The organism is Bacillus litorisediminis (genome assembly GCF_022808645.1).
In the GTDB taxonomy this organism is placed as follows: Bacteria; Bacillota; Bacilli; order Bacillales; family JC228; genus Bacillus_BF; species Bacillus_BF litorisediminis.
This window is the reverse complement of the sequence record NZ_JAKZKT010000007.1, coordinates 1-57,671: the sequence shown is the minus strand read 5'-3', so window position 1 is coordinate 57,671 and position 57,671 is coordinate 1. Positions and strand designations below refer to the sequence as shown.

General features: G+C 40.9%; 46 protein-coding genes. 26 read left to right on the top strand and 20 right to left on the bottom strand.

What is annotated here, in order from left to right; genetic code table 11:
* Positions 1-55: 55 nt before the first annotated feature.
* From MLE14_RS05410 to MLE14_RS05400, 3 genes are all read right to left on the bottom strand, one after another.
* Positions 56-562: a DinB family protein gene (locus tag MLE14_RS05410; protein WP_243297329.1), complete on the bottom strand. Its 507-nt coding sequence runs from the start codon at positions 560-562 to the stop codon at positions 56-58.
* 28 nt (positions 563-590) lie between these two features.
* On the bottom strand, positions 591-1,040 hold the full coding sequence (locus tag MLE14_RS05405) for a DinB family protein (RefSeq protein WP_243297328.1): 450 nt from the start codon (positions 1,038-1,040) through the stop codon (positions 591-593).
* Between the two features lie 71 nt (positions 1,041-1,111).
* Positions 1,112-2,077: a helix-turn-helix transcriptional regulator gene (locus MLE14_RS05400; protein ID WP_243297327.1), complete on the bottom strand. Its 966-nt coding sequence runs from the start codon at positions 2,075-2,077 to the stop codon at positions 1,112-1,114.
* A gap of 247 nt (positions 2,078-2,324) precedes the next feature.
* Here MLE14_RS05400 and MLE14_RS22575 point away from each other — a divergent pair, with 247 nt between their 5' ends.
* The 5 genes from MLE14_RS22575 (at position 2,325) to MLE14_RS05375 (ending at position 9,409) form a co-directional block, all read left to right on the top strand.
* Positions 2,325-3,803, top strand: coding sequence for a helix-turn-helix domain-containing protein (locus tag MLE14_RS22575; protein WP_243297326.1), 1,479 nt, complete (start codon positions 2,325-2,327; stop codon positions 3,801-3,803).
* 163 nt (positions 3,804-3,966) lie between these two features.
* Positions 3,967-5,628, top strand: coding sequence for a urocanate hydratase (gene hutU, locus MLE14_RS05390; RefSeq protein ID WP_243297325.1), 1,662 nt, complete (start codon positions 3,967-3,969; stop codon positions 5,626-5,628).
* Between the two features lie 88 nt (positions 5,629-5,716).
* Positions 5,717-7,018 carry an imidazolonepropionase gene (gene hutI, locus MLE14_RS05385; protein WP_243297324.1) on the top strand — a complete coding sequence of 434 codons (1,302 nt, stop codon included), beginning with the start codon at positions 5,717-5,719 and terminating at the stop codon, positions 7,016-7,018.
* Positions 6,991-7,992 carry an agmatinase family protein gene (locus MLE14_RS05380; RefSeq protein ID WP_243297323.1) on the top strand — a complete coding sequence of 334 codons (1,002 nt, stop codon included), beginning with the start codon at positions 6,991-6,993 and terminating at the stop codon, positions 7,990-7,992. The genes hutI and MLE14_RS05380 overlap by 28 nt, the downstream gene beginning before the upstream one ends.
* A gap of 79 nt (positions 7,993-8,071) precedes the next feature.
* Positions 8,072-9,409: a YjiH family protein gene (locus MLE14_RS05375; RefSeq protein WP_390628265.1), complete on the top strand. Its 1,338-nt coding sequence runs from the start codon at positions 8,072-8,074 to the stop codon at positions 9,407-9,409.
* A gap of 312 nt (positions 9,410-9,721) precedes the next feature.
* Here MLE14_RS05375 and MLE14_RS05370 read toward each other — a convergent pair whose 3' ends face one another.
* From MLE14_RS05370 to dnaN, 4 genes are all read right to left on the bottom strand, one after another.
* A complete protein-coding gene (locus tag MLE14_RS05370; protein WP_243297322.1) occupies positions 9,722-10,177 on the bottom strand; it encodes a hypothetical protein in 456 nt (151 codons plus the stop codon).
* Between the two features lie 1,073 nt (positions 10,178-11,250).
* A complete protein-coding gene (locus tag MLE14_RS05365; RefSeq protein WP_243297321.1) occupies positions 11,251-11,763 on the bottom strand; it encodes an acyl-CoA thioesterase in 513 nt (170 codons plus the stop codon).
* A 108-nt stretch (positions 11,764-11,871) separates the two neighbouring features.
* The gene (locus MLE14_RS05360; RefSeq protein ID WP_243297320.1) at positions 11,872-12,297 is read right to left on the bottom strand and encodes an SRPBCC family protein; all 426 of its coding nucleotides are present in this window, start codon (positions 12,295-12,297) and stop codon (positions 11,872-11,874) included.
* Between the two features lie 84 nt (positions 12,298-12,381).
* Positions 12,382-13,494, bottom strand: a complete 1,113-nt coding sequence (gene dnaN, locus MLE14_RS05355; RefSeq protein WP_243297319.1) for a DNA polymerase III subunit beta — start codon at positions 13,492-13,494, stop codon at positions 12,382-12,384.
* Positions 13,495-13,708: 214 nt separating this feature from the next.
* Here dnaN and MLE14_RS05350 point away from each other — a divergent pair, with 214 nt between their 5' ends.
* Entirely contained in the window at positions 13,709-14,707 is a 999-nt protein-coding gene (locus MLE14_RS05350; protein ID WP_243297318.1) for an LCP family protein, read from the top strand.
* Positions 14,708-14,789: 82 nt separating this feature from the next.
* On the top strand, positions 14,790-15,554 hold the full coding sequence (locus MLE14_RS05345; protein WP_243297317.1) for an aminoglycoside adenylyltransferase domain-containing protein: 765 nt from the start codon (positions 14,790-14,792) through the stop codon (positions 15,552-15,554).
* A 308-nt stretch (positions 15,555-15,862) separates the two neighbouring features.
* On the opposite strand, the gene MLE14_RS05340 is transcribed toward MLE14_RS05345, so the two are convergent.
* Together MLE14_RS05340 and MLE14_RS05335 are read right to left on the bottom strand one after the other, a co-directional pair.
* The gene (locus MLE14_RS05340; protein WP_243297316.1) at positions 15,863-16,756 is read right to left on the bottom strand and encodes a hypothetical protein; all 894 of its coding nucleotides are present in this window, start codon (positions 16,754-16,756) and stop codon (positions 15,863-15,865) included.
* 209 nt (positions 16,757-16,965) lie between these two features.
* The gene (locus tag MLE14_RS05335; protein WP_243297315.1) at positions 16,966-17,868 is read right to left on the bottom strand and encodes a hypothetical protein; all 903 of its coding nucleotides are present in this window, start codon (positions 17,866-17,868) and stop codon (positions 16,966-16,968) included.
* Positions 17,869-18,079: 211 nt separating this feature from the next.
* Here MLE14_RS05335 and MLE14_RS05330 point away from each other — a divergent pair, with 211 nt between their 5' ends.
* Entirely contained in the window at positions 18,080-19,054 is a 975-nt protein-coding gene (locus MLE14_RS05330) for a ring-cleaving dioxygenase (protein WP_243297314.1), read from the top strand.
* Between the two features lie 206 nt (positions 19,055-19,260).
* Complete coding sequence (locus tag MLE14_RS05325; protein ID WP_243297313.1) at positions 19,261-20,085, top strand: transporter substrate-binding domain-containing protein; 825 nt, start codon at positions 19,261-19,263, stop codon at positions 20,083-20,085.
* A gap of 73 nt (positions 20,086-20,158) precedes the next feature.
* On the opposite strand, the gene MLE14_RS05320 is transcribed toward MLE14_RS05325, so the two are convergent.
* Together MLE14_RS05320 and mraY are read right to left on the bottom strand one after the other, a co-directional pair.
* Positions 20,159-20,731: a hypothetical protein gene (locus tag MLE14_RS05320; protein WP_243297312.1), complete on the bottom strand. Its 573-nt coding sequence runs from the start codon at positions 20,729-20,731 to the stop codon at positions 20,159-20,161.
* Between the two features lie 103 nt (positions 20,732-20,834).
* Entirely contained in the window at positions 20,835-21,788 is a 954-nt protein-coding gene (gene mraY, locus MLE14_RS05315; RefSeq protein ID WP_243297311.1) for a phospho-N-acetylmuramoyl-pentapeptide-transferase, read from the bottom strand.
* A 156-nt stretch (positions 21,789-21,944) separates the two neighbouring features.
* On the opposite strand from mraY, the gene MLE14_RS05310 reads away from it, so the two are divergent.
* The 3 genes from MLE14_RS05310 (at position 21,945) to MLE14_RS05300 (ending at position 24,717) form a co-directional block, all read left to right on the top strand.
* On the top strand, positions 21,945-22,601 hold the full coding sequence (locus MLE14_RS05310; RefSeq protein WP_243297310.1) for an alpha/beta hydrolase: 657 nt from the start codon (positions 21,945-21,947) through the stop codon (positions 22,599-22,601).
* A 12-nt stretch (positions 22,602-22,613) separates the two neighbouring features.
* On the top strand, positions 22,614-23,192 hold the full coding sequence (locus MLE14_RS05305) for a GNAT family N-acetyltransferase (RefSeq protein ID WP_243297309.1): 579 nt from the start codon (positions 22,614-22,616) through the stop codon (positions 23,190-23,192).
* A 274-nt stretch (positions 23,193-23,466) separates the two neighbouring features.
* The gene (locus tag MLE14_RS05300; protein ID WP_243297308.1) at positions 23,467-24,717 is read left to right on the top strand and encodes an MFS transporter; all 1,251 of its coding nucleotides are present in this window, start codon (positions 23,467-23,469) and stop codon (positions 24,715-24,717) included.
* Positions 24,718-24,841: 124 nt separating this feature from the next.
* On the opposite strand, the gene MLE14_RS05295 is transcribed toward MLE14_RS05300, so the two are convergent.
* Positions 24,842-26,308 (bottom strand): zinc ribbon domain-containing protein, encoded by a 1,467-nt coding sequence (locus tag MLE14_RS05295; RefSeq protein ID WP_243297307.1) that lies wholly within the window; start codon positions 26,306-26,308, stop codon positions 24,842-24,844.
* A 345-nt stretch (positions 26,309-26,653) separates the two neighbouring features.
* Between MLE14_RS05295 and MLE14_RS05290 the strand changes: the two genes are divergently transcribed.
* The 4 genes from MLE14_RS05290 to MLE14_RS05275 all read left to right on the top strand — a co-directional run bounded on the left by MLE14_RS05290 (position 26,654) and on the right by MLE14_RS05275 (position 31,635).
* A complete protein-coding gene (locus tag MLE14_RS05290) occupies positions 26,654-28,030 on the top strand; it encodes a YjiH family protein (protein WP_243297306.1) in 1,377 nt (458 codons plus the stop codon).
* Positions 28,031-28,275: 245 nt separating this feature from the next.
* Positions 28,276-29,424, top strand: a complete 1,149-nt coding sequence (locus MLE14_RS05285; RefSeq protein WP_243297305.1) for an AimR family lysis-lysogeny pheromone receptor — start codon at positions 28,276-28,278, stop codon at positions 29,422-29,424.
* 92 nt (positions 29,425-29,516) lie between these two features.
* Positions 29,517-30,803, top strand: a complete 1,287-nt coding sequence (locus MLE14_RS05280; protein ID WP_243297304.1) for a phytoene desaturase family protein — start codon at positions 29,517-29,519, stop codon at positions 30,801-30,803.
* A complete protein-coding gene (locus tag MLE14_RS05275; protein ID WP_243297303.1) occupies positions 30,781-31,635 on the top strand; it encodes an RNA polymerase sigma-70 factor in 855 nt (284 codons plus the stop codon). Before MLE14_RS05280 ends, MLE14_RS05275 begins: the two co-directional genes overlap by 23 nt.
* 902 nt (positions 31,636-32,537) lie before the next feature.
* Here the strand turns inward: MLE14_RS05275 and MLE14_RS05270 are convergent.
* From MLE14_RS05270 to MLE14_RS05245, 6 genes are all read right to left on the bottom strand, one after another.
* The gene (locus tag MLE14_RS05270) at positions 32,538-33,536 is read right to left on the bottom strand and encodes a nuclease-related domain-containing protein (protein WP_243297302.1); all 999 of its coding nucleotides are present in this window, start codon (positions 33,534-33,536) and stop codon (positions 32,538-32,540) included.
* A 94-nt stretch (positions 33,537-33,630) separates the two neighbouring features.
* The gene (locus MLE14_RS05265; protein ID WP_243297301.1) at positions 33,631-34,557 is read right to left on the bottom strand and encodes an ABC transporter ATP-binding protein; all 927 of its coding nucleotides are present in this window, start codon (positions 34,555-34,557) and stop codon (positions 33,631-33,633) included.
* Positions 34,550-35,626 carry an ABC transporter ATP-binding protein gene (locus MLE14_RS05260; RefSeq protein WP_243297300.1) on the bottom strand — a complete coding sequence of 359 codons (1,077 nt, stop codon included), beginning with the start codon at positions 35,624-35,626 and terminating at the stop codon, positions 34,550-34,552. Before MLE14_RS05260 ends, MLE14_RS05265 begins: the two co-directional genes overlap by 8 nt.
* Positions 35,627-35,640: 14 nt before the next feature.
* Positions 35,641-36,567: an ABC transporter permease gene (locus MLE14_RS05255; protein ID WP_279326166.1), complete on the bottom strand. Its 927-nt coding sequence runs from the start codon at positions 36,565-36,567 to the stop codon at positions 35,641-35,643.
* Entirely contained in the window at positions 36,567-37,505 is a 939-nt protein-coding gene (locus tag MLE14_RS05250) for an ABC transporter permease (RefSeq protein ID WP_243297299.1), read from the bottom strand. The genes MLE14_RS05255 and MLE14_RS05250 overlap by 1 nt, the downstream gene beginning before the upstream one ends.
* 142 nt (positions 37,506-37,647) lie before the next feature.
* On the bottom strand, positions 37,648-39,324 hold the full coding sequence (locus MLE14_RS05245; RefSeq protein ID WP_313897582.1) for a peptide ABC transporter substrate-binding protein: 1,677 nt from the start codon (positions 39,322-39,324) through the stop codon (positions 37,648-37,650).
* Between the two features lie 405 nt (positions 39,325-39,729).
* Between MLE14_RS05245 and MLE14_RS05240 the strand changes: the two genes are divergently transcribed.
* Complete coding sequence (locus MLE14_RS05240; protein ID WP_243297298.1) at positions 39,730-40,638, top strand: AEC family transporter; 909 nt, start codon at positions 39,730-39,732, stop codon at positions 40,636-40,638.
* Between the two features lie 15 nt (positions 40,639-40,653).
* Entirely contained in the window at positions 40,654-41,175 is a 522-nt protein-coding gene (locus tag MLE14_RS05235) for a GNAT family N-acetyltransferase (RefSeq protein WP_243297297.1), read from the top strand.
* 772 nt (positions 41,176-41,947) lie between these two features.
* On the opposite strand, the gene MLE14_RS05230 is transcribed toward MLE14_RS05235, so the two are convergent.
* Positions 41,948-42,910: a nuclease-related domain-containing protein gene (locus MLE14_RS05230; protein WP_243297296.1), complete on the bottom strand. Its 963-nt coding sequence runs from the start codon at positions 42,908-42,910 to the stop codon at positions 41,948-41,950.
* A gap of 1,174 nt (positions 42,911-44,084) precedes the next feature.
* Between MLE14_RS05230 and MLE14_RS05225 the strand changes: the two genes are divergently transcribed.
* From MLE14_RS05225 to MLE14_RS05210, 4 genes are all read left to right on the top strand, one after another.
* The gene (locus tag MLE14_RS05225; RefSeq protein WP_243297295.1) at positions 44,085-46,925 is read left to right on the top strand and encodes a DUF6359 domain-containing protein; all 2,841 of its coding nucleotides are present in this window, start codon (positions 44,085-44,087) and stop codon (positions 46,923-46,925) included.
* 339 nt (positions 46,926-47,264) lie between these two features.
* The gene (locus MLE14_RS05220) at positions 47,265-51,056 is read left to right on the top strand and encodes a S8 family serine peptidase (RefSeq protein WP_243297294.1); all 3,792 of its coding nucleotides are present in this window, start codon (positions 47,265-47,267) and stop codon (positions 51,054-51,056) included.
* Between the two features lie 232 nt (positions 51,057-51,288).
* Positions 51,289-51,663 (top strand): DUF4181 domain-containing protein, encoded by a 375-nt coding sequence (locus MLE14_RS05215; protein ID WP_243297293.1) that lies wholly within the window; start codon positions 51,289-51,291, stop codon positions 51,661-51,663.
* Positions 51,664-51,685: 22 nt separating this feature from the next.
* Positions 51,686-52,567 carry an ROK family protein gene (locus MLE14_RS05210; protein ID WP_243297292.1) on the top strand — a complete coding sequence of 294 codons (882 nt, stop codon included), beginning with the start codon at positions 51,686-51,688 and terminating at the stop codon, positions 52,565-52,567.
* 86 nt (positions 52,568-52,653) lie between these two features.
* On the opposite strand, the gene MLE14_RS05205 is transcribed toward MLE14_RS05210, so the two are convergent.
* On the bottom strand, positions 52,654-52,869 hold the full coding sequence (locus MLE14_RS05205; protein ID WP_243297291.1) for a hypothetical protein: 216 nt from the start codon (positions 52,867-52,869) through the stop codon (positions 52,654-52,656).
* Positions 52,870-53,073: 204 nt separating this feature from the next.
* Here MLE14_RS05205 and MLE14_RS05200 point away from each other — a divergent pair, with 204 nt between their 5' ends.
* From MLE14_RS05200 to MLE14_RS05185, 4 genes are all read left to right on the top strand, one after another.
* Positions 53,074-54,174: an AbrB family transcriptional regulator gene (locus tag MLE14_RS05200; protein ID WP_243297290.1), complete on the top strand. Its 1,101-nt coding sequence runs from the start codon at positions 53,074-53,076 to the stop codon at positions 54,172-54,174.
* 123 nt (positions 54,175-54,297) lie between these two features.
* Positions 54,298-55,578, top strand: coding sequence for an S-layer homology domain-containing protein (locus MLE14_RS05195; protein ID WP_243297289.1), 1,281 nt, complete (start codon positions 54,298-54,300; stop codon positions 55,576-55,578).
* A gap of 326 nt (positions 55,579-55,904) precedes the next feature.
* Positions 55,905-56,726 (top strand): helix-turn-helix domain-containing protein, encoded by an 822-nt coding sequence (locus tag MLE14_RS05190; RefSeq protein WP_243297288.1) that lies wholly within the window; start codon positions 55,905-55,907, stop codon positions 56,724-56,726.
* 131 nt (positions 56,727-56,857) lie between these two features.
* Positions 56,858-57,301: a VOC family protein gene (locus MLE14_RS05185; protein ID WP_243297287.1), complete on the top strand. Its 444-nt coding sequence runs from the start codon at positions 56,858-56,860 to the stop codon at positions 57,299-57,301.
* Positions 57,302-57,671 lie beyond the last annotated feature (370 nt).

The following is a 57,671-nucleotide window of genomic DNA, read 5'->3' as shown; positions in this document are numbered from 1 at the left end:
AATAAATGTAAAAAACCGAAGACCCCTAATAGATCTTCGGTGTTATCCTTACAGTTTACTTATTTACCTCATATAAATAAAAAATAAAATCGGTTGATGGGCCGGGATGTCCCATTTGGCGCAGCATGGCGGTCATATTGCCGCGATGGTACGTGCCGTGATTGACGATATGCTGATACAGCTCGGCATAGGATGTTTCTAATGAACCGAAGTACGGATGGCTTACCGTATGCGGAGCATGGGGATCATTTATTGGCTTCAGAAAATGTTCATAATCCTCCATTACCTCAGAATAAGCAGCTTCGAGTTCTTCAAGGCTCATATTCGTTAGTTTTTTGATCCGCTCATCCCTGGATTGGACAAAGGTCTCTAATTCCATACCTTTAATCCCAAACAGCCAGGCGGAATCAACGATAATCATGTGAACCAGAACTTCTCGAATAGAAGAAAAAACACTCTCGACTTTTTTGTCTAATACATTTTCAGGCAGTTCTTGTAAATGCTGAAAATACTTTTGATTGGCCCATTGGTGGTAGCGGAAAAGCTTCATTGTTGGATTCATTTTTGCAGCTCCTTTTATTAAGATTGGATTAAGCTCGGAAAAATGGGACTTTCTCAACGCCAGTCATCCGTGCGTAAATATATAGCTGTCCTTTATGATGGACTTCATGGTCGTAAATAATTTTGAGATATACTTTCCCCGGTAATTGAAAGTTTGAGATAGGGAACGTGCGTACTGCTTCTAAATCTTCAGGTGTCAGGGAGGAGTATGTGGTGACTGTTTTTTCGGTTAATTCATGAACGGCTTCACGGACTTCGGTCATGGTTGTATAATTCATATTCTCGGGTTTTGAAAACTCCCCTGTTTTTGTCAAAGTAATAAAAGTATCTGCCCATCCGGCAATATGTAAAGCAAGTTGACCTAGTGTCATAGCCCCGTCCCAAGGCTTAAAGTTAACGTCGGTATCCTTCACTGTTTTTAAAAGCTCCTCCAGGACTCGCCTGTGTGTTAGCCAGTCTTTAAGGGATCTCTCAATCATGTTCCATCACCTTTCCTTTAGTTTGCATGATTATCATAGAATATGTTCACTGACAGATATGGTCAGTGAAGCTACATTTTTTGATAATGCTGTAATAAATTCTCGAGCACCGTCAGCATTTGTTCTTTGATCTCAACAGGTTCGAGGATTTCAATAGCCCTGCCGTATGGGAGAAGAGAGTAGGGTAAATAATAAAAAGCTATTTCTTTCTTTAGCTTAAAATGAGCTTCCGTTTCAGTGCCATCTACCAAAGCGGGCCATAGGCTCCAATGAGAAGAGAGTTCTTTGATTACCTGGGGATGGGCATGAATTTTTACGGTGACAAAAGAATCTTTTGAGTCTGTATCTGGGAGCAGAGATTTTAGAAAAAAGGAACGAATTGAAAAATCCTCGGGCCGGTTGAACGTTATCTCTGTTTCAGTAACAGTAACAATTCGATCGACACGAAAACTGCGAACTTCTTGGCGCAGGTGACAATACCCAACGATATACCATCTGTTTTTCCAATGAACTAAACCATAAGGATCCAAGTGTCTGTTAGAAAATGTATTCGATTTTCCCTTTTGGTAAGAAATTAAAAGTGTCCTGCTTTCTGCAACCGCAGTTTCTAAAATTTGCAGAGTTGCTTCAATGGAGGGATCAGCAGGCGGCTGAATGATATCGAAGCCTTTGGTATGGCGGTTAATCAAACTTTGTTGAGTTTCATTCGTGTATAGGTTCAGCTTTGTTATGGCCCGATTCAATGCATCGCTAAAGGGATATCCGGATTCTTGCGCATAAATCGCAGCATGATTCAGCGCCTTTTGTTCTTCTATATCAAAAAACAGGGGTGCTTCAGCCAAATCATGAAGCAAGCTGTAACCGCCATTATGGCCAGAATCGGCGATAATCGGAACCCCGCTTGCACATAATGAGTCTATGTAACGGTAAACGGTACGGATATTAATTTCTAAAGCATCTGCTATCTCCTTAGCCGTAATACGCCGGCCACTCTTCAGCAGCCACAAAATTGATAGCATCATAGAAGACTTAGACATTCCATCCACATTCCTTTGGGGGATTTTTCCACCTCTTCATTATAAAGCCCTCAAAGTCTCCCTGTCACCACCAAGAAATTCGACACGGCCGCACCATTCGATACCACCTTCACATTCCTTAGTAGCTCATTTCGACAGGTTCCTCACCCGCGATAAATTGTCTTGAAATTTGTCGAATAGGAGGATTTCAAAAGAAAAGGAAGAATAATATAGAAAGTGCTAGTTTTAGAGAAGGAGGGGGTTGTGAGTGGTAAAATTATTGATTGCCGATCGGGATGAAAATGAGAGAGTAGGGATTAAGTGGCTCGTATCTTCTTATTCCATTCCTTATGAAAAAATATTTCTGGCGGGGACTGCTCTGGAAACTATTCGGTTTTTAGAAAAGGAAATGCCCGAAGTGGTATGTGTAGAGCTGGATATGTTTCAATCAGATGCCTGGCAGGAGCTCACATTTGCTTTGAACCGCTATGCCCGCTATTGTATTGTTATGACTGCCGAAGCGACCTTTGACCGGGCCCTGCAGGCGATTGAGCTTCATGCATACTCGTTTTGGCTAAAGCCCATCCTGCCAGATGAAATCAAACGGGTCCTGCAACATTGTTATAAACAAGCAGGGAAAAACCCCTCCCCGCATCTCGCATTTGGCACAACATCCGATACCATGTCCTATAGGGCCTTATTTGTTGAAGGAGAAGCCCCTGAACATAGCGCTTACAGTATTTTATTGCTGCAAACAGAACAAACAAAGGATCTCCCATTACTGCGTAAATTTATTGAAGAATATTCGTTTCAAATCCAGCCCGTCATCTTTCCGTTAAGTGATATGATTGCCTGTGTGCTGGAAAGTCGGATTGGGACTGATTCCTATGTAATCCAGCAAGGAAATCTGCTGCTAAAGCAGTGGGAGGAATGCTTCAGGATTCCAATTGCAGGTATCCTTTATCTGCCAAAACAGATTCAGCCTCTTCACAAATGCTATGTAGAAGCAAAACAGTCCCTGGACATTCATTTTTTTAAAGGTTACCGACAGCTGACAGTATTAGAGAATCCAATCAGATGGAGAGAAATAGATCCATTTTTGACGCCAGACGACCAAAGAAAATGGATTGGCATGTTGAACAGCGGAGATCTGGACGAAATCAAAAACTGGATACATGCTGAATTTTTAAATTTTAGCCACCCTTATCCGGACCCCGGGTTACTTAGAGTACGATTAACCAGCATTTTGGCACAGGTAAGGCGTTTTATGAAGTCTTTTCACTTAGATCAAGGGGACCTTGAAGCCAGCTATCACCGTGTATTTGAGTCTATTCTTTACACATCCGTACTTTACCGGATTGTTCAGGATTTTATCTTATTTTTAAAAGAAGTGATAGATCGGGCTGCCATTCATCGTCAGGAAAAGATTTTAGATGTCACCGAAAAGGCGATTCAATACATTGAACAGCATTACATGGAACCAGATTTAAACCTCGAAAAAGTTGCACAGTTTGTCGATCGCAATCCAGCCTACTTAAGCTCTCAATTATCCAGGAAAAATAAAGAGACCTTTAGGCAGCTATTGACGCAAATCAGAATAAGGGAAGCGCAGACTCTCTTAAAAGAAACGGATCAAACAATCCAGCAAATTGCGGACCAAACTGGTTTTGCTAACCCCAATTATTTCAGCCGTGTTTTTAAAAAAGAAGTGGGAATATCACCAAGGACTTATCGCGACCAAAAATAAAAAAAGAAATCTAAAATTTTTACTAATATAAAATGTAAGCGCTCTATTTCGCTAGATGCTAGATAAAATATATGAAGATTTTCAAAAAGAAGTGCTCTACTTCAATAGTTGTCCTCACGCTATACTTGAATTATCAGAATATTTTAGCGAGAGGTGAAAGTTCGTGAAACAAGCCGAAAAAAGAGTGATTAAAAATTACAGAGGAACAGAATTGCATGCAAAAGGTTGGATTCAGGAAGCTGCCCTGAGAATGCTCATGAATAACTTAGACTCAGAGGTAGCCGAGAGACCGGAAGATTTAGTGGTATATGGGGGCATTGGAAAGGCCGCCCGCAACTGGGAAGCGTATGACGCGATTGTTAAAACCTTGCATGAATTAGAGTCGGATGAAACGTTATTGGTTCAATCAGGGAAGCCTGTGGCAGTATTTAAAACCCATAAAGATGCGCCTCGAGTCCTGATTGCCAATTCAAATCTAGTCCCTGCCTGGGCCAATTGGGAGCATTTCCATGAGCTGGACAAGAAAGGGCTGATGATGTACGGCCAAATGACAGCAGGAAGCTGGATCTATATCGGCAGTCAGGGAATTGTTCAGGGGACGTATGAAACATTTGCAGAGTGTGCCCGGCAGCATTTCAATGGAAGCCTCAAAGGCACCATTACACTTACAGCTGGCCTTGGCGGAATGGGCGGCGCTCAGCCACTTGCAGTGACCTTAAATGGCGGAGTTGCTATTTGTATCGAGGTCGACCCTGCCCGCATTCAAAAACGCTTGGATACCAAGTATTTGGATATCCGCGTGGACGATATAAATGATGCGATTAATACTGCGCTTGAGGCGAAGCGGGAGGGCACAGCCCTTTCAATCGGGCTGCTTGGAAATGCAGCTGAGCTTCTTCCCGAAATGATCAAACGCGGGTTTATTCCAGATGTATTAACTGATCAAACTTCTTCTCATGACCCTTTAAATGGTTACATCCCTGCTGGACTTTCGCTTCAAGAGGCCGATGAATTACGAAAAGCGGACCCAAGCTTATATATGAAAAAATCGAAACAAAGCATCGCCGATCATGTCCGTGCTATGCTTGAAATGCAGCAAAAGGGTGCTGTTACCTTTGATTACGGAAATAATATCCGTCAGGTCGCAAAAGACGAAGGGGTTGAAAATGCCTTTGATTTTCCTGGGTTTGTGCCAGCCTATATTCGCCCGCAATTCTGTGAAGGAAAAGGGCCATTTCGCTGGGTGGCATTATCCGGGGACCCCGAGGATATTTATAAAACAGATGAAGTGATATTACGAGAATTTAGCTACGACAAACATTTATGCAATTGGATTAAAATGGCACAGGAAAAAATTCAGTTCCAAGGCTTGCCTGCACGGATTTGCTGGTTAGGATACGGAGAACGGGCCAGATTTGGAAAAATTATAAATGATATGGTTGCTAGCGGTGAATTAAGTGCACCGATTGTAATTGGCCGCGATCACCTCGATTCCGGATCAGTTGCATCGCCTAATCGTGAAACGGAAGGGATGAAGGATGGCAGTGACGCTGTCGCAGACTGGCCGATTTTAAATGCTTTAATCAATGCAGTCGGAGGGGCAAGCTGGGTATCTGTTCACCATGGCGGAGGAGTCGGCATGGGTTACTCGATTCATGCAGGAATGGTCATCGTTGCTGATGGCACGAAGGAAGCAGAAGCCCGATTGGAAAGGGTGCTGACGACTGACCCAGGCATGGGTATCGTCCGTCATGTCGATGCAGGCTATGATTTGGCCATTCAAACAGCCAGGGAAAAAGGCGTCAGAATTCCAATGTTGGATTAAAGACTTAAAAAGAGAGGGGCATCTCGTGAAAGGATGCTCCTTACCCTGATTTCTTTAGAAAAATAAGAGATTCATAGAGGAGGATTTGATGGAACATAACGCAATTTTTATTCGGAATGCTCAGCAATTAGTTACTCTTCAAGGCGGATCCGACGCCCCGCGTGTGGGGAAACAAATGGAAGAGCTCCACATCATTGAAAACGGAAGTATTTGGATTGAAGGAAGAAAAATTGCAGCAGTCGGCAGAGATGCAGAGCTTCGTGAAAAATATAAGGAACGGCTTCATCAAGCGGAAGTCATCGATGTGACCGGAAAACTTGTAACACCTGGTTTCGTGGATCCTCATACTCACCTTGTTCACGCTGGAACACGTGAACAAGAATTTAATATGCGCCTTCAGGGAGCCACTTATATGGAAATTATGAATGCGGGCGGCGGTATTCACTCTACGACAAAAGCGACAAGGGAAGCCACACATGAACAGCTTTTTGGGGAAAGCTTTGCGAGACTAAATCGCTTCCTGAAGCAAGGAGTAACCACAGTCGAAGCGAAGAGCGGTTATGGGCTTTCATTAGAGCATGAAATGAAACAGCTAGAAGTCGCCAAGCAATTAAACGAATCGCATCCGATTGACATCGTGAGTACTTTTATGGGGGCGCATGCAGTTCCGGCTGAATACAAAGAAGATCCTGATAAGTTTGTAGATTTAATCATTAAAGAAATGCTTCCGCAAGTAGCTATATCGGGTTTGGCAGAATTCAATGATGTTTTCTGTGAACGGGGTGTATTTACCCCTGAACAATCAAGAAAAATTCTTGAAGCAGGACAGCATTTAGGTCTTCTTCCTAAGATTCATGCAGACGAGATTGAACCATACGGAGGAGCAGAACTAGCTGCCAGCATTAATGCGGTGTCAGCTGACCATCTTTTAAAAGCTTCTGACCAGGGAATTCAGCAAATGGCTGAAGCGGGTGTCATTGCCGTCTTGCTTCCGGGAACGGCCTTTTTCCTTATGGCTGAATCTGCCAATGGACGGAAAATGATCGATGCAGGTGTAGCGGTAGCTTTATCGACCGATTGTAATCCTGGTTCTTCACCAACCGTTTCACTTCCTCTCATTATGAATTTAGGATGCTTAAAAATGGGGATGACGCCTGCGGAAGTGTTAACTGCTGTTACCATCAATGCTGCGCATGCCATTAAGCGCGGAGCCGTTGTCGGCAGTATAGAGGCAGGCAAGCAAGCCGATATTAATATATTCAATGTTCCAACCTACATGCACCTTCAATATATGTATGGAGAAAACCATATAGATACGGTTATAAAAAATGGCAAAAAAGTAGTCAGCGGGGGGAGCTTATTATGGCAGGATACCCATACCCTCAATTAAAACCGCCAAGTTTTCGATGGGACAGACCAGAAGACAATCATGAGCCTAAGGTGAACGAATGGATTGAAACATTGGATAAGGATGGAACAGAGGTGGACTGGGACCAATTCGATGTTTGTTTACTTGGGATTCCACTTTCCCGGTCATCAATCAGTGCATCAGCTGCCAGTGAAAATCCTGATGCGATTCGAAGGGCTTGGAAATATTTCACGACATATAATCTGGATGCCGATGTAGATTTAACAGAGCTTCGTGTCGTTGATCTAGGCGATGTCAGACAGCATGTGACAGATATTTCTGTTTGTCATACCAACATTAAAGAAGCGATGCTGAGTATGCAGAAATACCATCCTCAGGTGCTTCCGATTTCAATAGGCGGCGACCATTCGATTACGGCCATGCTTGTAAAAGGATGGAAAGAGGCCCATCCAGATCAGCGGATCGGGATTTTACAGTTTGACACTCATTTCGATTTAAGGGACTTGAGTGATAATGGACCAAGCAATGGAACGCCAATCCGGAACCTGATTGAAAGCGGAACTGTACTTGGGGAAGATGTGTACAACATTGGCTTGCACGGATTTTTTAATGCGAAATCATTAAAGGATTATGCAGATAAAATGGGTGTGAATTATACGACTTTAAGAAAAGCAAGGAGAATGGGAATCGAGAATGCTGTTGAACAGGCTCTTGCGGAACTTGAGAAAAAGGTGGATACCATTTATCTCACGGTCGACATGGATGTGTTGGATATTGGGGTAGCACCGGGTGCTCCTGCCTCTACACCTGGGGGGATGAGAACGGATGAACTCTTTGAAGCGGTCTATGTGGCCGGGTTAAACGAAAAGGTAAAAGCGATGGATCTCGTCTGTCTGGATCCTTTTAAAGATGTAGGGGAAGCCACTGTCAAAGCGGGAGTCCATGTGATGCTATCATTTATGAGCGGGTTAGTGACGCGATTTAAACAAAATTAGTGAGACTGGAAGCGGAGATATCAATCTCCTTCCCGTTTGTCATGAGTTATCTAAAAATTCAGCAAAAGGAGGAGAAAGTATGACAAATCCAAATAATGTAACACCGTCACTGCAGAAAAATCCTCAAGTCAGCTCGCCATCCGGTATGATTAAGTTTTTTGTATTTAGTTTTATTGGTATTTTCATGTTTTTTATTCCAATCACTGTAAATGGAAGTTCGTCGATTCCGCTGGACCATATCGTTACTTGGATTCGAAACAACCTTCCGGAAGTTACACCATACTATGCAGTTCTTGTTATTCTCTTAGGTGCTATTTATCCTTTTTACAAAAAAACGTGGAATAAAAACAAAGTAGAAATGGTATTCTCGATTTTCAAAGTCCTAGGATTGCTAGCAGCCGTATTGCTTCTTTTTAATACAGGTCCATCCTGGTTTCTTGCTCCAAATATCGGTGTCTTTTTATTTGAAAAGCTTGTGATTCCAGTCGGATTGCTTGTCCCAATTGGTTCAGTCTTTTTGGCGATGCTGGTAGGGTATGGTCTGCTCGAATTTATTGGAGTCCTAGTTCAAAAGATTATGCGGCCGATTTGGAAAACACCAGGCCGTTCAGCTGTCGATGCGGTTGCTTCATTCGTTGGGAGCTACTCAATCGGCCTTCTCATTACGAACCGTGTCTTTAGGGAAGGGAAATATACCGTGAAGGAAGCTGCAATCATTGCGACCGGTTTTTCAACTGTATCTGTTACCTTTATGATCGTTGTTGCCAATACGTTAGACTTAATGGATCATTGGAATTTATATTTCTGGTCATCACTAGTTGTCACGTTCCTGGTTACGGCGATTACAGCGAGAATCTGGCCAATTTCAAAGATGAGTGACGAATATTTTAACGGAAAAGGCGACCCGGAAGAAATAGTAAAAACTCAAGTTATTCAAACAGCCTGGACAAAAGCAATCAGTACAGCAGACCAAGCACCTTCTATTGGGAAAAATATTTGGGAAAACCTTCGTGATGGATTTATCATGACGATGGGTATCTTACCTTCCATCATGTCTGTTGGACTTTTAGGTTTACTATTAGCTGAGTACACTGCTGTATTTGATATCATTGGCTATATTTTTTATCCATTCACGCTGCTTCTCCAAATTCCAGAGCCGTTATTGGCAGCTAAAGCAGCGGCTGTGGAAATTGCAGAAATGTTCTTGCCAGCCTTGGTAGTTGTTGAGGCTCCATTGGTGACTAAATTTATAACAGCCGTAGTTTCAGTTTCATCGATCTTATTCTTTTCGGCGACAATTCCTTGTATTTTATCTACGGATATTCCAATTAGCATACCGCGCTTGCTCGTAATTTGGGTGCAGCGAACCATTTTATCGCTAATCCTCGCAACGCCCATTGCGTTTTTGTTTTTATAAAACAAGCTTTGATAAAGTTAAAGCAACAATTGTAATGGTTTATCAGAGCCCTTTTTGACGCGAACTCCTAATTTAGGTCATTGAGGCTGCTAGTCAGAGCCCGTTTTGACGCGAACTCCTAATTTAGGTCATTGAGGCTGCTAGTCAGAGCCCGTTTTGACGCGAACATTCTAATTTCGGTCATTGAGTTAAAATCCACGAGAGTGAAAAAACGAGCCGGCTCTGCCCCCTTGCTAAGGCATGAGCGAGGAGGCTGAAAAATATAAAGAAACTCCAGCGAACAGTTGAACGCTGGAGTTTTTAAATATGTACTTATTTTTCTTTTTTAATAGACATCCAAAATCCAATCACGATAAAAATCAGACCAAATATCGCTGCTAAAAAAAGCATATATTGGAGACGAAGACCTTCAAGCTGGAGATACTCAGGAAGTTCCCCTTTTTCTAAGAAATGAAGCCGCTGGTCATAGTAGCTTGTGGTATCGTTAATCAGAATAATAAAAAGAGTAACAAGGATTAAGGTCATTGCTCCATACACAACATGTTTTAAGTTGATCCGAATCTTAGTCTCGTTTTGGTTGGCATCACGTATAAAGATGATATAAGCGGTCAGGAAGCCAGTTAATAAAAAGATAAAAGCAAAAAATAGATACGATAAAAGCCGGAATAAGTTCTCTGTCTCACTGATTACGTAAGTGGCAATAAAGAAAAAGATTCCTAAAATAACGATCAGGATAAAAAGATCAATTTTTTTCTCTGTCTTTTCCATGATTTTCCCTCCTCTCAGTCTACTATTATAGCAAATTAGAGAGGATGAAAAAGGAAATTGTCGAATGATGTAATGTATTTTTTAGAATGATAAATATTATCTCGGCCATTGCTAGAATTACAAAACGTTCCGAATGCTCCTCCTAACTCAGAAACTGCATTTCCAATCCAGACAAATACAAACGAACGTTTCTTAAAAATATGATGAGAACTCAATAGCCACAACACCTTTTGAGAAATGTACACAACTTTTATTATGAGCTGAAATGTGATGGTAGAGTAAAAAGTCGTTCATTTTGATTATAAAGAATATGGTGGAATTTAATATAAATATTGGAAAGAAAGTTTGTTTTTAATGCTTTTTCGAAAAGATTGTGGTTTTTTCGACAGTAGTGGTTTTATAAAGCTATTGATTTGAATAGGAAAGGCATAGAATTAAGGAAAGCAGTCCGAATGCGCCTGTGATTCGGACAGGAAAAGCGTAGAATTCAGAGAAGCAGTCCGAATGAACCCCTGATTCTGACAGGAAAAGCGTAGAATCCAGAGGAGCAGTCCGAATGCGCCTGTGATTCGGACAGGAAAAGCGTAGAATTCAGAGAAGCAGTCCGAATAAACCTCTGATTCGGACAGGAAAATCGTGAAAATCAGGGAGGCAGTCCGAATGAGCCCTTGATTCGGACAAGAAAAGCGTAAAAATCAGTGAGCCTGTCCGAATGAACCCCTGATTCGGACAGGAAAGACGCAAAATCCAGAGGAGCAGTCCGAAAAGCAAGGAGGATTGCTAAAGGACATAGGTTTCGCTATCCGTGATAAATTCGCCGATTTTCAGAATTAGCGGACATTGAATCCTTTATTTACGCAAAAATCCGCGATTTTTGAATGATTTACGGCAGTTAATATTCAAAAACAGGCATTTTTACGTGAATAACGTATGTCCGGGAAAGAGAATCATCTGGATAAATCCCTGTTCGGCTGCTGGCTATTTTTGCTGTAATCCCTGCGAAAATTGTTATATAACTTTATACATGAAAGAAAAAAAGGCACTATTCAATAGCACCTTTTGTCGGCAAATTATTATTCCCAAGGTTTTTTAGTGGTGATGAATTGGGCAAGCTTCTTGCTTTCAGCTCTGCGGTTTTTTCGGACAAGAGCGCGCTGATCGCCGGTTTCATGTAATTTTTGCTCTTCAGGTGTTTCAGGAATGACTTCTGGTACAGCAACGGGCTTTCCATTTTCATCTAGTGCTACGAAGGTTAGGAATGCAGTGGCGGCAATTCGACGTTTGCCTGATAATAAATCTTCTGTGATAACCTTTGCAAAAACCTCCATTGACGTTCGCCCGGTCCAAGTCACAAACGTTTCAATGCAAATTGAATCGGTTGGTAAAATGGGTTCGAGAAAGTCGACCGAGTCCGTTGATGCGGTGACTACCTCTGCCCGGCAATGCCTTTTTGCTGAAATCGAAGCAACTCCATCAATTCTTTTCATTAACACGCCGCCAAACAGCGTGTTGTGGTTATTCGTATCATTGGGAAGAACGAGGTCAGTATGAACAACGCGGGATTCTTTACAATATTTTGGTTCCATCTATATGTACACCTTCCTACTCTTTCTTGCTTTCTCCTTCCTATTATAAGGATATGTCACGAAGCTATTCAAACATAATTATAGAGAGTGAAACAAAATAATCCCAAATTAGCCTCTTTCACAATAATCCTTTAAGTTATCCAGCTGCTTTTTCGCCAATTTTTTTGTTAAGCCGGAAAAAAGAGTTCCCATCAGTTTTGCAAAAAAGCTTTTATAACGATATTCATAAAATTGAGTGACTTGGGTTGCGGCACCTTGTCCCTGAAATTCATACCCAATCCGAATGTCGAAGGCTTTATGAATGAGCTGATACGAAAAAAAATGAGGTGCTTCGATTTTTTCAATCACTCCCTGGTACGTTGTTTTTCTTTTGCCTTCGATTTGATTTTGGGTAAACCTAGTACCAGACCGAACAGGGCCTTCCATGTTTATCGACTGAATTTCGTCCATCCAACGCTCCCGGTGACTAGCTTCAGCAACTCGTTCAAAAACATGAGCCTGATTTTTCTCAATTACTGCTTGATTACGTATCATTATGGATGCCCTCCAAACAATTGATTACTTCTATTATACATATTGAGGGTTTTGTCCACTATAGCTCGGCAGGGGATTACACCCTTAATATGAGCGAACAGGGAGTATAAGCTGTAATACTGATTCATCTTCAGATGCCGTAATAATAATGGGTTTCATCGCTCCGGTAAATCCTACCGATATAACGGAGCTGTCATGAGCTTTGAGAGCATCAGCCATATAAGCTGCATTGAATGAAATGTGAGTCTCTTCACCTTTCATCGATTCAACTTCAATATCTTCGATAAGATCTCCAAATGCAGGCGAGTAGGAAGCGATTTGGGCGCGGCCATTAGCCTGAAAAATAAATTTAATTACATTATGGCTGCCTTCTTTAGCTAAAAGAGATGCCCTTTTAATCGTTTGGGCAAAATAGAGAGTGCCAACTTTCATTTCTGCTTTATAATCCCTAGAAATAAACCTCGTGATATCCGGGTATGCTCCTTCCAAAAGCCGTGTATAGAAGCGGATGCTAGGCAAGGAAAATTGGACTTGATTATGTCCCAAATACATGTCAATCAGTTCATCATTGTCCGGCAATAATGCCTGCAATTCAAGCAAACTTTTACCAGGAATCACGATATTAAATCTTCCCGGTTTATTGACCTCTGCCTTTTTCAACGCAAGCAAATGGCTATCTGTCGCCGAACAAGTCAATACCCCTTCTGACAGCTTCCAATTCACCCCAGTTAAAATCGGCCGAGTTTCCGAAGAGGAAACGGCAAAAACAGTTTGCCGGATCATCTGTTTCAGTAAGCTGGACGGAAGAGAAAGTTTTTCACAGGCTTCAAGGAAAGGCAGCTTTGGATATTCCTCTACATCAATTCCATTTAGCTTAAATTCTGATTTTCCGGCTTGTATAATGGCAATTTGATTTTGCTGCGAGATCGATATAGGACCATCTGGAAGGTTTTTAAGAATTTCATAAAATAACCTTGCATGAAGGGCTATTCCGCCTAATTGATCTATATGCAATGATGGGCCAGACGCAGCTGCCTCAATTGACATGTTTGAGTCACTTCCCGTCAGGAGCAGACCATCTTTAGATGCCGACAATTTTATACATGTTAAAATCGGAATCGTCGTCTTGGATGAAACAGCTCGCAATACATTCTGAACACCTTTTATTAAAATTTCCTTCTGAACTGTAACCCTCATAAATACGCCCCCTAATACTCTTTCTTTTATTATATCCGAACATTCGTTCTTGAAGTAAGAATTTAGCCAAAAATTGGTGAAGCCCAAAAATGTAACGAAATTCGACTTTTTACGTCTTATACATATAGAGCTCTTGTGAGGTTTGTATTTGGTATAATAAGAGAGAGCTAGAAAAATATAACTTTTTTAAAAAGCTAATTTAGAGGGTGCAACTATGGATATAAATAATAATCGAATGGAAAAATTGCAAAAGCGAAAGCGGAAGCGCAAACGCTGGGTTGTCCTATTCGTCGTCTTCCTCTTTTTACTCGGCGGGGCGGGGATTATGGCAGCTGAATTCTGGAGCAGCATTTATGAAACCCGTGATCCCTTGGATGAAGATTTAAAGAATGCGATTGAAAATAAGAAAAATGAGCTAGATCCTGATAGCTTATTGGCAGATGATGCCTTTTTAAAAAATCGAAAAAATGGGCCATTTACTGTTCTGCTGTTAGGTGTAGATACGAATGATGCCGAGCAGGGAAGGACTGATACAATGATGGTGGCTATCGTGGATCCAAAGGATAATGAGGTGTCACTTGTTTCAATTCCGCGTGATATGCGGGTTGAGATTATCGGCCGCGGGGAATACGGTAAAATCAATAGCGCCTATGCATGGGGCGGCATCAATATGGCGATTGCTACCGTTGAGCACTTTTTAGAAATTCCGATTGATTACTACGCAACGGTTGACTTCAAAGGATTCCAGGCATTAGTGGATGCGATTGGCGGAATCGAGCTCAATGTTGAAAAGGATATGACATTCTGGGATCGTCTTTCAAAACAGTATGTTAGTCTTGAGGCAGGTCCACAGACTTTAAATGGATTTGAAGCTCTCAATTATGCCAGATTCCGCGGCGATGCTGAAGGAGATTTCGGCCGTAACCGCAGACAGCAGCAAGTCGTTTCAGCCATCCTTGATCAAACGATTGATCTGCGTAATGTAACAAACCTGACAGAAATCAGTGAAGCTCTAGGAGATAATGTCCGGACTGACATAAGTTTTACCAAAATGGTAAGCATGGCGGGCAGTCTTAAAATGTCTGGAGACGAAGTTGAATCCATTAAATATGATGCATACCCAACGAGAATAGGCAATACGTCATACGTCACGATTGATGACGCTGAGCTCGAAAGATTACAAGGAATTTTAGAAGATCGATTAAAAAATTAGGAAATGTGGTGCTCCTCTTCATACAGGAGCACCCTTTTTTAACATATTGGGGCAGCCCCCTTCTTACTTGGCGGTGAATGATTTGGATATTCAAGCAACACTTGAGCAATTGTGTAATGTGTTTAAACAAAACCTGCAGGATCAATTAACAGGCATTTATCTGCATGGGTCGCTGGCGATGGATTGCTTTCACCCGGAGACGAGTGATATTGATCTTTTGATTGTGGTATCGGATCCTCTCTCCTTTTCTGCAAAACAAGCAATTATGAGAGACTTAGTCGCCCTTACTTCCATATATCCAAGAAAAGGGCTGGAAATGAGTATTATTCTGGAGAAGGATGCGCGAGAACCAGTATATCCAATGCCCTTCGAACTTCATTATGGGACAGAATGGGGAAAGCGATTTTTACAGGACCAGTCGGACTTGTGTGAGGGGGGAGTGGATCCGGATTTGACTGCTCATATTGCGGTGACCCTAGCACGAGGCAAGTGCTTATTTGGAAAAGGCATGACTGAAGTATTTGCTCCTATATCAAGAGAAGATTATTTAAAGTCAATTTATTATGATATAAAGGATGCCCAGGCAGGGATATTACTAGAGCCGGTTTATACAATCTTAAATCTTTGCAGAACTCTACAATATGTGCGAGAAGGAAAGGTCCTTTCGAAAAAGGAAGGAGGAGAGTGGGGGCTCACGCATCTGCCTCAGAAGTTTGTACCGATTATTCGGCTGGCATTAGATGTTTATAGGGATAAGGTTAAACTTTTTACATATGATGATGAGCAGTTGGTACAGTTTGCGGAAGATTTGCTAGCAGAAATTAACGTTGAGGATACAGGAGTTTAGGTAAGCATGATAATGTATATCTTCGTTCAGTCAGAAGTTTGGAGTTTGTTAAACAGGAGTTTAGTTCGTTTAAAAGGGACATGAGTTTGTTTAAACGGGTACAAGTTGACTTAAGCCGATTCTAAGTTCGTTTAAACCGTGCTGAGTTTGCTAAAACATGAGCTGAGTTCGTTTAAACAATCACTGAGTTTGCTTAAATGGGAGCGAATTTGTTAAAACGAGTCTGAGTTCGTTTAAATCGATGTAAATTAATCAGAAACAGGCATAAAAATGGCCATGACAAAAAATCCCCCTTAAAAAAGAGGGATTTATTCATATCCTCTAGGTCTGACAAGCTTCGTACTATTCGCCTCAATACCATAGTACAGATCTTCTCTTTCGCTATAAAAAACATGTACGTCTACATTACCCTTTACGGATGGATCAGATGATGGCATTTGGATCGTTTCAATAAACTTATAATGATATCCGAAGTCCCCACTGTTTAAATATTTTATATACTCTTGGGATGTGATGTTAATCGGTTCGTCTCTGTAGCTAACTCGCTCCCAATTGTCGATTTTCCAGGATCCATTTGAATACTTGACAGTTATATATCCGGTGTAACCACCGTTTCCTAAATCGTTTATAATACTAATACTTTTAATCACAAATTGATTTTCCTTTGATTCAATTAGCTCCGACCTAACATTGAAATCCAAATTGGGAATGGACTGTTTCGTATCACAGTGGCAATAAAAATCCATTAGGATATCTTGAAGTGTTTCATCTGAAAATTCCTCTGTTGCATATTTTAAAAAGTATGGTTTTGCAATTGCATAGTCAGGCTCTGTATGATCTTTAAAGTATTCGCTATCTTTAATAGATGTCCATTTGTAGTCTATGCCTAATTGTTTAAACGTTTCTGTTAATCCTGTTAATAAATCATTTGTGATTTTGGCTGCCTGTTCTTTATCAACCATTTTCACAGGTTCTTCCGAATTGTCACCATCAGTCCCATCCTGCAGATCGGAGTTCTGTTCATTTATGGCACCGTCTGTCTGCTCTAGTTCCTCCTTCGTTGAACCACTTATGTTTTGTTTCACAGATTCGTGTGACTCTTCTCCAATGGCCGTATTCTCATTAGAAGAAATGATATAATACCCTAAGCCTAGTGTGGTCACGACGATAGCAGCTGAAAGGTAAATCCTCCATTTTTTCAACTTGTATTGCCCCCTTAATGTTACAGCTGGAATTGTGTTTTCATTCATTAAGACGATATTAAAACCGAAATGTCTCAAACCAAATTATTCCAAGAATAAAAAATAACCGATTGTACCATGTCCATGTCCATTATTCTCAAGCGGATTCAAACTAGGAATAAAAAAGTCCCCTCCAAGAAAGGGGAAAAATTAATCAAATATCTACTACATTACTTCAAGTCACTCTCTGCAATAGGTAAACTATGGCTGCTATTGGCGGCTATGCCGAAATAGTAATCAAGCGATTCGTTATAGAAAACATGAACATCTATTTCACCTTCAATGGCATTCTCATACATCGGCTCACCTTCGAAACCGATTAAGCCTGTCATTTTAATCGTTTTTACGTACGATATTTTAGAATCATCTGCATAATAGAGATCTAGATAAGTTAAATATTCATCAACTGTGAGGTTGATTGGCTCAACAGAAAAGTCATTCAATTGCCAGTGATCGATTTTCCAGGAACCACCTTCATTTTTAACGGTGATATAACCAGTTAGTCCGCCATTTCCAAGTTCATTTGCAATACTGATTCCCTTTATTACAAAAAGGTTATCATGTAATTCCAGTACCTCAGCCCTCACATCAAAGTGAAAATCAGGAATCGACATTTTATCGCAGAAACAATAATACATCTTTAATATATCTTCAAGCGTGCCTGCAGCAAATTCCTCTGTTGCATACTTTAAAAGATATGGTTTGGCAACATCAAAATCAGGTTCCGTATATCCGGGCTGATTCCAATCGCCTTGGACGGATGACCATTTATGTTCTTCACCTAAGCGCCCAAACGTCTCTTTTAACCCTTTGAATAAGTTTTGTGTGATTTCAATTGCTTGTTCCTCATCCAATAATTTTTGAGGCTCTTCTGCCCCCTCTTGATCATTTGCCTGCGGTTCCTCCATGCCTGTACCGCCGTTACTCCCCTGTTCAGCAGCTCCGTCAGCCCGTTCTTCTCTATTCACTTCATTTTCAAATTCAAATGTATATGAAAAGATTAGGTATCCGATACTAAGCACTAAAACAAGGGTGGCTGATATATAGACACTCCATCTACCCCATTTTTTCATTTTTTGGCCCCCTTGGATCTATTTTTTTCTTTTTGGTTTTTAATAAGCTATGCTGTTAATATAGATAATTCCATCACATGTCAATGATTTCAGCATGAACAAAAAGAGATAACCGCCACCTGAGACTTTTATATTTCATCCACTAATCAGACGGTGGGAAAATGAAAAAGTTTCCAACAGATTAGCCTAAAATTTTATTTGGGGGATACATATGAAGATTAAAGGAATCCATCATGTTTCAGCGATTACGGCGAATGCAGAACGGAATTTTAAATTTTACACAGAAACGATGGGAATGAGATTGGTGAAAAAAACAGTCAATCAAGACGATACCTCTGTATACCATTTATTCTATGGAGATGAAAAGGGGAATCCGGGAACAGAGCTCACTTTTTTTGAAATTCCAATGGCTGCCCGTAATCATCCTGGGGTACACAGTATTTCTTCAATCTCTCTCAGGGTAGTGAATGATAATGCCTTAATCTATTGGAAGGAAAGGTTTGAACAGCTGCAGGTAGAGCACGAGGAAATCAAACAAAGAGCGGGGCGGGCTTCCCTTGCGTTTAAGGACTTTGAGGGGCAGCGCTTGGTTTTGGTATCAGATGAAAACAACCAGGGGATCAAAGGAGGGAAGCCGTGGCATCAAAGTCCTGTGCCTGTTGAATATGGGATTCTTGGACTTGGCCCGGTACAGCTGACAGTTCCTGTTGCTGCTCCAACTCAGCAGATTTTAGAGGACGTGCTCGGCTTCCGTGAGGTTGGAACCTTTCCAGCTTATGAAGTAGGGCAACGCGATATTATCGTGTATGAGGCAGGTGAAGGTGGAACTGGGGGAGAGGTACATATTGAAGAGAGAACGGATCTCCCGCCAGAAAGGCTTGGACGAGGAGGAGTACATCATGTTGCTTTCCGAGTCGAGGATGAAGAAGAGCTGCATCAATGGGTTGAAAAATTAAAAAAGTCACGATTGCCAAACTCTGGTTTTGTGGAACGCTTTTATTTTAAATCCCTTTATTTTAGGGAAAGAAACCGGATCCTATTTGAACTGGCTACCGACGGCCCTGGTTTCGCTACAGATGAAGATAGTGAACATCTAGGTGAATCCTTAGCTTTACCACCCTATTTGGAAGATAAAAGAGAAGAAATTGAGGCAAAGCTTAAACCATTAAACACGAAAAGATTCTAACAAAAAAGAACCTCCTGTGTATCGACAGGAGGTTCTTTTCTTTCATTTGATTGATATACAACAAGCAGGCAGAGAGTAATTTACAAGCATATGCATAATTATGTTGCAAAATGTATAAAAATGAGTTAATTTAAAATATATGAAAAGTTTTACTAGTTTTATTAATTCGTATAATTGGAACTATGAAACAACTAGGGGGAAAAAGCATGAAGAAAAAATCATTCTTTTTACTAGCGATTCTTTCGGGTCTTATTTTAGTTTTGGCAGCATGCGGAACCAGCACTCAAGATACAGCAACATCAGGAGAAGGATCATCAGAAAGTAAACCATTACGTGTCGTTACAAATGCAGCATACGCCCCATTTGAATACATGGAAGGCGATAAAATTGTCGGCTTTGACATTGATTTAATCAACGCCCTTGCAGAAGAAGCCGGTTATGAAATTGAAATTGAACATGTCGGCTGGGATCCTCTTTTCGTAGAAATAGAGTCTAAAAGAGCAGATTTAGCCGTCGGTGCGATTACGATTAATGACGATCGCAAGCAAACTTACGATTTTTCCCATCCGTACTTCTTATCAACGAATAAAATTTTAGTATCAGAAGATAGTACGGTTGAATCAGGGGAAGATTTGGTCGGCTTAAAGGTAGCTGTTCAAGGCGGAACAACAGGGGATGCAGCTGTTGAAAAATTATTTGGAACCAATCATCAGGACATTAAAAAGTTTGAAGATAACAACTTGGCGATTCAAGAGCTTCTGCAAGGCGGTGCAGATGCCGTTGTTGCGGATAATACAGTAGTAGAAGAATACGTGAAAAATAATCCGGATCAAAAATTAAAAGTAGTAGAAGATAGCAGAGCATTTGAACAGGAATTTTATGGATTTATGTTCCCGAAAGGCAGCCAATTAAAAGCTGACTTCGATGAAGCTCTCAATACGATTTTTGAGAACGGCACCTATACTGAAATCTATGAAGAATGGTTTGGCGTTGAACCAGACCTTGAGACAATCAAAGCTCAGCAAGAATAAGCACCAGAAAAAGCGTAACTTTCTCGGGAAGTTACGCTTTTTTACAAAAACTGAGTGGTAGTCCATCTGTTAGTTAAGCTTGATTTTCATTTACATCTTGAATCACCCAATGATTGTCCTGTTTAACAAATATCACTTCTAATTCAACATTTCCGTGCAAATCACTGGTATGTTCCTGGGTGAGACGATATTCGGAGCCGCTTACTTTTTCAAGATTATAGTCCTTTGTTTCATCTAATGTAACAGGGCCATCCATTGGTATGACATAAACTCCGTCTTCCTTATCTTCATAACGGAGATCGACCACTTCCTGGGCAAATTCACGGGTTAAAAATTGGGTGGCTTCTGTTACAAGTTCTTCTTTCGACTGAAATTCCTGAACCTTGTTCTGATCATCAGCCGCAAACTTTCCCTGAGAGGAGGCTAAATCACGGTATTTCGCCATTAATTCATCTACTGCGAGATGCTCCTCTTGTCCATCTTCATTTCCTTGTTCTGTTTCGTCCTCTTCCTGAACAGAGGGGTCAGTTTCGTTTGACTCGAACTCATCATTGGGATTTGGGTTGACTTCAGTGTTTTCATTATCCTGACCGCACCCTAGCAATAGGAAGGGTAAAAGAAGTGCGACGAGCAAGATTCGTTTCATTCGTTTCCCTCCTCGATTTTTAGACAACTCTTCTTTTATTTTCCCTAAATATTACCTAAAAATGCGGACAAAAAAAAGGGACAAACGAATGAGTTTGTCTCAATTATGATAGAAAATAGTTCCAATATCCGTAGCTGATAAAAGTACCCAACCAAGAAATAATGCCGAACACAATGACGACTGCATTTTCCGTCCAGCCATACTTTAATGAAAAATGATAATGGATCGGGGTCATCTGAAATATCCTTTTTTTCGTGCGTTTGTAAACGAATACTTGTATGACTACTGAGAGCTGTTCAGCAAAATAAATGAAAAATAATAAAGGAATTATAATTTCAACCTTCTCGATGATAGCCAAAAATGATAATGAACCGCCAATGGCAAGGGATCCCGTATCACCCATAAAAGCCTTAGCAGGAAAAATATTAAACATAAGGAATCCTAAAATATTCGCAATCATAATTAAACAAAATACTTGAATTTCGGGTATGTCAGATATCACAAAAAAGAAAAAGTAAGTAGGAATAGCGACAACACCCAATAACCCGTCCATTCCATCTGTAAAGTTGATGGCATTGGTTGAACCGACAACAAAAACCGCCATAATCAGTAAATAAAGAACAGAAGGAAGATCAATCGTCCAGTGATTAAAAACCTGAATATTCGTGTCCAACCCTAATTTAGCCGTAATGAAATAAAGCAGGAAACCGGTAACTACAAACTGGAGAACAAGCTTGGTTTTTCCTGAGATCCCATTAGGATCCTGCTTTGATGCTTTCCAATAGTCATCTAAAAAGCCAATGAGACTAAATAGAACAAAGGCTGTACAAATAAATAACATCACATGGCTAGCTGAAAATAAAAGCGCAATCATAATTCCAATGATAAAAATGATGCCGGTCATAAGGGGTGTTCCTTGTTTTGCTTGCTGCTCTTCCGGGAGCTCTTTGCGAATCGGCTGCGTCAATTGTAACTTTATTAAAACCTGGATGAGGAATGGGCATAGAAGAAGTACAAGTCCGAGCGTTACGACAGCCGGAAGAATAACTTCAAACACTATCGAATCCGCCTTTCTAAGGTTAGAATATGGTATTATATGAATATATTACCAAAAAAGTAGAGAACTGTCGAACTATGTCGGGAAATGAAGTATTTACAAAAGATAGTTTGAGATATATACTAGATAAAATTTCCAATTAAGGAGGGGTGCAAGTTGGTAAATAAAAAATCCTATCCTTTAACAAATTCAAAAGGGAGAACGATTGAATCTGCTTTATTTACGAAGGATGATAAAAATCACAAACTCGCAATCTTACTTCCAGGAGCAGGGTACAATACGAAAATGCCCATATTCTATTATGCAACTCGTTTGTTCCTTGAAATGGAATACGATGTCCTCCATATAAACTATGATTTTTCGGGAAAAGAGTACGAAAAACTTTCAAATGATGAATTTTTTCGCTGTATAAAGGAAGATGTTTTCGCCGGTTACGATGAGGTCATTTCAGATCTTCATTATCAGGAATTTGCAGTTTTGGGAAAATCGTTAGGAACGATTGCAATGGCAAGTCTTTTTGATGAAAAAAAAGAGCTGGGGCAGGCTAAGGCGATATGGCTGACACCTTTAATTCATAATCATTTTGTATTTGAACATATGATCAATACTGCACAAAAATCATTCGCTGTTATCGGAACAAACGACTTTTGTTTCCGGGAAGAACGATGGAGGGAAATCAAGGAAAAGGCCAATTATGACACCTTGCTGTTAGATCAAGCGGATCACAGTCTAGATAAAAAAGGGGACGTTTTGTCCTCCATTGAGGCTTTGAAAACAACACTGGAACAAATCAAACGCTTTGTTTCAGAATAGAGGAGACCACATATGGACAGTGCAAAAACAAGTATTTTTAAACCATTTCCAATTCTAGAAACAGAGCGCCTGCTATTGCGTCCTATTACTTTGGCGGATAAAGAGGCCATTTTTGATTATTCATCTCGACCGGAAGCAGCTCAATATGTAACCTGGGAAGCACATAAATCATTGAGTGACACACAAACATTTCTAGATTTTGTGCTTAATCAGTATGAAAGCGGAGGGGTTGCACCTTGGGGAATGGTGATCAAAGCTACAAATCAATTAATTGGAACGATTGATTTTGTTTCTTGGAATAAATCTCATCAATATGGCGAGATTGGTTATGTCTGTTCCCCAGATTACTGGGGAAATGGCTATACACCGGAAGCAGGGCAAGCATTACTGCGCTTTGGCTTTGAAAAAATGGGCCTGGTCCGGATTCAGGCACGCACCTTTGCTGAAAATCAAGCTTCTCAAAGGGTTCTGAAAAAACTGGGAATGACATATGAAGGAACCATGAGAAAGGCGATGAAAGTCAAAGGCAAGCATTGGGATATAACGATGTATTCAATTTTGAAGAAAGAGTACGAATCCGCGAAAAAATAACCATATTTTTACTTAAAATTTACTTGCTTTACCAATTTGCATCGAGTATGATAGGTAATGACAAAAAACGGAAGGGTGACCAGGGGACAATGAACAATTAATCCTATTTATATGAAAAAATTGTTAATCACACACGATACATTTTTTCTGGATAGGATTAGTTTGTATTTTTATATACAGTTCAAAGTGTTCATTGTTTCCAATTTTTTATGGAAAAATTGTGCCCTTGAAATGTACTGCCTCCTGTCCAGAAAATATACAGGAGGTTTTTATTTTGGAACAAAAAACAGGTAATGTTCAGTCTGGCCTTTTTCGCAATCAGGTGTTTCGGGCTATTATTTTTTCCGGATTGTTTTTGCAAATTGGGATTTGGATAAGAAACTTTGCCGTCTTGCTTTTTGTGATGGAGCAGACGAATGGGGATGCCTTTGCTGTTTCCATGATTTCTGTTGCAGAATTCGCGCCAATCTTTATTTTTTCTTTTATTGGCGGCACGTTTGCTGACCGATGGCGGCCAAAAAGGACGATGGTCTGGTGTGACATTTTAAGTGCTATTTCGGTATATGCCGTATTGGTAACTCTTATTTTTGGAACGTGGCAGGTAGTGTTTTTTGCTACCTTAATTTCAGCAATTCTATCCCAATTTTCTCAACCTTCAGGGATGAAGCTATTTAAATTGCACTTACCTGAGGAACAAATTCAAGCTGCGATGTCGCTTTATCAAACCATGTTTGCTGTATTTATGGTGCTAGGCCCGATCATTGGAACGTTTGTTTTTCAATCGTTTGGAATTCATATCTCTATTGCCATCACGGGAACAGCCTTTTTACTTTCAGCGGCAGCCCTTGCTTTTCTTCCGCCAGATTGGAAAGTTGAATCAGCCGTTGCTCCAAACACATTGTGGCAGGATATGAAGAGCGGCATACAGTATGTATTAAGTAAAAAAGAATTAAGTTTACTTGGTTTCTGCTTTTTATTAGCTGGTCTCGGACTAGGGTTCATTCAGCCGCTTTCCATCTTCCTGGTGACTGAACAATTAGGGTTGCCTGAAGAAAATCTCCAATGGCTGTTTATGGTGAATGGTGTAGGCATGATTCTCGGCGGTGCTTGTGTAATGATCTTTGCTAAAACAGTCCCGCCGCAGCGGCTGCTCCTTTTCGGAATGCTTGTCAATGGTATTGGCATCGCGGTAATGGGACTCTCTACCAATCTGTGGCTTACTTTAGCAGCTGAATTCATTAACGGGTTAATGCTTCCATGTATCCAAATCGGGATCAATACGATGATTTTACAAAGAACAGAAGAAGCATTTATTGGCAGGGTCAATGGAATCTTGAGCCCGCTATTTACAGGTTCCATGGTCCTAACGATGAGTTTCGCTGGTGTACTCAAAAAGGAATTCTCACTAGTTGCTATGTTTGAAACATCCGCTATCCTGTTTCTGATTGGAATGTTATTCATGCTTCCATTATACAATCAGAAAATGGCGTCCAATACACAGCAGGCGCTGGGATCTCAGGAATAATGCAACCATACAAAAAGGTGCAGGAGTTTATAGACTCTTGCACCTTTTTATTTGCGTGAAATATTCACCGTGAAACAAGAAAATTCAGGGCGCTCCTGGCACGCCCTATGTGTGCAGACACCCCTTAAATTTCCGTATTGGCATCAAAAACAACCAGCCCGCCGTCTGGTTCGAATTCAGAGTATGGGGACCAGAAGAGTCCATCAACTTCCCATTGGTCAGTTTCTAAGTTGTATAGGACACCATAAGAACGGAAGTCGCTGCCGGTCTCTGTCGTAATGCTTTCTACAAATTCTGGCGTTTCCTCTTCGGCATAGGAAGCTGGGTAGATATCTCCGGTCCAATCTACTTTACCGTAGGCATCCACATGGATATAGTCTTCTTCAACATATAGCTCCATTGTGTCCAAATCAACTGTAACGGTATCAAGCCCGGTTCCGTAATAGTTATAATCGCTATCAATATAATATTGGACTTCAGCGGCCAGCTCCTCTTTATAATAAGGAGAGGCGACAATATGGGTTTGATCTAACGTTTGTAAACTCATAAATCGCTGTACTTCAAATGTATATATTGCTTCGGCTACTTGATTCTTCATCTCTTCTGTTAAGGGATCAATGCTTAGATCATAGTATGTATCCGTAATTTCAAACTCTTCGCTTCGTACAGTCCCCCAAGGGAATTCTTTTTCCAAATAAATCGTATGGGAACCGTCCAAGTCTATCGGTCCAATACCTTCTAATTCCCAAACAGTGCCTACATAGTTTCCGTCGATATATAAACCTCCATCTCCATGATTAGAGAAAACATCTACATAATAACCCTCCAGCCACATATCTACATAAACATTTTGGCCAGATTCATCAAATAGATTAACGTTTACCTCTTCATCAAGGGCTGCAAACTCGGACTGATATTCAACTTTAATTGTATATTTACCTGGTAAATATGGACCATATGAAGCTATAAAGTTATCTGAATCACTTTCTCCTACTTCTTTTCCATCAATGAAAATGTTTGCTCCTGCATAATTCGTTTCAATTTCAAAGTAATAAGGGAGCAGCTGGATTTCATAATCATCAAAGAATAAGAACTGCCTGCCAGATTTCTTTAATAACACGGTTGTTTCTTCATACGGCTCCACTTGCGGGTCGTCTAAATGTTTCGCTTGCTCTTTTAAACTTTCAAGCAATTCATCCTTATAAAACGGATCGTCATTTACATATTCTATCAAATCTTGAATATTTGATTTCTCTACTTCAATTTTCGAGTCAAAAGATCCTACATATTTCATTAATGCTTTTTCATCTTTTTCTTCTAATGCTTGCTCGAACCGGTCAATCCGATACTCAACGCTTGATAAATGCTGCAGCACAAAGTAACCAGCAACGAGCAAGACTACAGCTACGCCGCTCGATAGCAGTGCAATTTTTTGACGTTTAGACAAAGGTTTAGATGGGGTATAGGTTTCTTCGATAGTAACGGTAACTTCTGAACCGCCTGATCCGGATCTGCTGAAGGGTTTTCCGCATTCAGAGCAGAATTGTTGATCTGGCTTTAACCCATGTCCGCAATTTGGGCAAAAACTCATCGGCTTTCCTCCTGTATAGGTATAAAGTATGATTTCCAGAAAATATTATCATATTTTGTCGAAAATTGGTATTATTTTTAAGATTTCATGTCCATTTCATTACAAAAAGATTACAATGATTTGCTTATCAGATAAAAAAGGGTTCTGCCAGTACAATATTAATGGCACACGTCCATAAAATGGGAAGAATCAGGAATGGAAGGATATAAACTATTTGGAAAAAGTTAATAAAGATAAATGGTGTTGTATTTTTATTCGCATGATGGTATGATGGCTTTTGGTTGTCATTCAAATACCTTACTAATAGTTGCGAAACAGCTAGATAGGTAAAGAGGTGTAACTAGTATGGAAAAATCAAATCAAGTTCAAATACAGAAAGCGAACCCATCGCTTAAAGCCTATTCGGCTGCAGATTATTTAAATTTTATCATCCCATCTATTATTGGTATTTTCTTATTCATGGTACCAATCACAGTAGAGGGAAGTATGACGATTCCTGTTGCCTTTTTGGCAGGGGAGTTACGAGAGATGCTTGAGGGTATCATCCCATACTTAGCAACTGTATTCATGGGAGTAGCGGCGATTGGCTCATTAATCGCAAAAGCAAAGCAACCGCAAAATCCAGTGTTAAAAACATTGTTTTCCGTAAACTGGTTTTGGCTTGTTGTAAGATTGCTAGGATTTGTTCTTGCAGTTCTAACCCTATTTCAATGGGGCGGAGAAGCGATTTTTTCCGAAAATACAGGCGGACTCGTATTAGATCTGATCGTTTCTTTATTCACAATTTTCTTATTTGCAGGTCTGTTTCTTCCGTTATTATTAGATTTCGGTCTCCTCGAATTTGTTGGGACTTTGCTGATTAAAGTCATGAGACCAGTGTTTAAACTCCCAGGACGATCATCGATTGACGTACTGGCTTCATGGGTAGGAGATGGGACGATTGGTGTTGTTTTAACTGATAAACAATATCAGGATGGCTTCTATACAAAGCGGGAAGCAGCGATTATCGGAACAACTTTTTCCGTTGTTTCCATCACTTTTAGCATTACAGTTCTTGAGACAGTGGGACTTGAACACCTATTTGGACCATATTATTTAACCATTGTGATTGCAGGATTAGTTGCCGCATTGATCATGCCAAGAATCTGGCCGCTTTCAAAAAAGCCTGATACAACTTATGAAAAAGCTGTGCAGCAGCCAGATGAGGAGATTCCGGCTAACACCAGTTTGTTCACCTGGGGAGTTGCACAGGCAGCGAATAAAGCATCGAAAACGAAGGACTATGGAACTGTTCTAAAATCTGGCTTTAAAAATGTATTGGATATGTGGATTGGTGTGGTTCCAGTTGTCATGGCGTTTGGTACTCTTGCACTTATTGTGGCTGAATATACCGATTTCTTTATGATACTTGGTAAACCAATTGAACCAATTCTCTCACTCATGCAGGTTCCCGAAGCAGCTGAGGCTGCTCAAACCGTTTTAATCGGATTTGCAGACATGTTCCTTCCATCGATTTTAGCGAGTGAAATGATTGAAAGCTCCATGACATTGTTTATAATAGCGGCGCTTTCTGTCACCCAATTAATATACATGTCAGAAGTTGGCGGACTATTAATGGGATCTAAAATTCCAGTTAACTTCCTCGACCTTGTTGTCATCTTTTTATTAAGAACCCTTATTACGCTGCCTGTTATTGTAGTAGCAGCTCATATCATCTTCTAAAAAACAGCTATGAAACCCTTCCAGATTTTTTATTGAGGAAGGGTTTTCTTGCTTTATTAAATCGATTAAAATAAATAAGATGATTACTAAATTTCGTAATTTATATTGACAGGCTGTTTTTATTTTTTTACATTTATTCAAAAAATAGGAAGAAATATCTATCATTTTAGTCTGATGGTCATGAAGGAATAGACCATCGCATATCGAATACATAGTGGTACGAAAATATATTGGGGGACTACTTAATGAAGCTCGGTGAACTTCTGCTCGAAATATCATATAAACTTCAATATTCTCCCGAGGATTGGGCTAAGAAATTGAACGTTTCTACAGATGAGGTAAGAGATTACTTTTCAAGGAAAAAGGAAATACCCATTCTGCCTTTTTTTCATTTAATCAATGATTCTTACCCGGATTATGAAAAAAAGAAAGACATCTTCTCTGTCTATTTAGATACCATAAGTTCTTCTGATAATATTCTATATTCATTGGAACTGGTTAGTCAGTATGAAGAGAATGAAATCCTGCAAAGGCTAATCGACAAGGGGATGAAATCAGAAGATCCTTATGTACAGGAATGGGCAGAAATGTACGCTTTATCACTAAAAAGTGAGGAGCTATTTAACGATGATTTCCTCTATTCAGCGAAAAAAGCAAGTTTAAAATGTAACGAAATGAAAATTTTCCTCGAAACCATGCGAATTACCCAACTTCTTCAAAAAATAAATGCTCATATCACCATTGATAAACTTGCAGATGAGTATGCACCGCAGCTAGAAAAAATTGAAAATCCATTTTTTAGAAGTGCTTTTACAATGAGACTCCATACCAGCACTATCAATAGTACCCTCCGGTTAAACTTGATTGGAAAAGTCCGAAGAATAGGTGAAATGTATTTAAATGATAAAGAAACACAAGTTTACTTTCCACTTGGTTACTGCCGGATTCTTCACTACTATGCATTGTCATTTTTGTATGAGGATCCTCAAAAAGCTCTAGAACTAATTGATGAATCTAATGCCATTTTAGAAACAATATCAAACAATGTGGCCAGGTTCTGTATGAATGAAAATGGAAAAAGTAAAGCATTCATTAAAAATGTATGGGAGATTAATCAGCCAGAACCAGATGATATTCCAGAAAAAATTCATTACTACATCGCAAAAGGGGATATGAAAAAAGCCCAGGCATTGCTAATCGATTTGAAAAAAGTACAGCCGTTGACAGCGTTTCAGGATTATTACTGGGGTGTCGCCTTTTCTGATGAAGAAGCATTGCAGAGATCGTATGAAAGATTCAGATCGAATGGAGACTTTTTCTTTGCTGTTTTACCAATCAGAGCCTTATCAAAAATGTCACTAGAAAAACTGAAAGAGAAGAAGGTCAGGAACTAGCTTGCTTCTGGTAGGTCTAGTTTATTTTTTTTAATTGTCACGATATTCCTCCTTTCTCCGTCTTAATGGTAAAACGAGAAGGAGGAATTTTTATGACGTTCATAACTGATCAATTTTTTGATTCGATCGTAATTGGCGGGGGATTGGCTGGTTTGATATCAGCAAATTATCTTGCCAGGCAAGGCAGAAAGGTAGCAGTGATTGAAAAAGGGAAGGAGCTTGGCGGAAGGGCTTCTACGACAATTGTCCATCAATCTCATTTAAATCTGGGGCCGCATGCTCTTTATATAAAAGGCGGGACATCCCAAATTTTGAACGAGCTTGGTATCCATCCAACAGGCAAAAAGCCGAAGATATACGGAAAGTTAATCTTAGAAGATAAGATGTATCCTTTTCCTCCTTCTCCCGTTGCTTTGTTAAAAACTGAGTTTTTGACATGGAGGGAGAAGGCAGAGTTAATCAAAGTTTTTTCCAATTTATTAAAAGCAGATTGGAGAAAAGCAGGCGACCATTCATTTACTGAATGGCTCATGGCGCATCGATTGTCCAGGAAAGTTAAGGCTATCCTTCAATCACTTTTGGCAATCTCCAGCTATTGTAAAGAGGACGATGCAGTGACGGCCGCGTATGCAATCCGGCAGCTTCAGCTTGCGTTAAAAGGCGGTGTTCTTTATTTAGATGGCGGCTGGGAGACGTTAATACAATCTTTAGAAAATCATGCGCAAAAAAGAGGAGTTTTGTTCATGAAAGGGGAAAAGGTTAAGAAGATAAAAGGAAGTTTTCCTGCCTTTCAACTAGAGCTTTCTTCCGGAAGACTAGTTGAAGGGAAGACGGTGATCTATACAGCACCCCCGCATGACCTGCAAAAAATGGCTGAGCATGGTGAACAGTTTGCTTTCCTTTCAAAACTCAAACCAGTCAAAGGAGTTTCTTTGGATCTGATTTTAGAAAAAGATGAAATGGATCGAACTAGCTTTGGTTTTGATGCGGATCATTTTATTTATTATTCCAGCCATTCGAAAGCAGCTAACCTAAGCCAACAGTATGAAGTCGCTCATGTATTTGGATACGGGGCTGACGCCAGCGAGGAGCAAATGGAGAAATTTTTAGACCGAATGGTGCCTCACTGGCGGGAAAGAAAAGTGTACTCTAGATGTCTCACTAATTTGGCTGTGAGCAATGGATACCCAAACAGAACCACGATGAGAATATTTGAAAAAGCATCTCAAGCCGTAGACGGTTTGTTTCTAGCTGGGGACTGTTGTATAGATGAAGGAATTCTTGCCGATGCCTCAGCTGCTAGCGGAAAAAAGGCCGCTTTAGCTGCTGAACAATGGCTAGGAGGTAAAAATAACAATGAACATCGAAGCATTATATAAAGAGTACAAACCATTACTTTTTTCCATATCATATGGAATGCTTGGAACCGTAACGGAGGCAGAGGATGTTGTACAAGAAATTTTTCTTACCCTGCAGCAAGAGAAGCTTGATCATGTCCAAAATATTAAAGCCTATTTATCCAAAATGGCGACAAACAAATGTATCGATGTACTCCGGTCCGCACAGAAAAAGAGAATCGTATACGTGGGTGAGTGGCTTCCCGAACCAATCGGAGCCGCCCGTTTCAATGAGGTAGAGGAAAAGATTGAGAATCGGGACTTATTAAGCCTGGTTTACTTAAAATTAATGGAAGTCCTGACCCCAAACGAAAGAGCCGTCTTTTTATTAAAAGAGGGCTTTTCCCTCTCTCATGCAGAAATATCTCATATGCTAGAAACAAATGAGGTCAATTGCCGTAAACTCTATTCCCGGGCAAAAAAGAAAATGGGAATCAGTACGAACGGCCGGTTTACTGTGAAAGAAAATCGGGAAGTCATTGAATCATTTATTCAAGCCTTTCAGATGGGAGAAATGGAGAGAATACTTGGGCTGTTAAGTCCAGATGTCATTTTGTACTCAGATGGCGGCGGCGTTGCAAAGGCAGCCATTCGTCCAATCGAAACGGTTCAGCGCGTCCTGCCCTTTTTACAGGGTGTATATGGTAAACGCCCTGAAAATATGACCTTTGCCATTGAATCAGTCAATGGGCAACCGGGTCTTGTCGGCAAAGTAGATAACGAGACTCATAATGTCATTTCATTTTATATAGCAGATACCCGAATTCAAGCCATTTATTTGGTAGTGAATCCTGAGAAATTGATGAATGTATGAGGAAGAAGACAGGGCGAGTGGGTGCCCTGTCTTTTTTGTGGGGTGGATGCATAGGTAGTCTGGCATGAATTGGGCTATCGGTCAAAATTGGTGGTTCTATCGGTCAAAAACTGGTTCTATCGGTCAAAATCAGGTTCTATCAGTCAAATTCGTGGTTCTATCGGTCAAACTCGTAGTTCTATCAGTCAAATCAGTGTTTCTATCGGTCAAATTCCGGTTCTATCGGTCAAAATCCATTTCTATCAGTCAAAATCCATTTCTATCGGTCAAATTCAGGTTCTATCAGTCAAATCAGAGGTTCTATGGGTCAAATTCGTGGTTCTATCAGTCAAATCAGTGTTTCTATCGGTCAAATTCCGGTTCTATCGGTCAAAAACCGGTTCTATCAGTCAAATTCGTGGTTCTATCGGTCAAACTCGTGGTTCTATCAGTCAAATCAGTGGTTCTATCGGTCAAATTCCGGTTCTATCGGTCAAAAACCGGTTCTATCGGTCAAAAACCGGTTCTATGAGTCAAATCAGTGTTCTATCGGTCAAATTGGTGGTTCTATCAGTCAAAATCCATTTCTATCGGTCAAACTCGTGGTTCTATCGGTCAAACTCATAGTTCTATCGGTCAAAAACCGGTTCTATCGGTCAAACTCATAGTTCTATCGGTCAAATACGTGGTTCTATCGGTCAAACTCGTAGTTCTATCAGTCAAAAACCGATTCTATCGGTCAAATTGGTGGTTCTAACAGTCAACTCGTGATTCTATCGGTCAAATTCCGGTTCTATCAGTCAAATCAGTATTTCTATCGGTCAAAATCTAATTCTATCAGTCAAACTCGTAGTTCTATGGGTCAAACCCTTAGGTCTATCAATCAAAATCCATTTCTATCAATCAAAACCCATTGCCATCAGTCAATAACCGACGCCATTGGTCAAAATCTCTTGAATGGACGGTCTATGATAAATCCTGTATTTTCCGGTGCCGGTAGAAGGGAGGTTCATAGATTGAAGGAGCTTTTTTACAACAGTAGGGGAACTAGTTTTTAGAAAATCTCTCGCCTCTTTATTGGTAATGGTGGAATCTATCAAAAAAAGATAATCGAGGATTGCTTGTACGTGGGCTGTTTTATCTTTTTCCCCGCACTTGGGACATAGCCAAGTTCCATGAATTCGTTCCATTGAAAAACTGGAGCAATTCACACACCGTATGCCTTTTATAATATCGGAACTGGACATTTTATAGGTATTTAACAGATTTGGAAAATGGGGACTATGTTCTTTTACAATTCTTTCACTAATTGAACCAAGTTGTTTTTCAGTGATGGAGGAGCGCGCATATCTGCGTTGAGCTAGAGTGATTGCCTCGTTTAAGCTTTCTGCATGGAGGATTTTATTGAAAATTGGTTTGCTTTCTGGCGAGGCTTCAATAATTGTGGATTGATTCGTATTAACAATGAAAAATTCAATAGGCATAGTAAGATTAAAGTTTTTTCGGAGCCATTGATTCAGCAGATTCTTTTGGCGGGTTGCTTGATGGAGGGGATTGGGGAGTCTCTCTATTTTTTGATCATAACTGCGAATTAGCTGGTCATAGTGGGGATCAAATCGGAGGATACCTGCGATATTTTTAACTTCCAAGATTAAAGTGAAAAAAGCAGATAAGATTAATGTATCAATTTGAAAATAGATACCATTCAATGAAAGACGCAGGTTGTGAATGACGGTGAGAGAGTAGTCTTTTAAGTGGCTTAAATGATAATCTACATTTTGTTCTCCATAGTAACCGGCTTTTCTCCACATCAAATTTTTTTCAATTTCCTGTCTTTTTCTAAAGTTTGGGTAAACTCTGTTCAAAAGTATTTCGTGCAAATAAAGTTCAACAGGGAATTCTCTTTTTTTATAGATGTTCAATATAACATCACTCTCCTTTTTCTTTTACTAATGAATTCTTGAAAACTAAAAAAAATCCTCCCCCATACAGTTGGAGGAGGATTTACACATACTATCACGCGCGCTTATAAGATTCAAATTCTTTCTCAGAGCAGTACACAAAATGCCCTGGCGAAACTTCTCTCATTTTCACTTCTTCGCCTTCTTTATATTCATGGATGCTTGGGTCGTAGACTTTCCTTCTTCGCTGGCGTTCCGTTTCAGGATCCGGACGCGGGATCGCAGATAGCAGGGCCTGCGTATACGGATGCAATGGGTTGCGGTAGAGCTCATCACTTGGAGCAAGCTCGACTAGCTTCCCAAAGTACATTACACCGATCCGGTCACTGATGTATTTCACCATAGATAGGTCATGGGCGATAAAGAGATAGGTTAAACCTTTTTCTTTTTGAAGCCGTTTCATGAGATTGACGACTTGAGCTTGGATTGAAACGTCCAAAGCGGAGATTGGTTCATCGGCAATGATGAATTCCGGCTGAACCGCAAGCGCCCGCGCGATGCCAATCCGCTGTCTTTGTCCGCCGGAAAACTCATGCGGATAGCGGGTCGCATGTTCACGGTTTAATCCAACTGTTTCCAGTAAATCATATACACGCTTCATCCGATCTTCTTTCCCTTTAGCAAGACCGTGGATATCAATCCCTTCTGCAATGATGTCAGCCACCGTCATTCTAGGATTCAAGGAAGCATATGGGTCTTGGAAAATCATTTGCATTTTGCGGTGAAACTCGCTGAGTTTTTTCCGTGATTTAATCGTGCGGACATTTTCCCCGTTATAGACGATTTCTCCATCAGTAGCTTCATATAAACGGATAATCGTACGCCCCGTTGTCGATTTACCGCAGCCGGATTCTCCCACAAGACCAAGGGTTTCCCCGCGATAAATCGAAAAAGATACATCATCGACCGCTCTTACTTCGTGTGGACTGCCTGTATTAAAGTATTTTTTCAGGTTTTTAATCTCTAAGAGTGTTTCAGCCATGGATTGCTTCCTCCTTTAACAGAACCGGAGTTTCGAAGTTTTGCGTCATTGGCCGCAAGCGATTTTTCACAGCTTCAGGCGGTTCGACCTTTGGTGCATCCGGATGCAGCAGCCACGTTTTGGCAAAATGTGTTTTGGATATTTGGAACATAGGTGGCTCTTCCTCATAATCAATCGCAAGAGCATAGGGATTCCGCGGTGCAAAGGCACAACCCTTCGGAGGATTCGTCAAATCAGGCGGCGACCCTGGAATTGCTGCAAGCTCAGATTTATCATCACTATCAAGGCTAGGCATTGAAGCCAGCAATCCCCACGTATAAGGATGACGAGGATCATAAAAAATTTCATCGACGGTCCCGATTTCCACAATTTGACCGGCATACATAACAGCAACCCGGTCAGCCACATTTGCTACAACACCTAAATCATGGGTAATAAAGATTATCGAAGACTCCGTTTTTTGCTGGAGATCCTTCATTAACTCTAAAATTTGCGCCTGAATCGTAACATCAAGAGCTGTTGTTGGCTCGTCGGCAATTAAAAGCTTTGGATTGGCGGCCAATGCTATTGCCACCATTGCCCGCTGCCGCATTCCGCCAGAAAATTCGTGCGGATATTGCTGGAATCTTCTTTCAGGGAATGGAATTCCAACCAGATTTAAAAGATGTATCGCTCTTTGTTTAGCTTCTTCTTTCGATACCTTATGGTGCTTTAAAATAACCTCTGTAATCTGTCTTCCGATTTTCATCGTTGGATTTAATGAGGTCATTGGATCCTGGAAAATCATTGAGATGTCATTTCCGCGAACCTTTTCCATTTCTTTTTCTGATTTCGGAACCAGGTCCACGCCTTCAAGCAACACTTGCCCGCTTGTAATTTTTCCAGGGGGCATCGGAATTAATTTAATTAACGACTGGGTCATCACACTTTTTCCAGAGCCGGATTCACCTACAATCGCAAGTGTTTCACCCTTGTATACATCAAAGGTAACCCCGCGGACAGCTTGGACTGTTCCGCCGTATATATCAAAGCTAACATGCAGGTCTTTGACTTCTAATAGTTTTTCCATTTCGTTTTTCCCTCCTATTTGCGCAATTTAGGGTCTAATGCATCACGTAAGCCATCGCCAATCACGTTAAAGCTTAGCATTGTGATACAGATAAAGGCAGCTGGGAAGAAGAGTCTCCACGGATAATATTGCATCGCCGCTACTCCTTCGGTTGCCATCGTTCCCCAACTGGCAAGTGGAGGAGAAATACCTAGTCCAAGAAAGCTTAAGAAAGCCTCTGTAAAAATCGCATTTGGGATGGTTAGTGTTAATGTGACAATGATAGGTCCCATTGCATTCGGGATTAGATGCTTAAACATGATCCAGCCGGTCTTTGCTCCCAGTGTTTGGGATGCTAGTACATACTCCTGTGTTTTGAGCTGAAGCACCTGGCCGCGGACAATCTTGGCCATGCTGACCCAGCCGATCAGTGTCATCGCAATAATCATGGTCCATAAGTTAACTTTTTCAAACAATACGATGAAGAGAATAACGACTAATAGATACGGGATCCCATACAAAATATCGGCAATCCGCATCATAATTTCGTCGACTTTTCCGCCCTTATATCCTGCTATACCGCCCCATAATACTCCAATAACCAGGTCAATCAGGGCTGCAGCTAATCCAATGAAAATGGAAATACGCGCACCTTCCCAAACGCGGGCAAACATGTCCCGTCCTAAATCGTCTGTACCGAACCAATGTTCAGCAGAAGGCGGCTTATTTGTATTTAAAAGATCCGTTTGTGCTGTATCGTGTCCTGAAATATACTGACCAAATATCGCCATGAAAGATAGAAGGATCAGCATAAAAACGCCTAACATGGCGAGCTTATTTTTACGGAAGCGAATCATCGCATCCTTCCAGAAGGATAAGCTCGGTTTCGAAATCTTTTCAGCATCACTTGCTTTTGCACCAACAAGATCAAATTTGTTCGGATTCATTTGTGTCTGTGCCATTATGCTTCTCCTTTCCTTGGTCTGGCTAGCTTAATGCGCGGATCGATGAAACCATAGATGATATCTAGTATCAGCATTGAGAAGAGGAGCAGGACACTATAAAAAACAGTTGTCCCCATAATGACCGAATAGTCACGGTTTGTAATACTTACAACAAATTGCTTTCCTAAACCTGGAATCGCAAAGATATTTTCAATGATAAAGCTTCCGGTAATAATTCCGGCAAAAAGAAGTCCGATATACGTAATTGTAGGTAAAAGCGCATTTCGAATTGCGTGTCTAAAGGTGATCGTACGTTTGCTTAATCCTTTAGATTTAGCTGTTTTAATATAATCTTGATTCATAACCTCAAGCATACTGGAACGGGTTAATCTGGCAATCATAGCAAGAGGAGTAGCCGATAATGCAAAGGCCGGCAGTATCGTATGAGTAAAGCTCTCCCACCTTGCGATTGGAAAGACCCCCATTTTATAGGCCAGTACGTATTGGAGAGCGGCTGCCAAGATAAAGGATGGAACCGAAATTCCTAACACGGCAATAACGGTTGCTGTATAATCTGGCCAACGGTTATGCCGCAGAGCTGCAATCACTCCCAATAAAATACCGCCTCCGATTGCAATCAGTAGCGCTTCTGCTCCTAATGCAAGAGAAACAGTAAAGCCATCTGCAATAATTTCATTCACGGTTTGTCCTTTATATTTCATCGATGGACCGAAATCCCATCGAACCACTTGACCTAAGTAACGGAAGTATTGTTCATACCAGGGGTCGTTTAAGCCATATTTTTCATTGAAATTTTCCATGATTTCCGGAGGGAGCGATTTTTCAGAGGCAAACGGGCTTCCTGGTGCCATTCTCATAATAAAAAATGTTGCCGTAACGATCATAAATAAAGAGAGGAGAATAAAAAGGACGCGCTTTACTATATATTTTGCCATCGTTCAACACCTCGCTTATTAAAATTGAAAAGGCTAGGTAGGGGGATAAAACCCCAAAAAGAAGAGGAGTCAGCCCCACAAATAAACTCGTGGGGACTGACTCCTAATCTTTTGAGCCAGCCTCTTTGTAGGGTAGGTTTCCTTATTCGAAGTACGCCCACTTCAGTTGGACATCTCCAAGACCGGAAACGACAACGTCTTTCAAGTTTTCTTTCTGTAGCCATACGTTTGTATAGAAGTAAATTGGTGCTACTGGAAGCTGTTCCATAAAGATTTCTTCAGCTTGTTTTAGCATAGCTTCACGAGCTGCTGGATCCTTTTCCGTAGCAGAGTCAAGCAGTAATTGTTTGAAATTAGGATCTTCCCAATTTGTATCGTTATTTCCTCCCTCTTTATCACGGAACAATTCGAGGAAGTTAATAGGGTCGTTAAAGTCTCCTAACCAGCCCATACGTCCAATTTGGTAGTCTCCGCTATGAAGCTGGTCAATATATACTTGCCATTCTGTATTTTCTAGACCTACTTCAATACCAAGAGCTTCTTTCCACATTTGTTGAACGGCTTGCGCAATTTTAGCATGCGTATCATCCGTATTGTAAGAAAGAGTGATTTCTGGAAGCTCAGAAACATCGCTGTAGCCTAGCTCTTCAAGACCTTTTTGAAGGTGCTCTTTCGCTAAATCAACAGCATTATCTTCAAAATAACCTTCTTCGTTTTCAGGGAACATAGTTGGTGGGACAATGGCCATCGCTGGTACCTGTCCGCCTAGAGTAATGTTTTCTACAATTGCTTTACGATTGATTGCATACGTAAATGCTTTACGGATATTTACGTTATTAAATGGTTCAGCTTCCGTATTAAATTTATACCAATAAACACCAGTAATTGGCTGAACATTAAGAATACCTTGGTCTTTCAGTGATGGAATTGCATCAACCGGTACAGAACCAAATGGATCTCCAGCCCAATCAAGTTCTCCATTTTGATACATGGAAAGCTCGGTAGCATCTTCGTTAATCATGTACATATCAATTTTTTCAAGTTTTACAGTGCCGGCATCCCAGTAGTTGGCGTTTTTCTCAAGTGTAATTTGGTTTCCATGATCCCAATTTGTCATAACAAATGGACCGTTGGAAATATATTGGTCACCAGCATTTGTATGCCATTCTGGATTTGCTTCTGCTGTTGCTTTATGAACTGGATAATAGGTATAAAAAGCAGTTAATTCCAAGAAATAAGGTGTAGGATTCTCTAAAGTAACTTCAAGCGTTTTTTCATCAACAACTTTAATACCAACTTCATCTACAGTTACACCAGATTCTGGATCGTTGGCAGCTGCAGCGTTTTTGATGTAGTAAAGCTGATAAGCATATTGAGACTCGTTAGCTGGATCTAATGCCCATTTCCAAGCATAAGCAAAATCTTCTGCTGTAACTGGATCTCCATTAGACCACTTTGCATCACGTAAATGGAAAGTATAAACAGTAGAATCTTCATTTACATCAATTTTTTCTGCCATCGCAGGTTCAGGTTCTCCATTTTTGCCAATACGAGTTAACCCTTCAAATGTTTGAGCTAGAACACTACTAGAAGTGGTGTCATTCGCTAGCCCTGGATGTAAAGAAAATGGTTCCGTTTTAATGTTTACCCGTAAATGCTGAGCAACGTCTGATCCTTCATTAGTAGTACCTTCATCGTCTCCCTCAGGAGTCTCAGATTGAGGATCATCTCCAGGTTCTGCTTCGCCGCCGCTACAAGCTGCTAAGAACATAGAAAGGACGAGCATTAAACCCAGAAATACTAGAAGCTTCTTTTTCACAGTGTAACCCCCTATAAATTTTTGTTTGGCCTAATAAAATTTACCTAAACCTACATTCCTATCAATATGTAAGCACTTACATAATTCTGAGGCTAAATGTTCGCCAAATCGCACAGAAATATGACAAAAATTGATAGAAATATAGATTTTGTAAGGATTTTATTAAGCCTACATTAAGACATTATATATACTTACCTTTCATTTTGCAATATTTCAAACAAATGAATTGTTCAGTTAATAGGAATTTTGTATGAAAATAAAATAATCTGATAAGTTAAAAAAGCGCCTTTTTGCCTATTGTCGAAATTTATAAAATTTTGTGGATTTTGTTAATTCAAGCTTGGATAAATACAAAAATAGTAGCATAATAGAGGAGCAAACAGAGTATAAGAAGCTGGTGAAAAAATGATCTTATTAGATGTAGTAATTCCTGTGGTTGCAATTTTTGTGATTGGCTATGTAATACAGCGGATTTTTAACTTTGATATCCGCTCGATTTCAACTCTTTCTTTATATGTATTAACTCCCTTTTTAGTATTCAAGACGTTTTATACCCATCCATTAAGCTGGGATTACCTTTATATCATGCTTTTCTGTGTAGGATTCTGTATCGTATTGCTAGTTCTTTCTTATTTATATGGAAAGATTCGTAAAACAAGCAAGACGGTGACCGCTTCCTTTATGTTAGCCACTGCATTTATGAATGCAGGAAATTACGGCGCTCCTCTTATTTACTTTGCATTAGGGGAAAAAGCTTTTTCTTTGGCAATCATTGTCATGGTAGTCCAATCGGTTTTAATGAATTCAGTCGGTCTTTTTCTGGCTGCAACTGGTTCATCTCTGAGGAAAGAAACTTCTTTTTCCCCGTGGAAGAAGATTCTTACAATGCCCGTGCTGTACAGTTTGATTCTTGGGATTCTGTTTCAATTGCTGAACATTGAGATTCCGGCTTCCTTAGATAAACCGATTGGAATGCTATCAGATGCAGCGATTCCTATTATTATGCTCGCCTTAGGCATGCAGCTGGCACGAATCGAATTTGAAAAGGTCAATTGGTATGAGCTTTCCGTAATTACCTTTGCCCGCATGCTGCTGTCACCAGTCATAGCTATTTTTATATTTTCATTCGTTTCATTAGATCCATTGCTAGAAAAAGTCCTGATTATTGCAGCTGCGATGCCCACAGCGGCGAATATTACGCTATTATCGATACAATTTAAAACTGAACCAGATTTTGTTTCGGCCGTTACGTTCATTACTACGATTTTAAGTATTGTAACGGTTCCGATTCTATTAGTCTTCTTAGGGGTATAAAGGAGGAGCGAATCCATGTATTCAGTACGGCCAGAAAAGAATGAAGATTATGCTGTGATTAAAGAAATTAATGATCTGGCATTTAATGGTGAAGGCGAAGGGAAATTAATTGAATTGATTAGGGGTTCGGATCATTTTATCCCTGAATTATCTTTAGTAGCCGAAGATATTGAGGGAAAAGTGGTCGGACATATTTTATTTAGCCTGGTGCATATTCAAACAGAAACCGGGCTTATTCCTACGCTTGCCCTCGCACCAATGGCTGTCCTGCCGGCGTATCAAAACCAAGGGATTGGCTCGATCCTCGTTAGAAGCGGACTGGAAAGAGCAAAAGAGTTAGGATATACGCATGTTGTTGTTTTAGGCCATCCTAATTTTTATCCGAAATTTGGATTCATTCCTTCTATTAAAAAGGGCATTGAATCTCCATTTGCGGTTCCGGAGGAAGTATTTATGGTTGCAGAGCTGGCAGAAGGGTCTTTGGATCAGATACAGGGTAAAGTCATATACCCGCCTGCGTTTGAGACAGTTTCATAGAATATGGGTGATATGGGTTGGGCCGTTATGTGCGAGTGCTTGCCTGTTATGAGCGGTCCAGGCCTGATTATGTGCCGGTGCTCACTTGTTATGTGCCATACAGGCCAGAATATGTGCTGTGTGTCGCCCGTTATGTGCCGTACAGGCCTGAATATGTGCCGGGTCTCACTCGTTATGTGCCATACAGTTCTGATTATGTGCCGGTGCTTGCCCGTTATGTGCCGTACGCGACTGATTATGTGCCGGTGCTTGTCTGTTATGTGCGGTACAGGCCTGAATATGAGCCGGGACTCGCCCGTTATGTGCCGTACAATCCTGAATATGTGCCGGTGCTCGCCCGTTATGTGAGGTACAGGACTAATTATGTGCTTTGCTCGCTCGTTATGTGCCATACAGGCCTGAATATGTGTCTGGGTTCGCCCGTTATGTACCGTAAAGGACTGAATATGTGCCTGGGCTCGTCTGTTATGTGCGGTACAGGCCTGAATATGAGCCGGGACTTGCCCGTTATGTGCCATATGGCCAGAATATGTGCCGGTGCTCGTCTGTTATGTGCGTTACTGGCCTGATTATGTGCCGGGTGCTTGCCTGTTATGTGCCGTACGCGACTGATTATGTGCCGGTGCTTGTCTGTTATGTGCCATACAGGACAGAATAGTGCCTAGGCTCGCCCGTTATGTGGGGTACAGGACTGAATAAGTGCCTGGGCTCGCCCGTTATGTGCCGTACTTGCGCAGTTATGTGCCATTAAGCACTATTAATGTGCCGCTACTCAACCGTGCTTAGGTCTAAAATATATTCTTGATTTGTTCGCACCTGAAAATTGTAGATTCATTGAAATTAAAAGCCTATGAGCAATTTTTCGTGATTTAATCCCTAAAAACTCCCTGCATTCCTTATTCGTAATCGTCGGTTTAATCAATAACAAATAATCTAAGATCGCCTGCTTATGAGCATCACGGGAAGTAGCTTTACAATAAGGGCACTCCCACCTCTGATTCACTCTCTCCATCCCAAACTTTTTACATTGAGGACATTGTATTCCTTTAACGATGTCAGCACTGGAATATTGATATGTTTTCTGCGGATCCACAGAAAGAGGATTATGGCAAGTCAATATGCGTGATGTTAATTTTTGAACGGCTATTTCCTGTATGAAATTTTTTTGATATTTATAGGATAGTTCCTGAATTTTTTCTTCAAGAGCATGAGCATGAAGAATGTAATCTTTATATTTCGGACCAGATCTTGGGTCTATATACGTTCGGGAGTCTCCTATTACCACCAAATATTCTATAGGAACATCAAGCTTTAGATCCATCCATTTTACAAACTGTCGGCTTTGTCTCTTTACTTGTTCCAGGGGATCCTCCATGACTTGTTCTTCTCCATTTTCATTTATCCAAACTAATTGTTTATAGCCTTCGTCAAAGAAAAGTTTCCCGCTGATGTTTTTCACCTCGATTAGAAGAATGAATTTTTGAGAGATTAGCAGAGTATCAATTTGAAATGCTTTATTATTGAGGAATAAGCGGAGACCTCGGAAAAAGTAGAATTGATTAGGGGGCAGAAACTCGAGGTAATAGTCGATTTGTTTTTCACCTTCAACACCTTTCTTTCTTCTGTTGTATTCTTCTCTTAGTTCTTTATGAATCCTATGATTTGGGTTGAGCCTCCTAAATAAAGCCTCGATAATTAAAATTTGGATCGGAATAGATCGAGATAATAAAACCAAAAGCATCACTCCTAATTATTTTTTAATTTATTTCCATAATTGAGAGACAAAATCCTTTAATTTTCTTTAAAGAAATGTTCCGACCGACAGGGAACTGCCCATAAACGCAGTTCGGTAGCACATAAACGCAGGGTGGTAACACATAAACGCGTGGTGGTGGCACATAAAAGCGTGGTGGTGGCAAATAAACATCAGGAGGTGGCACATAAACGCGGGGTGGTAACACATAAACGCGTGGTGGTGGCACATAAACATCGGGAGGTTGCCTATAAACGACGGGGAATGGCACATAAACGTGGGGAACGGCCCATAGACGTCGGTCGGTGGCCCATAAACGCCAGTCGGTGGCACAAAAGCATCCGTCGGTGGCACATATCCGTCACGGAACGGCCCATAACGCCGGACGGTGGCACATAAACGACACGGAACGGTCCATAAACGCGGGGTGGTGGCCCATAGACGTCGGTCGGTGGCCCATAAACGCCAGTCGGTAGCACAAAAGCATCCGTCGGTGGCACATATCCGTCACGGAACGGCCCATAACGCCGGACGGTGGCCCATAAACGACACGGAACGGTCCATAAACGTGGGGTGGTGGCCCATAAACGTCGGTCGGTGGCCCATAAACGTCAGTCGGTGGCACATAAAAGTCGGGAAACGGCCCATAAACGCCGAGGAACGGCACATAAACACCGGGCGATGGCACATAACCATCGAGGAACGGCACATAAATGTCAGGAACGGCCCATAAACGCCGAGGAACGGCACATAAACACCGGTCGATGGCACATAACCTGCGAGGAACAGCCCATAAACATCGGTCGACGGCCCATAACCCCCGAGGGACGACCCATAAACCTCAATAAACGGCACATACATCACCGAGCCGCACCGCGATACACGCAACTATATGATAAATGCGCCAATCCCTCCCCACATCCGCCATTCTTGCTATAAAACTTTAGAAGGATAAAATATCGCTGCAACAATAGGTTTAAAGAACTGAAATTTAAACAATCTAGTCCATTAGTTGTGATTTCAGTAAAAAGTTGGTTAATTTTAACTCGAACCCTTCTTTATTCTGTATAATAGCCGCGTGCATCATGTCGATTTATATCTTTATTGAATCAAAAGAATTAGGAGAACCTATTATCTGAAGAAGGAAGGGAAAAGTATGAAGTCATCACGTTCTGCAGGTTTAAAGCTTATTTTATCTTTTGTTTTAGCAGTTAGCTTGTTTGCTCCATTTGTGTCAAAAGCTGAAACCACAGATGCCATTACAGTTGCAGAAGCCATCGCCAATAATACGGGGACTGCTGCAGTAGAAGGGTATATTGTGGGGCACACAACGGGTACCAACTCTTATGATCGAGAGGCTCCATTTGGCAATGACTACAACCTTGCGATTGCAGATTCTCCAACTGAAACGGACTCTTCAAAAATTTTACCTGTTCAATTATCATCTCAGTTCAGAGCAGAATTTGGCCTGCAAACCAATCCAGATATAATCGGGAGAAAAATTCAAGTAACCGGAAGCTTAGAAGATTATTTCTCAGTTCCAGGTTTAAAAAATCCTACCGCTATTACTTTTGTAGAAGGTGAGCCCAATCCTGGAGATCCTCAAACCCTAACAATTGCTGAAGCGAAGAGCCAAATTGGCCAAACCGTGACAATCCAAGGAGTTGTGACAGCTGATAATGCAGCAATTGGCGGAGGAAGGCTTTCTACATACATGCAGGATGAAACGGGCGGAATCAATATTTTTGCTTTTGACCCGAGTGCCTATCCTGCTCTTAAAGCTGGGGATCTTGTAAAAGTAACTGGAGCCATCACGACTTACAACCAATTAACTGAAATTGTACCGGAAGCTGACGGGATTCAAGTTCTTGCTGAAAATCAGCCGCTTCCAAATCCGCAAGTGATTACTCTTGCAGATTTTATGAATGAAGCAACTGCTGAGCCCCTCGAAGGAACTCTTGTTCAAGTCGAAGGGTACGTTCAATCTGTTCCAAGCAGTCCGGCTGGCGGCGGATACAATGTAACAATTGTAGATGAAGAGTTTAATGGAACCACTCTTCGGGTTATGGAAGGAACAAACGCAATTTCATCAATTGAAGCTGGTAAATGGTATTCTTTTACCGGAATCATGAGTCAGTATAATTCGTACCAGCTGCTTCCGCGTTCAAGTGCAGACATAACACTTTTAGAAAATCAGCCGCCTGCACCAGATCCTTCGGGAGAATATGAAGCAGTGGTTTCCCGAGTAGTAGATGGTGATACCATTAACATTCAGTCACCAGTCCTAGGTACAACCAGTGTTCGTTTTGTCAATATCGATACACCGGAAACCTACCATACCCCACAGAATGAATTAGATCAGAGCCAGTTAGATCACGGTATCGCAGCTAAAAATTATATGAGTACCCTTCTTCAGCCAGGGGATCAGATTATTATTAAAGTCGGTGAGGAACCGCTCGATGACTACGGACGCTTACTAGCACAGGTCATCCGTAAAGAGGATAATCTTAATACGAACTTGGAAATGGTTCAAAAAGGATATGCAGTCACTTACTTTATCTGGCCAGTTGGTGATATGGCTGAGTATGAAATGTATCAGACGGCTGTGAGAGAAGCTAATGCAGCAGGCCTTGGAATCTGGAATCCAGAAGACCCGCTATTGGAATTGCCGTTTATGTTCAGAGCACGTGAACAAGGCGGCGGTCTCGATAAACCAGTTGGCCACTCTGACACAAAGGAATATGTAGCACCAGAACTATGGGAAAGTGTCCCTGTTGATAAACGAATTTTCTTCTGGTCAGAAGAGGAGGCACAAGCTGCCGGTTTCACACCAGCGGACGGAACAGCTCCAGATGAGCCGACAATAACCACGATTGCTGAAGCCCGACAATTAGGGGACGGTGAAAATGTTACAGTAGAAGGGATTGTTACTACAGTTCCCGGCAGCTGGGGTTCAAAAGGATTTTACGTGCAAGATGAAACAGGCGGGATTTACGTTTATCAATCTCACGCAGGGATCTCTCAAGGGGACCGGGTAAGGATTGACGGTACACTTGGTGCATTTAATGGTGAAAAACAGCTAACTAACCCAACGGTTGAAGTTCTTGCATCCAATCAGCCTATCCCTGAAGCTATAACCATTTCACCTGCTGGAGTTAATCAGGACGTACAAGGTGAGTTAATTAAACTCGAGGGAGTTACCGTAACAAATATTGAAGAACAAAGCTATGGTACAGTTGAATTCGTAGCTGTAAAAGGGGATGAAACAGTCCTAGTTCGCATCGATAATCGTACAGGATACGATTATGCCGGGTTCACCGCAGATTTTAAAGAAGGAGACGTTATTAACGTTACCGGGATTGCTAGTATATTCAGAGACACCTACCAAGTAAAACCGCGAGGAGAAGCAGACCTGGAATTGGCAGAGGTCAATGAATCCATTGGGGCATTTGCCTTTAAAACGGAAGCCGGAAATGGGAGAAAGACTAAATTAATTCTATCTGGTCAAGAGCTTAACGACCTTCGGGCTGGCCAGCTTACCATTCAATTCGATGAAAAAGCTCTTAACTTTTTGGGAGCGGAAAACATAACGGATGGTTTGACAGACCCTGTGATCTCAGAGGAAAAAGGCCGGGTTGAACTTGCCTTTGCAAAGCTCGGAGATACATCACTAGAAGGCAACCAAGATTTGTTTGCCCTAACCTTTGTTCAAAAAGGCAAAGCAGAACAGGCTTGGAATATCCAAGTGAAGGATATTATTCTAGCAGACTCTCAAGGAAATGAAGAGCAACAGACTGGTTTCATCTACTATTTTTCTGGTGAAACTGCAAACCTTTTCGGTGATCTCAATGGTGATGGTCAAGTGTCTTTAGCAGATCTAGCATTACTTACTGCTTATATAGGTACAGAGTCTGAAACAGAAAAAGAAAAAGCAGATCTTAATCAGGATGGCCAGGTTGATGACAAGGATTATGACATTCTGGTAAAAGCAATTTAATATTGGGGAACTAGGTTAAATAAACCTAGTTCTTTTTTTGTGAGTAGTTCAATATTCCTATCAAACTCCATTTTTAGATATTTATTAGGAAATTAAAATAAGGGATTTATATGAGACTATTTTTTTAGTAAATATGGGATATTACCATAAATAGGATAAAAGAAACATCCTTTTTTGTCGAATACATACGTGTTACAGTAATAATGTCGAATTCATAGGTAATTTCTACCTGGTACACGTGTTTAAAAACACGACTTTTGGTCTGTTACTGTGAAAAAAGACTTATGATAGTTTTAAAGAGTAATAGTCTTACTTTTCAGAAAAGGGAGGAATAGGGATTTGAAAGCAAAAAGAAGTCTACTTATAGCAATTATTTCACTCCTATGCTTTTCATCGGTTGCATTTGGTGCTTCTGTACCACAAAAGACAGCACCGCAGAATGTAATGCCTAACGCACAGCAGCCTGTTAAAGCAAGTCCGGACGAGCTATTTAGTCCTGACGAAGAAGTGCGTGTCATTGTAGAGCTGGAGCAAGAACCAGCTATTACGGTAGCGCAAAAAAAAGGTAAACAGTACAAAGATCTTTCTAAAGCAGAAAAAGTACAATTAAAAGCAGAAAGAAAAGCAGCTCAGAAGGCTGTAAAAGAAGCAGCAAAAGCAAAGAAAATTGAATTAAAAGAACATGTCAGCTTTACAACGGTAGCTAACGGTTTCAGTGCTGACGTTAAATATGGCCAAATTGAAGAATTGGCTGCAGTTGACGGTGTTAAAGAAGTATACATATCCACTGAATACACTCGTCCAGAAGAAGAGCCTGACATGATTTATAGCAAGGAACTTGTGCAAGCTCAAACAGCTTGGCGTGATTATGGATATAAAGGGGAAGGGATGGTTGTTGGTGTTATTGACACTGGAGTTGACCCTTCTCATAAGGACTTCGTTTTAAGTGACCCTCAGAAAGCAGAACTTACTGAAGATGAGGTTGCTAGTTTAACAGCTGAGAACGGCCTGCCGGGACAATTTTATACAGATAAGGTCCCATATGGGTATAACTATATGGATGGAAATTCTGAGATCAGAGACCTTGCTGGTCCAGATGCTTCCATGCACGGAATGCACGTTGCAGGAACCGTTGCTGCTAACGGTGATGAGGAAAATGAAGGAATCAAAGGTATTGCTCCTGAAGCACAAGTGCTAGCTCTTAAAGTGTTCTCCAACGATCCAAATATGGGTTCCACATGGGGAGATATTTACATCAAAGCAATTGATGATGCCATTGTATTAGGTGCTGATGTTTTGAACATGAGTTTAGGATCAACTGCAGGATTTGTAGATGCGAATAATCCTGAACAACAAGCAGTAGCACGTGCTGTAGAAAATGGAGTGTTAATGGCGATTTCTGCAGGGAACTCAGCCCACCTTGGAAATGGATTTAGAAATCCGTTGGCATCTAACCCTGACTACGGAGTTGTAGGTTCACCAGGTATTTCATATGATTCATTGCAAGTTGCATCTTTTGAAAATAGTTATATGGATCTGGATGCAATTACTTATACATTTGGTGATACTGCAGGCAAGGCGCCATTCTTATCTGCTTCTTCTGTTCATCCGATTGATGTAGAGCCTAAGACATTTGAAATTGCGTATGGGGGACTAGGCAAACCTGAACAATTAACAAACGTAGCAGGTAAATACGCATTAATTCAACGCGGTGAGCTTGCATTTGTTGATAAAGCATTGAACGCTCAAGCAGCAGGTGCTGTAGGAGTTATCATTTACAATAATACGGACGGATATGTAAATATGGCGTCTGATCCAGCTATCACAATTCCACAGTTATTCATGCTAAAAGCTGATGGGGACAAAATAGCTGCAGCTCTTCAAGCAGGGGAGACTGTAACGATCTCTTTTGAGGGCGATAAAATAAAAGCAACGAACCCTGAAGCTGGAAAAATGAGTGCATTCTCGTCTTGGGGAGTTACGCCTAACCTAGACTTTAAGCCAGAAATTACAGCTCCAGGCGGACAAATTTATTCTACCTTAAATAATGACAAGTACGGAATGATGAGCGGTACATCCATGGCGGCACCGCACGTAGCTGGTGGAGGAGCTCTTGTTTTACAACGTGTTGATGAAGAATTTGGTTATGAAGGCTTTGACCGTGTGTTAATGGCGAAAAATATATTACTGAATACATCAGCTCCAGTTTTAGATAAAGGAACTGTTCCTCAAGCATTTGGCTGGAATGTGCCTTATTCTCCGCGTCGCCAGGGGGCTGGGTTAATGCAGCTTCATTCAGCGCTATCCACTCCTGTTGTCGTAACTGAGAAAAAAACAGGTGAGGCAAAGGTTGCGCTTAAAGAAGTAGGAGATCAATTTACATTTACACTTGAAGCCAGGAACTATGGCAACGAAACAGCAGTTTATAATGTAGCTGCAAGTCTGCAAACTGATTTTGCAGCATATGGAGAGCTCGGCTGGAATGTAAATGAACTGCAAGCACAGCCAATCTTAAACGCTGCGATTCTTGTAAATGATAGCGAAGAAACCACTGTTACATTAAAACCAGGTCAGAAGAAGACTGTGACAGTAACCGTTGATCTTTCTAATGCTCAGGTTGTAGACCCATCGCAAACGGGCAGCTGGTCAACACCAATAGATATTGAAGAAGTATTTGAGAACGGCTATTGGGTGGAAGGTTACGTCACTTTCACAGATGGTTCTGAAACGAATCCGACTTTAAGTGTTCCGTATGTTGGCTTTAATGGTGATTGGAATGAAGCACCAATCTTTGATGGCACAATCTACGATCAAGCATCATTCTATGGTGCTGCTGGTTTGGTAGATAACGCTGGATATTACCTAGGGTACAATCCAATAACCGATGAATATCATAAAGAATTAGTTGCCATTTCTCCAAATGGTGACGGTGTCCAAGATAGTGTCATACCAGTATTCTCATTATTGCGAAATGCTGGTCAAATCACCTTTAGCATTTTAGACGAAAATGGCAAGGAAATAAGAACACTTCGCACAGAGAACGATCTTCGCAAGCATTATTATGACGGCGGCCTTGGAGCTTACTATTCATTCCTTCCTACTAGAGTGTGGGATGGCATGATTAACGGTGCATTAGCAGAAGACGGATTGTATTACTACGAAATGGAAGCTGTTCTTGATTATCCTGGGGCAGAACCGCAAACACTTGTATTACCAGTAAAAGTGGATACAGTTGCACCAACTGCTGAAGCTGCTCTTAGTGAAGATGGAACCAAAGTAACCATTTCAGCTAGTGACAATGAAGGCGGATCTGGACTCGCTTATCTGGATGTATATGTAGATGGAGAATCAGTGCTTGAAAACCTTTTAGCACCTTCAACAACAGAATTTGTACTGCCAGAGGGAATTAGTCCTGAAAGTGAAATCGCAGTTGTTGCCGTAGATTATGCTGGTAACAGCAGTTCCGATTCAACTAAAGATGACCAGACATCTGAAGAAGGATCCGGAGAAGGATCAAATGAAGAGGGAGATAGTTCTGAGCAAGATTCGACAGTCCCTTATGTGAATTTAGTAAATCCAGAAGCATTTACTATTTTTAACTCAAGCGAAGTGGAGCTTTCTGGTACAATCAACGAGCCATCTGGCTTAAAAGAGTTCACAATTGCGGGACATGCGGTTGAGACAACATTTAACGAAGAAACAAACCTTTATGAATTTAATACCTCCATTCAATTAGAGGATGGGGTTCACCACTTAGATGTAAAAGCTGTTGATAACGAAGACAATGTAATCGCATTTAAACGAATGATTTTTGTTGATACAACTGCTCCTGTAATTGAGGTAAGCGGAATACCGCAAAATGGCAAAGTTAAGCAAAATGTTAAAACCATTAAAGTGGATGTTAAAGTAGCCGACAATTTTGATGAAATCCGTCTGTATCAAAACGGCAGCGAAATTTATTTCCATGAAGGCTTGACACAAGCTTACGAAATGAGAAGCTTCGAACATGTTATTGAGGACTTAGTTCTTCAATTGCAAGAAGGCGAAAATGTCTTTACATTCGAAGCGACTGACCTTGCTGGAAACACAACCACTCATACAGTTAAAGTTGTAAAAGAAACTAAAAAGTAATAAAGTGTTTTTCTGTCAATCTCCTGAGGGAGGTTGACCTTTTTTTTGTCAAAGTGCAGCCGACACTACTGTTACGCATTTACGCAATAAATAATGTCGAATTTAAAAATTGCCGGGGAAATATTTGTAGAAATGTTGCAGGAATTTGCATAAGTGTCGAAGAAATGGAAGATAGGAATCTTTACTTTGTTAATCTACTGTTACATATGATTAAATAAAGGAGTGGGTTGGATTGGAACTTATTGAATTAATTCTTTTAATTGTATCCGTAATCACACTCTCATCCATTTCAGAATGGTATCTAAAAAAGAGATTTCAAATAGTAAGCAGAGATCCTTATTTTTATAAACCGATCAATAAGCTGCAAAGGTATGGGGAATTCAGTATTCACCTTGTTTTTTGGATCGCATTATTAGCGGTAATGGCCAGGGAAAGTGAGATTATATTTCAGATTTGGATATTTAGTTATTTATTAATTGGTTGTGGATTTAGGTTCTTAATGCAACGTAAATTTGAACGTAAACAAAGACATTATATCCTAACAATCAACTCATTTATCTGGATTGTTTTATTTATCACTTTATCTTTATATATGTCTGGAAACTAACGCAAAAGGAGGCACCTTCATTATGAAATTCGGTGCAATTGAAGCTGGCGGTACCAAATTTGTGTGTGCAGTAGGAGATGAAATCGGAAATATCGTAGAAAAAACAATGTTTCCCACAACTACTCCTGAAGAAACTTTCTCAAAGGTTTATGAGTTTTTTAATAATAAAGAAATTGACTCTCTGGGAATTGGCTCATTTGGACCGATTGATATTGATCCTCACAGCAAGAAGTACGGCTTTATCACAAGTACGCCAAAACCGGGGTGGAGTCAGGTTGATTTTGTCGGAACGATGAGACAGAAGCTGAATGTACCCGTCGGCTTTGATACAGATGTCAACGCAGCTGCACTTGGCGAGGTGCAGTGGGGTGCAGCTAAAGGGCTTGATAGCTGTTTGTATATGACAGTTGGAACTGGCATTGGGGTAGGTGCGATTGTAGACGGAAAAACACTTAAGGGATTTACTCACCCAGAAATGGGGCATATTCTTGTCCGTAAAAATGAAGCGGACAAGTTTCAAGGTGTTTGTCCTTACCACGGCGATTGCTTAGAAGGTGTAGCATCCGGTCCAGCCATTGAAGCAAGATGGGGTAAAAAGGGACAAGAGTTGGCAAATGACCCGGAAGTGTGGGAACTTGAAGCGGATTATTTGGCACAGGCTCTAATGGCCTACACGCTTATCCTATCTCCACATAGAATAGTGGTTGGGGGAGGAGTTATGAAACAAACGCAGCTGTTCCCATTAATCCGCAAAAAGGTCGCCGAAAAATTAAATGGATATGTCCAGCATCCTAACATTCTTGAAAATATAGAAGAGTGGATCGTTCCTCCAGGTTTAGGAGATGAAGCGGGAGTAAAGGGAGCGCTAGCTTTAGCAGCTAAAAGCGTAAGAGGAGAGCTATAGGATATAAAAAGAGAGCCTAGTGGCGAAACTAAGCTCCGGTAAAAAATTTTATAAAAGAAAGATAAAAGCTAAAAATCTGAGGTCAGTCAAACCGCAACCGAACGATTTAACCAGAGTTCGATGAGGCTGTGCTGTTTCTTGATAAAGCGCAGAATCCGCTTTGGACAGCTTTGGTCGTCTAGAGGGGATAACGTTTTGGGATCAAGGTATACAATTCGGACGCAGTCTTCTTTACCGTCCCATATATGAATTTGTATACCCTTTGGTTTTTTTAATACATGTTTAAAGATGTATTTCTCCATTGGCTACTCCTCCTTTTCCGCATCTTTGATGAACTCCCTTTCTATATAATGGAAAAACCCCCATCAGTTCTATCATATTATGAGATTCTCATCGATATGACTATAAAACAATGAGTTAACTACTCTATTTTGTAAGTCAGTTTGTGGTAAAATATAGCTGGAATCAGAAAATTTCGGAACGCTAAATAAAAGGATGGACGTCTTGTGAGACTCAAACCGTTTTTGCTCACCTTGTGTATTGCAGTTGCCGCCGGTTTTATTTTTAATCAAGCAGGAATGTTTTTACCGTGGATGTTAGGTCCACTTTTTTCATTGGCTTTTATTAAATTCTGGTACAAAGGGTCATTGTACTGGCCCATCTCATTCAGAAATTTCGGTTTGATCATTTTGGGGGTTCAGCTGGGCAGCTCTTTTACAAAAGAGGCAGCTCTGCTGATGGTTACGCAGCTGCCGATTATGCTCGTAACCACCGTATTAATTATCGGCTTTTCGGTTACAACGGCTTTTGTCTTAAAAAGATGGACCGATTTATCTTATAGTACCGTCTTATTAGGAAGCTTTCCTGGTGGTCTGTCACAAATGGTCTTATTGGGAGAAGAAACAAAGGATGCGGATGAAGCAGTTATAGCCTTTATGCAGACGTTCCGGGTGATGATGGTCATTACGATTGTGCCTTGGCTCATTTTCCATGTAGTGGCGAAGGGTCAAGAAGTACCGGTTGCAGCTGGTACTGATATAAATGCTCAATTTTTGCCCGATATTGATCCAATTGCGCTAATCTGGCTTATTGCAGGATTGCCTGTTTTAATATGGGCCGCTAAAAAAATCAGCTTTCCGATTCCATACTTATTAATGCCCTTGCTTTTAGTGGGTGTTCTTAATATTGTCGGATTTCAGCCTCCAAGTATGCCCACCATATGGATTGACGGAGCACAGCTTTTATTTGGGACCTATCTGGGTGTGAAAATGAAATTTGATAAAGAGCATTTTTCTATCAAAATGCTATCTATTTGTTTTGTTTTAAACCTGCTGTTAATCGGTTTTTGTATCTTGCTCGCAGAAGGATTGTACGCACTCTTCCAATTGCCGTTTAATGAAATGTTTCTCAGCACAGCACCGGGCGGAATTGCTGAAATGGCAGTAACGGCTATTGCGGTTGAGGCAGACATATCAACTGTAACAAGCTTTCATTTATTTAGAATCTTTATGATCCTCTTAATCGCAACCCCGCTAATGAAATTTTTGTTTGCAGAAAGAGGTACAATACAACAAGAACAAGAGTCGCCAAAACGAATGCATATATAGGAAGGAAAAATCTGCCTCCTCAGCGAATCTATTTATTGATTCCATGAGGAGGTTTTTTGCATTCTAGATTGTTCCTCTAAGTAAATTCCTATTCTCATAGAAAATAAGGAAAGGGGACATTGGATGAAGAGGTTTTTGAAAAGAAGTTTGGTAAGTTTTGTAACCGCTTTTTTACTTCTGAGTACGGCTTTAAGTACAACAGCAACAGAAGAAACAACGATTGATTACGTAGCTTTAGGGGATTCGATTGCAGCGGGAGTCAATTCTGAGGGAAAATTAGGGTCAGGGTATGCAGATTTTATTAAGGCTGAATTGGACGCAAGAGGAAGTAAGGTAAATTTAAATAAAAGTCTTGCTGTTCCCGGCTATACCTCAGCGCAAGTTTTAGCGGACCTAAGCAAGCCAGAGGTCAAAGAAGCACTCGCTCAGGCGGAGCTCGTCACCCTATCTGCGGGAGCTAATGATATGCTGAAAATTGCAGAAATTGACTTGGCGGCTGGAGAGATCTCGTTTGATCTGAAAGAAGCACAAGATACATTAACGAAGATGGCTGAAAATATCGCCGTCATTGTTGGAACCATTAAAACAATCAACCCGGAAGCAGAGGTCTATATTACAGATTACATCTTCCCATTCCCTCATCTTGAAGGGGAGACTTTTGAGTTGGTGGCAGGAATGATGGAACAAATGAATGGGGCGATTCTCGCAGCTGGGGCATCAGCTGGTGCAAAGCCCGTATCAGTTACAAGTTTGGTGGGATATGAGACAAAAGACTATATGCCAAACCCGCAAAATGTACACCCTAATGAAGATGGATATAAGAAAATGGCAGAAGCGTTCTTTATGGCATACGATGCTCCTTTCTTTGTGGACGTAGAAGGACATTGGGCTGAAGAAGAAATCGTGGCATTGGCCAAGCTACATTTAGTAGATGGAGTGACAGACACAGAATTCAAGCCAGACCAGGCCATTACCAGAGCAGAAGCGGCAGAGTACCTTTATCGGATGATCCCAATGACGATGAACATTCCAGCTAACCCTGGGTTCAGTGATGTTGGGGTAGATCATCCTCACTACATGGCAATAGCTAAACTGGTTGAGGCTGGGGTTTTCAGTAAAGCTGAAAAATTCAACCCAGATGCACCATTAACAAGAGCTCAATTGGCTAAAATTCTAGCTATTGCTTTCCAAGTGAAGGCAGGCGAAAATTGGGCTGTTTTCACAGATGTACGTGAAGGATACTGGGCCAAACCATATATTGATGTCCTTTCATCAAATGGATACGTAAGCGGATATGCAAATGGCCGATTTGGGATTGCCGACAGCACAACTCGTGCACAATATGCAGCTATAGTGTACCGGATTTATTTGGATATGGCGGCACAGTTGCATGATGGTTTATAGCAATAAATGAGGAAAGGCTCCCTCGGTGCAGGGAGCCTTTGTATAGGTTCCGAAGAAACATTTGGAGGTAAATCACGTGCTACCAAGAGTAAAACACGCGCTGCCGAGAGTATATCCTCCACTGCCGGCCAAGCAATTACAGGATTGTAATGACCTTTATGATGATCAACCTGTGCATTTAGAATATTCGGTTTAAAGGTAATATAGAACTGGTATTAGAGGAGGTTCATATGGTAGATCTGCTTTGAACAGTTTAAAATTTTCTAATAAGAAGTAAACTGAAACTAAAGTTTGTCTATTTAGCAAAATTAAAGGTAGTGAATGCCGTGGCCATTTTTCTTACTTATCGCCCTCAGCCGCCATTGTCGGATTTTATCAATCTATTTTGGTTATATCAAGGCTATTATCCGCCTCATGAATTGGAGCGTGTTCTTCCGGATGGCTCGATAGAGTTGATTATCAATCTTGAAAAAGACTTGATTAGGGTATATGATCAACAGAATTATGAACGGTTCCAAAGTTTTCGCGGGAGCTTAATCTCAGGCCCGCATTCAGTTTTTGCTGTGGTCGACACAGCCTGTCAAGCGTCAACAATAGGAGTTCATTTTAAGCCTGGCGGAGCATTTCCATTTCTTAAAATACCGGCAAATGAATTGTGCAATGAACACGTGTCGCTGGATACACTTTGGGGGACAAAAGCTGCAGAATTGCGTGAACAGCTCCTTGAAGCAGAATCGCCGATTGCCAAATTTCAGATTCTTGAACAATCTTTATTGAAGACGATCACTTCACCCTCAAGCCATCACCCCGCTGTTGTCTTCGCACTAAAGCATTTTCAGGCTTGCCCTCATCAATGGAAAATGGCAGATGTGACTGAACAAATCGGCATAAGTTCAAGGCGATTTATTCAGGTGTTCAAGGAAGAAGTCGGATTGACGCCGAAACAATTTTGCCGTATCCAGCGTTTTCAGAATGTGCTTCGGGTCATTAAAGGGAGAGAGCAAGTTGATTGGACAGATATGGCTTTATCATGCGGTTATTATGACCAGGCCCATTTTATCCGCGATTTTCGGTCCTTTTCCGGCCTTAGTCCCACAGCCTACCACTCTCAGCTAGTAAAACATCATAATCACGTTCCGTTTGGATAATAGGGTCATTTTTTTACAATACAACCATCCCAATGTCTCTTAGAATAAAGTTGATGCAAAAGTTCCAGTATTGTCCAGATTCTTTTGGAATGAACGCATCCAAATCTAAATTTTCATGGGAGGAATGTTTGATGACATCCGAAACAAAATCGATTCCGAATGGCCATCACACTGTAACGCCGTACTTGATTATCAAGGGGGCAGCTGAGGCGATAGCATTTTACCAAAAGGCATTTGGAGCTGCTGAATTGATGCGGATAACGGACGACAGCGGAAAGGTTCGGCATGCGGAAATTAAGATTGGGGATTCGCCAATCATGCTCGTTGACGAGTTTCCGGAATACCCACTTATGCGCAGCCCGCAGTCTCTTGGAGGAACTGCAATGCATATTTATCTTTATGTTGAAGACGCAGATGCACTTTTTGCACAAGCTATTGAAGCAGGTGCAAAGGAATTGATGCCTGTCGAAAATCAGTCTGATGGTGATAGGCGCGGAGGAGTAATGGACCCTTTTGGACACATTTGGTGGGTCGCAACACACATAAAGGACGTGCCGCTTGAGGAAATGCAATAGCATCATGTCGCTGATCTATTCAATAGATGGGATTCCGATGGTTTAAAACCTAGGCACTTTCAGTGTGAAAACGACTAAATTGTCGAAGTAATACTTACAAAAACCAGCTAATATCTGATCAGTTATTAGCTGGTTTTTTGCGATTCGATCAAAATCATATAGAATACTTTCATTCTGTTTGGACTTTGATAAATGAGGTTTTGCGGATAGAATGCTCGATTTAAGGTTTATATGATGAAAGTAGGGCTTGTCAAGAAAAGTGTGTAAGTTATTCTAGATATTTCTTCACACGTTTCTTCAGGTGGTCGTGAACTAATAGTTGATTCATGATCATGGCCCATTGTTGGATGTGTCCACCTTCCCATTTCTT

What these genes read in the sequence shown, in the direction of transcription:
- dnaN (WP_243297319.1), bottom strand. Translation starts at nt 13,494, where the DNA reads ATGAGGGTTACAGTTCAGAAGGAAATTTTAATAAAAGGTGTTCAGAAT.
- MLE14_RS05285 (WP_243297305.1), top strand. Translation starts at nt 28,276, where the DNA reads ATGAAGCTCGGTGAACTTCTGCTCGAAATATCATATAAACTTCAATAT.
- MLE14_RS05250 (WP_243297299.1), bottom strand. Translation starts at nt 37,505, where the DNA reads ATGGCAAAATATATAGTAAAGCGCGTCCTTTTTATTCTCCTCTCTTTA.
- MLE14_RS05380 (WP_243297323.1), top strand. Translation starts at nt 6,991, where the DNA reads ATGGCAGGATACCCATACCCTCAATTAAAACCGCCAAGTTTTCGATGG.
- MLE14_RS05275 (WP_243297303.1), top strand. Translation starts at nt 30,781, where the DNA reads ATGAACATCGAAGCATTATATAAAGAGTACAAACCATTACTTTTTTCC.
- MLE14_RS05235 (WP_243297297.1), top strand. Translation starts at nt 40,654, where the DNA reads ATGTATTCAGTACGGCCAGAAAAGAATGAAGATTATGCTGTGATTAAA.
- MLE14_RS05365 (WP_243297321.1), bottom strand. Translation starts at nt 11,763, where the DNA reads ATGGAACCAAAATATTGTAAAGAATCCCGCGTTGTTCATACTGACCTC.
- MLE14_RS05195 (WP_243297289.1), top strand. Translation starts at nt 54,298, where the DNA reads ATGAAGAGGTTTTTGAAAAGAAGTTTGGTAAGTTTTGTAACCGCTTTT.
- MLE14_RS05320 (WP_243297312.1), bottom strand. Translation starts at nt 20,731, where the DNA reads ATGAAACGAATCTTGCTCGTCGCACTTCTTTTACCCTTCCTATTGCTA.
- MLE14_RS05205 (WP_243297291.1), bottom strand. Translation starts at nt 52,869, where the DNA reads ATGGAGAAATACATCTTTAAACATGTATTAAAAAAACCAAAGGGTATA.
- MLE14_RS05335 (WP_243297315.1), bottom strand. Translation starts at nt 17,868, where the DNA reads ATGAAAAAATGGGGTAGATGGAGTGTCTATATATCAGCCACCCTTGTT.
- MLE14_RS05185 (WP_243297287.1), top strand. Translation starts at nt 56,858, where the DNA reads ATGACATCCGAAACAAAATCGATTCCGAATGGCCATCACACTGTAACG.
- MLE14_RS05405 (WP_243297328.1), bottom strand. Translation starts at nt 1,040, where the DNA reads ATGATTGAGAGATCCCTTAAAGACTGGCTAACACACAGGCGAGTCCTG.
- MLE14_RS05240 (WP_243297298.1), top strand. Translation starts at nt 39,730, where the DNA reads ATGATCTTATTAGATGTAGTAATTCCTGTGGTTGCAATTTTTGTGATT.
- MLE14_RS05330 (WP_243297314.1), top strand. Translation starts at nt 18,080, where the DNA reads ATGAAGATTAAAGGAATCCATCATGTTTCAGCGATTACGGCGAATGCA.
- MLE14_RS05260 (WP_243297300.1), bottom strand. Translation starts at nt 35,626, where the DNA reads ATGGAAAAACTATTAGAAGTCAAAGACCTGCATGTTAGCTTTGATATA.
- MLE14_RS05370 (WP_243297322.1), bottom strand. Translation starts at nt 10,177, where the DNA reads ATGGAAAAGACAGAGAAAAAAATTGATCTTTTTATCCTGATCGTTATT.
- MLE14_RS05410 (WP_243297329.1), bottom strand. Translation starts at nt 562, where the DNA reads ATGAATCCAACAATGAAGCTTTTCCGCTACCACCAATGGGCCAATCAA.
- MLE14_RS05280 (WP_243297304.1), top strand. Translation starts at nt 29,517, where the DNA reads ATGACGTTCATAACTGATCAATTTTTTGATTCGATCGTAATTGGCGGG.
- MLE14_RS05255 (WP_279326166.1), bottom strand. Translation starts at nt 36,567, where the DNA reads ATGGCACAGACACAAATGAATCCGAACAAATTTGATCTTGTTGGTGCA.
- hutI (WP_243297324.1), top strand. Translation starts at nt 5,717, where the DNA reads ATGGAACATAACGCAATTTTTATTCGGAATGCTCAGCAATTAGTTACT.
- MLE14_RS05350 (WP_243297318.1), top strand. Translation starts at nt 13,709, where the DNA reads ATGGATATAAATAATAATCGAATGGAAAAATTGCAAAAGCGAAAGCGG.
- MLE14_RS05400 (WP_243297327.1), bottom strand. Translation starts at nt 2,077, where the DNA reads ATGTCTAAGTCTTCTATGATGCTATCAATTTTGTGGCTGCTGAAGAGT.
- MLE14_RS05225 (WP_243297295.1), top strand. Translation starts at nt 44,085, where the DNA reads ATGAAGTCATCACGTTCTGCAGGTTTAAAGCTTATTTTATCTTTTGTT.
- MLE14_RS05295 (WP_243297307.1), bottom strand. Translation starts at nt 26,308, where the DNA reads ATGAGTTTTTGCCCAAATTGCGGACATGGGTTAAAGCCAGATCAACAA.
- MLE14_RS05305 (WP_243297309.1), top strand. Translation starts at nt 22,614, where the DNA reads ATGGACAGTGCAAAAACAAGTATTTTTAAACCATTTCCAATTCTAGAA.
- MLE14_RS05325 (WP_243297313.1), top strand. Translation starts at nt 19,261, where the DNA reads ATGAAGAAAAAATCATTCTTTTTACTAGCGATTCTTTCGGGTCTTATT.
- MLE14_RS05375 (WP_390628265.1), top strand. Translation starts at nt 8,072, where the DNA reads ATGACAAATCCAAATAATGTAACACCGTCACTGCAGAAAAATCCTCAA.
- MLE14_RS05265 (WP_243297301.1), bottom strand. Translation starts at nt 34,557, where the DNA reads ATGGCTGAAACACTCTTAGAGATTAAAAACCTGAAAAAATACTTTAAT.
- MLE14_RS05290 (WP_243297306.1), top strand. Translation starts at nt 26,654, where the DNA reads ATGGAAAAATCAAATCAAGTTCAAATACAGAAAGCGAACCCATCGCTT.
- MLE14_RS05210 (WP_243297292.1), top strand. Translation starts at nt 51,686, where the DNA reads ATGAAATTCGGTGCAATTGAAGCTGGCGGTACCAAATTTGTGTGTGCA.
- MLE14_RS05360 (WP_243297320.1), bottom strand. Translation starts at nt 12,297, where the DNA reads ATGATACGTAATCAAGCAGTAATTGAGAAAAATCAGGCTCATGTTTTT.